Raw genomic sequence first — 57671 nt, 5'->3', positions numbered from 1 at the left:
TTGAGGATGTATGCTGGCATTGATCGAGAAAATCGGAATCAGGCTCGAAAAATGATGAATAATCAATTACTTGATTTAAAAAAAGGTTATTTTACAGAGCTTGAGCTGGAGCAGACAAAGGAAATGATTCGTCGGTCTTTGTTGCTTTCTCAAGATAATCAATCTTCATTGATTGAACGTGCTTATCAAAATGCCTTACTTGGAAAATCTTCAGCAGACTTTAAAGGTTGGATTGCAAAACTCAAGCAAGTTGACAAAGATGCTATTTGTAGAGCAGCTAATAATGTGAAACTACAGGCGATTTACTTTATGGAAGGAATAGAATGACAAAGGTTGTTTTTGAAGAAAAATACTATCCAGCTGTAAAAGAAATGGTTTATCAAACTCGTTTGGCCAACGGATTGACAGTTGCTCTTTTGCCTAAAAAGGAATTTAAAGAGGTTTACGGGAGTGTAACTGTCCAGTTTGGTTCGATAGATACGCTTGTCACAGACGTTGACGGAAATGTAAAAGAATATCCTGTAGGAATTGCTCATTTTCTTGAACATAAATTATTTGAGAGAGAAGATTCTAGCGATTTGATGTCAGCTTTTACGAGTCTAGGTGCGGATAGCAATGCCTTTACAAGCTTTACAAAAACAAGCTATCTTTTTTCAGCAACGGATCATTTTTTAGAAAATTTAGAGTTACTTGATGAATTGGTAACATCAGTACATTTTACTGAAGATTCCATTTTAAGAGAGCAGGATATTATTCAGCAAGAACGAGAAATGTATCAAGATGATCCAGATTCGTGTTTATTCTTTTCAACTTTAGCAAATTTGTATCCTGGCACACCTTTAGCAACTGATATAGTTGGAAGTGAGGAGTCCATTTCCCAAATCAATCTAACTAATTTGCAAGAAAATTTCACAAGATATTACAAACCTGTAAACATGTCTCTGTTTTTAGTTGGTAATTTTGATGTGGAAAGAGTACAGGACTATTTTGAAAGCAAAGAACTGAAAGATTTAGATGTTCAGGATGTAGCAAGAGAAAAGTTTGTTTTACAAGATGTAAAGCAAACAGACAGTATGAGAATGGAAGTATCTTCTCCCAAACTAGCGATTGGAATTAGAGGTAATCGAGAAGTTGCTGAGGCGGATTGCTATCGACATCATATTTTATTAAAATTATTGTTTGCAATGATGTTTGGTTGGACTTCGGATCGTTTTCAAAAGTTATATGAATCAGGTAAAATAGATGCTTCCCTATCTCTTGAAATTGAAGTAACAAGTCGCTTTCATTTTGTCATGTTGACAATGGATACAAAAGAGCCAGTTGCTTTATCTCATCAGTTTAGGAAGGCTATTCGTAAATTTACAAAGGATATAGATATTACAGAGGATCATTTAGATATTATCAAAAGAGAGATGTTTGGAGAATTTTTTAGTAGCATGAACTCTCTTGAATTTATTGCAACGCAGTATGATGCTTTTGGACAAGGTGAGACAATTTTCGATTTGCCGAAAATTTTACAGGAAATTACTTTAGAGGATGTCCTTGATGCTGGACACCATTTAATAGATGATGGTGACATAGTTGATTTTACAATATTTCCATCGTAGCAACTAATCATAATAGACACTAGAAAGAAGGAATGACAAGTATGAGGAAAAAAACAATTGGTGAGGTTTTACGTTTAGCTAGAACCAACCAAGGGTTGACTTTAGAAGAATTACATAAAAAAACAGAAATTCAGTTGGATATGTTGGAGGCAATGGAAGATGATGATTTTGATCAACTTCCTAGTCCATTTTATACTCGTTCTTTTTTGAGAAAGTATGCGTGGGCAGTTGAACTTGATGAGCGAATTGTCTTGGATGCTTATGATTCTGGGAGCATGATTACTTATGAGGAAGTAGATGTTGATGAAGAGGAGTTGACAGGCAGGAGACGTTCAAGTAAGAAAAATAGGACATCATTTTTACCTTTATTTTATTTTATACTCTTTGCACTATCGATTGTAATATTTGTGACTTGTTATGTTTGGAATTATCTCCAGACTCAACCTGAGCGTTCATCTGGGTCTAGTTATAGTGTGGTCCAGGCAACAAGCTCGACTAGTTTTGTAACTTCATCTTCAAGCAGTAGCTCATCTAGTAGTTCTTCTAATATTGAACCAGCTATAACGGTATCAGGTGAAGGAAATCGAGTAGAAGTTGCTTATAAAACGAGCAAGGAAACTGCAAAGTTGCAATTATCAGTGTCAGATGCTAGAAGTTGGGTTAGTGTTTCAGAAAGTGATCTTGAGGGTGGTGTGACTTTATCACCGGATAATAAAAGTGCGGAAACAAGCGTTTCAACTAAAAATCCTGTGACCATTACTTTAGGTGTTGTCAAAGGTGTTGCCTTAACAGTAGACAATCAGACTGTTGATTTATCGAAATTAACAGCTCAGACTGGAAAAATCGCTGTAACCTTTACTAAAAATTAAGGAAAAACGAATGAAAAAAGAACAAATTCCAAATATCTTAACAATAGGTCGAATTCTCTTTATACCTATTTTTATCTTTATTTTAACAGTAGGAAATTCGATAGAGAGTCATATGCTAGCAGCTATTATCTTTGCTATTGCCAGTATTACAGACTATTTAGATGGATATTTAGCTCGTAGATGGAATGTGGTTAGTAATTTTGGTAAATTTGCAGATCCTATGGCGGATAAGCTACTAGTTATGTCGGCTTTTATTATGCTGATTGAGTTAGGAATGGCTCCGGCTTGGATTGTTGCAGTGATCATCTGTCGTGAGTTGGCTGTGACAGGTTTAAGACTTTTATTGGTTGAAACTGGTGGAACAGTTTTAGCAGCAGCCATGCCTGGAAAAATTAAAACATTCAGTCAGATGTTTGCGATTATTTTCTTGCTATTACATTGGACTTTGCTTGGTCAAGTTCTACTTTATGTAGCCTTGTTTTTCACTATCTACTCTGGCTATGATTATTTTAAGGGTAGTGCCTATGTATTTAAAGGGACATTTGGTTCGAAATGAAATCAATAATTGATGTAAAAAATCTTTCTTTTCGCTATAAGGAAAGTCAGGAATATTACGATGTGAAGGATATTACGTTTCACGTGAAACGTGGAGAATGGCTTTCGATTGTAGGGCATAATGGTAGTGGTAAATCAACGACGGTTCGCTTAATTGATGGCTTACTGGAAGCAGAATCCGGAGAGATTGTAATGGATGGCCAACGGCTGACTGAGGAAAATGTTTGGGATATACGTCGTCAAATCGGTATGGTTTTTCAAAATCCAGACAATCAATTTGTTGGAGCGACTGTTGAAGATGATGTTGCCTTTGGTTTGGAAAATCAGGGACTTTCTCGTCAAGAAATGAAAAAGAGAGTGGAAGAAGCTCTGGATTTGGTTGGCATGTTGGACTTTAAAAAGAGAGAACCAGCGCGTCTATCAGGTGGCCAAAAGCAACGTGTGGCTATTGCAGGTGTTGTAGCCCTGAGACCAGCTATTTTAATCTTAGATGAAGCAACGAGTATGTTGGATCCTGAGGGACGTAGAGAACTGATTGAGACAGTAAAAGGAATTCGGAAAGACTATGATATGACGGTCATTTCCATTACACATGATTTGGAAGAAGTTGCCATGAGTGATCGTGTGTTGGTCATGAAAAAAGGGGAAATTGAATCAACCAGCAGTCCAAGAGAACTTTTCTCTCGTAATGATTTAGATCAAATTGGATTAGACGATCCTTTTGCCAATCAATTAAAACATTCTTTGAATCAGAATGGCTATGATTTGCCTGAAAATTATTTGACAGAAAGTGAGCTAGAGGATAAACTATGGGAATTGCTCTAGAAAATGTGAGTTTTACGTATCAAGAAGGGACTCCCTTAGCTTCAACAGCTTTGTCAGATGTTTCTTTGACGATTGAAGATGGTTCTTATACGGCCTTAATTGGCCACACAGGTAGTGGTAAATCAACTATTTTACAACTATTAGATGGTTTATTGGTGCCAAGCCAAGGGAGTGTGCGGGTTTTTGATACCTTAATCACCTCGACTTCTAAAAATAAAGATATTCGTCAAATTAGAAAACAGGTTGGCTTGGTATTTCAGTTTGCTGAAAATCAGATCTTTGAAGAAACGGTTTTGAAGGATGTTGCTTTTGGACCGCAAAATTTTGGAGTTTCTGAAGAAGATGCGGAGCAGATTGCGCGTGAGAAACTGGCTCTGGTTGGAATTGATGAATCACTTTTAAATCGTAGCCCGTTTGAGCTGTCAGGGGGACAAATGAGACGTGTGGCCATTGCAGGCATACTTGCCATGGAGCCAGCTATATTAGTCTTAGATGAACCCACAGCAGGCCTAGATCCTCTAGGGAGAAAAGAGTTGATGAACTTGTTCAAAAAACTCCACCAGTCAGGGATGACCATTGTCTTGGTAACGCATTTGATGGATGATGTTGCTGAATATGCGAATCAAGTCTATGTGATGGAAAAAGGATGTTTAGTTAAGGGTGGTAAACCAAGTGATGTCTTTCAAGATGTTGTCTTTATGGAAGAAGTGCAGTTGGGAGTACCTAAAATTACATCCTTTTGTAAACGATTGGCTGATAGAGGCGTGTCATTTAAACGATTACCGATTAAGATAGAGGAGTTCAAGGAGTCGCTAAATGGATAGTATGATTTTGGGGCGTTATATCCCAGGAGATTCGATTGTTCACCGATTGGATCCACGTAGCAAATTACTGGCTATGATGCTACTGATTTTAATCGTTTTTTGGGCTAATAATCCCTTGACGAATCTAATTCTTTTCATAGCGACAGGGATATTTATTGCCTTGTCAGGAGTATCTCTTTCGTTTGTTATTCAGGGCTTGAAGTCTATGTTTTTCTTGATTGCCTTCACAACTATTTTTCAACTATTTTTCATTTCTAATGGGAATGTTTTATTTGAGTTTTCGTTTGTGAGAATCACGGATTATGCTTTGCAACAAGCTGGGATTATTTTTTGTCGTTTTGTATTGATTATTTTCTTTTCAACTTTGTTAACCTTAACAACCATGCCCTTAAGTTTGGCATCAGCTGTCGAAGCTCTATTAGCACCTTTAAAGCGTGTGAAAGTTCCAGTTCATGAAATTGGCTTAATGCTATCTATGAGTTTGCGTTTTGTTCCGACCTTAATGGATGATACGACGCGGATTATGAATGCACAGAAAGCGCGTGGAGTGGATTTTGGTGAAGGAAGCATTGTTCAAAAGGTGAAGGCTATGATTCCCATTTTGATTCCTCTTTTTGCAACAAGTTTAAAACGTGCGGATTCCTTGGCTATCGCTATGGAAGCGCGTGGTTATCAGGGGGGAAAAGGCAGAAGTCAATACCGACAATTGAAATGGACTCGAAAGGATACGCTGACCATTCTTGTTATTATCATACTTGGTTGTTGCTTATTTTTCTTAAAATCTTAGTAGCTTTCAGGAATTGATAAAAAGTTACTGTAACAGTTTTTGATATAAAGGTAGGGATATGAACCGTTTTAAAAAATCAAAATATGTCATTATTGTTTTTGTCACTGTTCTGCTTGTCTCAGCTCTCTTAGCGACGACTTATTCAAGTACAATTGTGACAAGATTAGGAGATGGAATCTCATTGGTTGATAGGGTTGTGCAAAAACCTTTTCAGTGGTTTGATTCTGTCAAATCAGATTTGGCTCATTTGACACGAACTTATAATGAAAATGAAAGTTTGAAGAAACAGATTTACCAATTAGAAGTTAAATCAAATGAGGCGGAAAGTTTAAAGATGGAAAATGAACAACTGCGCCAATTGCTTGATATGAAGTCCAAGTTGCAAGCTACAAAGACTTTAGCAGCGGATGTTATTATGCGTTCTCCAGTATCTTGGAAACAGGAATTGACCTTAGATGCAGGCAAATCAAAAGGGGCTTCTGAGAATATGTTAGCAATTGCAAATGGTGGCTTGATTGGGAGTGTCTCAAAAGTAGAGGAGAACTCTACCATGGTCAACCTTCTGACAAATACAGAAAATGCTGATAAGATTTCTGTTAAAATTCAACATGGTTCTACTACAATTTATGGGATTATCGTTGGCTATGACAAGGAAAATGAAGTTCTAAAAATTAGTCAATTAAATAGTAGTAGCGATATTAGTGCAGGAGATAAGGTGACCACTGGTGGATTAGGAAACTTTAACGTTGCTGATATTCCTGTTGGTGAAGTGGTTGCCACAACGCATAGTACGGACTACTTGACACGAGAAGTAACTGTTAAATTAAGTGCAGATACTCATAATGTGAGTGTGATAGAATTAGTGGGGAATTCATAATGAGACAGTTGAAGCGAGTTGGAGTATTTTTATTGCTTCCTTTCTTTGTTCTAATTGATGCCCATATTAGCCAGCTTTTGGGCTCATTTTTTCCCCATGTACAGTTAGCCAGTCATTTTCTATTTTTGTTTCTCTTATTTGAGACGATTGAAGTATCAGAGTATTTCTATTTAGCTTATTGTTTTGTAGTGGGTTTGGTTTATGACATTTACTTTTTCCACTTGATAGGGATTGCGACTTTGTTGTTCGTCTTATTGGGGGCATTTCTCCATAAATTTAATAGCGTTATCTTATTGAATCGTTGGACGAGAATGTTGGCAATTATTGTCATGACTTTTCTATTTGAGATGGGAGCTTATATACTTGCATTAGTGGTAGGTTTAACTGTGGATAGTATGTCTTTATTTATAGTCTATAGTTTAGTACCATCAATGATTTTGAATCTTATATGGATGATTATTTTTCAGTTTATTTTTGAAAAATTTTATCTATAAGAAAGAAATAAAAATGTAACAAAGGCGTAATATTCATTAGGCCTTTTTTTGGTATACTAGTAATGTCTTTAAAAGAAGGAGTATCTACGAAATATGAAGAAAAAAATCTTAGCGTCACTTTTACTAAGTACAGTAATGGTTTCTCAAGTAGCTGTTTTAACAACTGCGCATGCAGAAACTACTGATGACAAAATTGCTGCTCAAGATAATAAAATTAGTAACTTAACAGCACAACAACAAGAAGCCCAAAAACAAGTTGATCAAGTTCAGGAGCAAGTATCTGCTATTCAAACAGAGCAATCAAACTTGCAATCTGAAAATGATAGACTACAAGCAGAATCTAAAAAGCTTGAGGGTGAAATTACAGAACTTTCTAAGAATATTGTATCTCGCAATGATTCATTACAAAAACAAGCTCGTAGTGCTCAAACAAATGGAGCTGCAACAAATTACATTAATACAATTGTAAACTCAAAATCAATTACAGAAGCTATTTCACGTGTTGCTGCAATGAGTGAAATCGTATCTGCAAACAACAAAATGTTGGAACAACAAAAAGCAGATAAAAAAGCTATTTCTGAAAAACAAGTAGCAAACAATGATGCAATTAATACAGTTATTGCAAATCAGCAAAAACTAGCTGATGATGCTCAATCATTAACTACAAAACAAGCTGAGTTAAAAGCTGCAGAATTGAATCTTGCTGCTGAAAAGGCTACTGCAGAGGATGAAAAAGCAAGTTTACTCGAGAAAAAAGCTGCAGCAGAAGCAGAAGCTAAAGCAGCTGCAGAAGCAGAAGCAGCTTATAAAGCTAAACAAGCAAGTCAACAACAAACAGTAGTTGCTTCTGGAAATACAACTTTTACAGCACAGGTTCAAGCAGTATCTACTACTTCTTCATCAAGTTCATCTGAGTCAAGTTCGTCTGAATCATCTTCAAGCAGTGCTTCAACAGAATCAACAAGCTACACTCCTGCACCAGTAAAACATCGCCCAACATACAGTACAAATGCTTCAAGTTATCCAACAGGAGAGTGTACATGGGGAGCTAAGACATTGGCACCTTGGGCTGGAGACTACTGGGGTAATGGAGCACAGTGGGCTACAAGTGCAGCAGCTGCAGGATTCCGTACAGGATCTACACCTCAAGTTGGTGCGATTGCATGTTGGAATGATGGTGGATATGGACACGTAGCCGTAGTTACAGCTGTTTCATCATCAACAAGTATCCAAGTATCTGAATCAAACTATGGTGGAAATCGTACAATCGGAAATAAACGTGGTTGGTTCAATCCTACTACAACTTCAGAAGGTTTTGTAACATATATCTATCCAAACTAATGAATAAAACGAAGAGGCTCGATTGGAGCCTCTTTTATGATTTATATAGTTACCTTACTTTAAAAATCTGCTAAAATTACTTGAAAATATTGAAAAAGTATGGTAAAATCAAACTTGTCGTGTGAACGATAATACTCATTCTTGATGAATTGTGAAACAGTTGCCTTTGGGTCGTTTTGCGAGTTGAAGTCAAGAAGAGGAAAAAAACAAAAAGGAGAAATACTCATGGCAGTAATTTCAATGAAACAACTTCTTGAGGCTGGTGTACACTTTGGTCACCAAACTCGTCGCTGGAACCCTAAGATGGCTAAGTACATCTTCACTGAGCGTAACGGAATTCACGTTATCGACTTACAACAAACTGTAAAATATGCTGACCAAGCTTACGATTTTATGCGTGATGCAGCAGCTAACGATGCAGTTGTATTGTTCGTTGGTACTAAGAAACAAGCAGCTGATGCAGTTGCTGAAGAAGCAGTACGTTCAGGTCAATACTTCATCAACCACCGTTGGTTGGGTGGAACTCTTACAAACTGGGGAACAATCCAAAAACGTATCGCTCGTTTGAAAGAAATCAAACGTATGGAAGAAGATGGAACTTTTGAAGTTCTTCCTAAGAAAGAAGTTGCACTTCTTAACAAACAACGTGCACGTCTTGAAAAATTCTTGGGTGGTATCGAAGATATGCCTCGTATCCCAGATGTGATGTACGTAGTTGACCCACATAAAGAGCAAATCGCTGTTAAAGAAGCTAAAAAATTGGGAATCCCAGTTGTAGCGATGGTTGACACAAATACTGATCCAGATGATATCGATGTAATCATCCCAGCTAACGATGATGCTATCCGCGCTGTTAAATTGATCACAGCTAAATTGGCTGACGCTATCATCGAAGGACGTCAAGGTGAAGATGCAGCAGCAGTTGAAGCAGAATTTGCAGCTTCTGAAGCTCAAGCAGATTCAATTGAAGAAATCGTTGAAGTTGTAGAAGGCGACAACGCTTAATTCATATAAATAGTAATTACCTAGGAGGGCAGGGCTTAGCCCGGCTCTCCTATTTTTAAAAAATATAGGAGAATCAAAATGGCAGAAATTACAGCTAAACTTGTAAAAGAGTTGCGTGAAAAATCTGGTGCCGGAGTTATGGACGCTAAAAAAGCGCTTGTAGAAACAGACGGTGACATCGAAAAAGCGATTGAATTGCTTCGTGAAAAGGGTATGGCTAAGGCAGCTAAGAAAGCTGACCGTGTTGCTGCAGAAGGTTTGACTGGTGTTTATGTTAACGGTAATGTTGCTGCAGTTATTGAAGTAAACGCTGAAACTGACTTCGTTGCGAAAAATGCTCAATTCGTTGAATTGGTAAATACTACAGCTAAAGTTATTGCTGAAGGAAAACCTGCTAATAATGAAGAAGCACTTGCTTTGACAATGCCTTCAGGTGAAACTCTTGAAGCTGCATATGTATCTGCAACAGCAACTATCGGAGAAAAAATCTCATTCCGTCGCTTTGCATTGATTGAAAAAACAGATGCACAACACTTTGGAGCATACCAACATAACGGTGGACGTATCGGTGTTATTTCAGTTGTTGAAGGTGGAGACGAAGCACTTGCTAAACAATTGTCAATGCACATCGCAGCGATGAAACCAACAGTTCTTTCTTACAAAGAATTGGATGAGCAATTCGTTAAAGATGAGTTGGCACAATTGAACCACGTAATCGACCAAGACAATGAAAGTCGTGCAATGGTTAACAAACCAGCTCTTCCACACTTGAAGTATGGATCAAAAGCTCAATTGACTGATGATGTTATTGCCCAAGCTGAAGCTGACATCAAAGCTGAATTGGCTGCAGAAGGCAAACCAGAAAAAATCTGGGACAAAATCATCCCAGGTAAAATGGATCGCTTCATGCTTGACAACACTAAAGTTGACCAAGCTTATACACTTCTTGCACAAGTATACATCATGGATGACAGCAAGACAGTTGAAGCATACCTTGAATCAGTTAACGCTTCAGTAGTTGAGTTTGCTCGCTTTGAAGTTGGTGAAGGTATCGAAAAAGCTGCAAACGACTTCGAAGCTGAAGTTGCAGCTACAATGGCAGCAGCCTTGAATAACTAATAATAAAAAGGAAGCCAAATTGCTTCCTTTTTTCTATGCAGTAGATCCGTATAGGGATATTTTCCTATTTTCAAGGTATAAATAAAAAGCCCTATAATAAGGGCTAAGTGCATTTAGGAGACTACACTTCAAATTCATAGAGTGCTGTAGAGAGATAACGTTCACCGTTATCTGGTGCTAGAGCAAGAACTTTTTTACCTGTACCTAATTTTTTGGCAACCTCGATGGCTCCGTAGATAGCTGCAGCTGAAGAAATCCCTACAAGGAATCCTTCTTTTCCACCAATTTCACGGCCGAGTGCTAGTGCATCGTCTGATGTTACACGAACGATACCATCATAAGCCTTTGTATCCAGTGTATCAGGAATAAATCCAGCTGAGATACCTTGAATTTTGTGTGGTCCAGGTTTTTCACCAGATAGAATAGCAGATTCGTCTGCCTCTACTGCAAAAACTTGAATGCTTGAATTTGCTGATTTGAGTGCATGAGAAACACCAGAAATCGTTCCACCAGTACCAACTCCAGCAACAAAGGCATCTAATCCATCTTTACCGAAAGCAGCTAATATCTCAGCTCCTGTTGTTCTTTCGTGTACTTCTGGATTAGCTGGATTGTCAAATTGAAGAGGAAGGAAACCATCACGTTCAGCAGCGATTTCTTGAGCTTTAGCAATAGCACCTTTCATTCCTTCGCTACCAGGAGTTAGGACGAGTTCAGCACCATAAGCTTGGATAATCTTACGTCGTTCTACACTCATAGTTTCAGGCATAACGATGACAACTTTATATCCTTTAGCAGCACCTACCCATGAAAGTCCAATACCAGTGTTTCCACTCGTTGCTTCAACAATTGTAGAACCTGGTTTCAGAATACCGTCTTGTTCAGCTTTTTCAATCATGCTAAGAGCAATACGATCTTTTACAGAAGAACCAGGGTTGAATGCTTCAAGTTTTACATAGACGTCTGCAGCCCCTTCTGGCACGATGTTGTTGAGTTTAACAATCGGAGTTTGACCGATTAATTCAGTAATGTTGTTATAAATAGACATATGAATACCTCTTTGTATAAGATATTTCTAGTATAACGCTATCTATACCATTTGTAAAATATAGAAATCCTATCGAAGTGATAGGATTTTTTTATATCATAGGTCTAAGCAGTTAATTTTCAAGCGATTGTGATAAGCTAATTCTAGTAAATAGGTGTAAAGTGGAACGATATCTGTTTTCTTTTTGAATTGCTTCATTTTCTAGTGGGTCTGGGCAAGCATCTTTTTATTTTGCTAATTAAAGTAGTGGTGAGAATGTCAGTGAAACACTGCATTATCTATTATTTACACTAAGTTTACAGGAACTTCAACTTCTCGTAAACCTTGATCAGTTAAAGTGACTTTTCCATTAAAAAATTCTACAAGTGCAGCTTTAATAGTTTCTTTTTCTTCTTTATTAACATAAATTATCGTATCGACTTGATCTGTAAAGTTTGTATCCAGTTCCATGAGATTATGTTCCTTAAGGAAGTTACTGTACTCTTGATACTGAGCGTAAGACATTTGAATAGCAATGCCAGCTTGTTCTTTTATTTCAATGATGCCAATTTCTTTGACAGCTAAGGCGACACTGCCGGCGTAAGCACGAATCAGTCCTCCAGCGCCTAGTTTAATACCACCAAAGTAGCGTGTCACTACCACACAGATATTGGTGAGATTGTGATTTTCTAGTACCCCAAGCATGGGAACGCCAGCAGTACCACTAGGTTCACCATCATCACTTGTCCGTTTGATTTCACTACGTTCCCCAATAATGAAGGCAGAGCAGTTATGCGTAGCTTTGTAGTGCTCTTTCTTGATGGCAGTAATGAAGTCACGAGCCTCTTCTTCGCTATAAACACGCTTGGCATGACAGATAAAGCGGGATTTTTTGATTTCTTCTTGGACTTGTCCGTCCTCTATAATTGTTCTAAATTCCATTATTTAATTGTACTAAAAAATCATCTAAAGCGCTAGGTTTTTACGAATAAAGAAGTATGAAAGTAAATCCAAATTATCTCGGTCGTTTGTTTACTGAGAATGAATTAACTAAAGAGGAATGTCAGTTAGCAGAGAAACTTCCAGCAATGAGAAAGGAGAAGGGGAAACTTTTCTGTCAACGTTGTGATAGTGCTATTTTAGATGAATGGTATTTGCCCATCGGTGCTTACTATTGTAGGGAGTGTTTACTGATGAAGCGAGTCAGGAGTGATCAAGCATTATACTATTTCCCACAGGAGGATTTTCCGAGGCAAGATGTTCTTAAATGGCGTGGTCAATTAACTCCTTTTCAAGAGAAGGTATCAGAGGAACTGATTCAAGCAGTAGACAAGCAAGAGCCAACTTTAGTTCATGCGGTGACAGGGGCTGGAAAGACAGAAATGATTTATCAAGTTGTGGCTAAAGTGATTAATGGAGGTGGTGCAGTTTGTTTGGCTAGTCCTCGCATAGATGTTTGTTTGGAGCTGTACAAGCGCCTGCAAGATGATTTTGCTTGCAAGATATCTTTACTACACGGAGAATCAGAGCCGTATTTTCGAACACCACTAGTTGTTGCGACGACCCATCAGTTATTGAAGTTTTATCAAGCCTTTGATTTGCTGATAGTGGATGAAGTAGATGCCTTTCCTTATGTTGACAATCCCACGCTTTACCATGCTGTCAAGAATAGTGTAAAGGAGAATGGCTTGAGAATCTTTTTAACAGCAACTTCTACCGATGAGTTAGATAGGAAGGTTCGCATCGGAGAATTAAAACGATTGAGTTTGCCAAGACGATTTCATGGAAATCCTTTGATTATTCCTAAACCTGTCTGGTTATCCGATTTTAATCACTGTTTAGAGAAAAGTCGGTTGTCACCAAAGCTAAAGTCTTATATTGAGAAGCAGAGAAAGACAGCTTATCCATTACTCATTTTTGCTTCAGAAATTAAGAAAGGGGAGCAGTTAAAAGAAATCTTACAGGAGCAATTTCCGCATGAGAAAATTGGCTTTGTATCTTCTATCACAGAAGATCGATTAGAGCAGGTACAAGCTTTTAGAGATGGAAAATTGACAATACTTATCAGTACGACGATATTGGAGCGCGGAGTTACTTTCCCTTGTGTGGATGTTTTCGTAGTAGAGGCCAATCATCGCCTTTTTACCAAGTCTAGCTTGATTCAGATTGGTGGACGAGTTGGACGAAGCATGGATAGACCAACAGGAGATTTGCTTTTTTTCCATGATGGGTTAAATGCTTCAATCAAGAAGGCAATTAAGGAAATTCAGCAGATGAATAAGGAGGCGGGGCTATGAAGTGCTTGTTGTGTGGGCAGACTATGAAGACTATTTTAACTTTTAGTAGTCTCTTACTTCTGAAGAATGATGACTCTTGTCTTTGTTCAGACTGTGACTCTACTTTTAAGAGGATTGGAGAAGAGTACTGTCCAAACTGTATGAAAACAGGTTTGTTAACGAAGTGTCAAGACTGTCAATTTTGGTGTAAAGAAGGAGTTGAGGTGAGTCATAGAGCGATTTTTGTTTACAATCAAGCTATGAAGGATTTTTTCAGTCGGTATAAGTTTGATGGAGACTTCCTTTTAAGAAAAGTTTTTGCTTCAGTTTTAAGTGAGGAGTTAAAAAAGTACAAAGAGTATCAATTTGTCGTAATTCCCCTAAGTCCTGAAAGATTGCTCGAGAGGGGATTTAACCAGGTTGAAGGTTTAGTTGAAGTAGCAGGGTTCTCTTTTCAAGACTTACTGGATAAGAGAGAAGAGAGAGCTAGTTATTCTAAAAGTCGTTCAGAACGCTTGGCAACAGAACTTTCTTTCTTTATTAAAAGTGGAGTTACTATTCCTAAAAAAATCTTACTTATAGACGACATTTATACTACTGGAACAACTATAAATCGTGTGAAGAAACTATTGGAAGAGGCTGGTGCTGAGGATGTAAAAACATTTTCCCTTGTAAGATGAGGAAAAAATTTGCAAAAATAAAATGAAAGCGTTATAATGAAATCAGAAAAACAAAAATGTTTAGAAAGAAGGTACTCATATGATTAAATATAGTATCCGTGGTGAAAACCTAGAAGTAACAGAAGCAATTCGTGATTATGTAGTTTCTAAACTCGAAAAGATCGAAAAGTATTTTCAAGCTGAACAAGAGTTGGATGCTCGAGTTAACTTGAAGGTGTATCGTGAAAAAACAGCTAAAGTGGAGGTGACGATTCCGCTTGGCTCAATTACTCTTCGTGCAGAAGATGTGTCTCAAGATATGTATGGTTCAATTGACCTTGTAACCGATAAAATTGAACGTCAGATTCGTAAAAATAAAACAAAAATCGAGCGTAAAAATAAAAACAAGGTAGCAACTAGTCAATTATTTACAGATGCTTTGGTGGAAGATCCAAATGTTGTCCAGTCAAGAGTTGTTCGTTCAAAACAAATTGATTTAAAACCAATGGATTTGGAAGAAGCTATTCTACAGATGGATTTGTTGGGACATGATTTCTTTATCTATGTGGATGTTGAAGATCAGACAACCAATGTGATTTATCGTCGTGAAGATGGCGAGATTGGCTTGTTAGAAGTTAAAGAATCTTAATTTCAATATGTGTAAAGGAAGGTTTACTAAATTGTAAACCTCCTTTTTCTTATAATTGATAGAATTACTGATTACACTTTTAAAAAGTCGCTTTTTGGTGGTTATTATGGTATAATGGGTGCCAAGAGGTTTGGAATGAAAAAATTTTATGTAAGTCCTATTTTCCCCTTAATATTAGGAATAGTGGCGTTCGGAGTGCTATCTGTGCAACTTGTTTTTGTAACGAATACACTGGTAACGCTATTTCTTTTGCTACTTATTTTGGGTTCATATATTTTACTATTCATCCATCAGAGAGACTACTACTCAAAGAGTGAAGTAGAACAAATCCAGTATGTAAACCACCAAGCTGAAGATAGTTTGACAACCTTGTTAGAACAGATGCCTGTCGGGGTTATTAAACTAGACTTATCGTCAGGTGAAGTTGAATGGTTCAATCCCTACGCTGAATTGATTTTGACTAATGAAGTGGGCGAGATTGATGTTACATTAATTCAAACAATTATAAAGGCGTCTGTGGGGAATCCAGGTTCTTATGCTACCTTAGGTGAGATCCGTTATTCGGTTCATATGGACAAGGTATCTGGAGTTCTTTATTTCTTTGATGTGTCTGGAGAATACGAAGCGACTGTTGAGTTAGTTACGAGTAGACCTGTTATTGGGATTGTCTCCGTTGACAACTATGATGACTTAGAAGATGAAACATCGGAGTCTGATATCAGTCATATTAATAGTTTTGTAGCCAATTTTGTTTCAGAATTTGCTGGGAAGCATGCCATGTTCTCCCGTCGAGTGAGTATGGACCGTTTTTATTTATTTACGGACTACACGGTGCTTGAAGGATTGATGAACGATAAATTTTCTGTTATTGATGCATTCAGAGAAGAGTCCAAACAGAGACAGTTGCCCTTGACCTTAAGTATGGGATTTTCTTATGGTGATGGAAATCATGATGAGATAGGGAAAGTTGCATTGCTCAACTTGAACTTGGCTGAAGTGCGTGGTGGGGACCAGGTGGTTGTCAAGGAAAACGACGAAACGAAAAATCCAGTTTATTTTGGTGGTGGATCTGCTGCCTCAATCAAACGTACACGGACTCGTACGCGTGCTATGATGACGGCTATTTCAGATAAGATTCGAAGTGTGGATCAGGTTTTTGTAATTGGTCACAAAAATCTAGATATGGATGCTCTTGGCTCTGCTGTAGGTATGCAGTTGTTTGCCAGCAATGTGACTGAAAATAGCTATGCTATTTATGACGAAGAACAAATGTCGCCGGATATTGAACGAGCTGTTTCATTCTTAGAAAAAGAAGGAGTTACAAAGTTGTTGTCTGTTAAGGACGCAATGGGGATGGTGACCAATCGTTCTTTGTTGATTCTTGTAGACCATTCAAAGACAGCTTTAACTTTATCAAAAGATTTTTATGATTTATTTATCCAAACCATCGTCATCGACCACCACAGACGGGATCAGGATTTTCCAGATAATGCGGTTATTACTTATATCGAAAGTGGTGCAAGCAGTGCCAGTGAGTTGGTAACGGAATTGATTCAGTTCCAGAATTCTAAGAAAAATCGTTTGAGTCGTATGCAAGCAAGTGTTTTAATGGCTGGTATGATGTTGGATACTAAAAATTTCACCTCACGAGTGACTAGTCGGACATTTGATGTTGCTAGCTATCTCAGAACGCGCGGAAGTGATAGTATTGCTATTCAGGAAATGGCTGCGACAGATTTTGAAGAATATCGTGAGGTCAATGAACTTATTTTACAGGGACGTAAATTAGGTTCAGATGTACTGCTAGCAGAGGCTAAGGACTCGAAATGCTATGATACAGTTGTTATTAGTAAGGCAGCAGATGCCATGTTAGCTATGTTAGGTATTGAAGCGAGTTTTGTTCTTGCGAAGAATACACAAGGATTTATCTCCATCTCAGCTCGGAGTCGTAGTAAACTGAATGTACAACGGATCATGGAAGAGCTGGGAGGTGGAGGCCACTTTAATTTGGCAGCAGCTCAAATTAAGGATTTAACTTTGGCAGAAGCAGGTGAAAAACTGACAGAAATTGTATTAAATGAAATAAAGGAAAAGGAGAAAGAAGAATGAAAGTAATCTTTTTAGCAGATGTTAAAGGAAAAGGTAAAAAAGGCGAAATTAAGGAAGTACCAACAGGGTATGCACAAAACTTTCTTATCAAAAAGAATCTAGCCAAAGAAGCAACTGCTCAAGCTGTAGGTGAACTTCGTGGTAAACAAAAATCAGAAGAGAAAGCTCACGCTGAGATGATTGCAGAAGCAAAAGCAATTAGAGCCCAACTAGAAGCAGAAGAAACGGTTGTAGAATTTGTTGAAAAAGTTGGTCCAGATGGTCGTACCTTTGGTTCCATTACCAATAAGAAAATTGCAGAAGAATTGCAAAAGCAGTTTGGAATTAAGATTGATAAACGTCATATTCAAGTACAAGCTCCGATTCGAGCAGTTGGTTTGATTGATGTACCAGTGAAAATCTATCAAGATATCACAAGTGTAATCAATCTTCGTGTGAAAGAAGGGTAAATTTACACTTTCTTGACAAGATTGTAAAAGGAAGGGAAGTCTGATGGCAGAAGTAGAAGAGTTACGAGTACAACCTCAAGATATCTTAGCTGAGCAATCCGTTTTAGGGGCTATCTTTATTGACGAGAGTAAGCTTGTTTTTGTGCGAGAATATATTGAGTCTCGGGACTTTTTTAAGTATGCCCATCGTTTGATTTTCCAAGCTATGGTCGATTTATCCGATCGTGGCGATGCTATAGATGCAACAACGGTTCGTACCATTCTTGATAATCAAGGTGATTTGCAGAATATTGGTGGCCTGTCTTACTTAGTTGAGATTGTCAATTCTGTGCCAACTTCTGCTAATGCGGAGTATTATGCTAAAATCGTTGCAGAAAAGGCTATGTTACGGCGGTTAATCTCCAAGTTGACAGAGTCTGTCAATCAAGCTTACGAGGCTTCGCAACCAGCTGATGAAATCATTGCTCAGGCAGAAAAAGGTCTGATTGATGTCAGCGAAAATGCTAATCGAAGTGGATTTAAGAACATTCGAGATGTGTTGAATATCAACTTTGGAAATCTGGAAGCTCGCTCGCAACAAACGACCGATATTACAGGTATTGCGACAGGCTACCGTGACTTGGATCATATGACGACTGGACTTCATGAGGAGGAGTTGATTATCCTAGCAGCCCGTCCGGCGGTTGGTAAGACAGCCTTTGCTTTGAATATTGCTCAGAATATTGGGACTAAGTTGGACAAAACGGTTGCTATTTTTTCACTCGAAATGGGTGCGGAAAGTCTAGTGGATCGTATGCTAGCTGCAGAAGGCTTGGTGAAATCACATTCTATCCGTACAGGGCAATTGACAGATGAGGAGTGGCAAAAATATACCATTGCTCAAGGGAATCTAGCGAATGCAAGTATCTATATCGATGATACGCCAGGGATTCGGATTACAGAGATTCGTTCTCGTTCTCGTAAACTGGCTCAAGAAACGGGTAATCTTGGTTTGATTTTGATAGACTATTTGCAGCTTATCACGGGAACTGGTCGGGAGAATCGTCAACAAGAGGTTTCAGAAATTTCACGTCAGTTGAAAATTTTAGCTAAGGAACTGAAGGTTCCAGTAATCGCTCTAAGTCAGCTTTCTCGTGGTGTAGAACAACGTCAGGATAAGAGACCGGTTTTGTCTGATATTCGTGAATCTGGGTCTATTGAGCAGGACGCTGATATCGTAGCCTTTCTTTATCGCGACGACTACTATGAGCGTGGTGGTGAAGAAGAGGAAGGCATACCGAATAATAAGGTAGAAGTTATTATCGAGAAAAACCGTAGTGGAGCTCGTGGAACGGTGGAATTAATTTTCCAAAAAGAATACAATAAATTTTCAAGTATCTCAAAGAGGGAGGCATAAGATGTCAGATGCATTTACAGATGTAGCCAAGATGAAAAAAATCAAAGAAGAAATCAAGGCACATGAGGGACAAGTCGTAGAAATGACTTTGGAGAATGGTCGTAAGCGCCAAAAAAATAGATTAGGTAAGCTAATTGAAGTTTATCCATCCCTATTTATCGTGGAATTTGGGAATGTGGAAGGAGATAAACAAGCTAATGTTTACGTTGAATCCTTTACTTACTCAGATATCCTTACTGAAAAGAATTTGATTCATTATCTGGACTAAAGTGAGAAATTTTCTCACTTTTTCTTTTTTCTCCGAATAGTTTAAGTGAAGGCAATCTTCGATTTATACTCTTCGAAAATCAAATTCAAACCACGTCAGCTTCGCCTTGCCATACTCAAGTATAGCCTGCGTCTAGCTTCCTAGTTTGATCTTTAATTTTCATTGAGTACTATATTATTTTCAAGGAGGAAGAATGAAAGTTTTACCATTCAAAGTAACAGAGACAGGATTTTCTTTGAGAAAATCAGTTAAAAAGGTTGTTCCTTTTTTAGTAGTAGGATTGATGCTAGCAGCGAGTGATAGTGTCTATGCCTATTCTGGAGGAAATGGATCGATTGCGCGTGGGGATGATTATCCTGCTTACTATAAAAATGGGAGTCAGGAGATTGATCAGTGGCGCATGTATTCTCGTCAGTGTACTTCTTTTGCAGCCTTTCGTTTGAGTAATGTCAATGGTTTTGAGATTCCAAGGGCTTATGGAAATGCGAATGAATGGGGGCATCGTGCTCGTCGTGAAGGCTATCGTGTAGATAATACACCGACGATTGGCTCCATTGCTTGGTCTACTGCAGGAACTTATGGGCATGTTGCCTGGGTGTCAAATGTAATGGGAGATCAGATTGAGATCGAGGAATATAACTATGGTTATACAGAAGCCTATAATAAACGAATTATAAAAGCAAATACGATGACAGGATTTATTCATTTTAAAGATTTGGCTGGTGGCAGTGTTGGGAATAGTCAAACCTCAGCTTCAACAGGAGGAACACATTATTTCAAGTCTAAGGCTGCTATCAAAAATCAGCCACTAGCTAGCGCAACTGCGATTGATTACTATTATCCTGGGGAGAAGGTTCATTATGATCAAATTCTCGAAAAAGATGGATACAAGTGGTTGAGTTATACAGCTTATAACGGAAGTCGTCGCTATATACAGCTAGAGGGAGTGACTTCTTCACAAAATTATCAGAACCAATCAGGAAACATCTCTAGCTATGGATCCAATAGTAGTTCAACTGTTGGTTGGAAGAAAATAAATGGTAGTTGGTATCATTTCAAATCAAATGGCTCTAAATCAACAGGCTGGTTGAAGGATGGTTCTAGTTGGTATTATTTGAAATCATCTGGTGAAATGCAGACAGGCTGGTTAAAGGAAAATGGCTCGTGGTATTATCTGGATAGTTCAGGGGCAATGAAAACAGGCTGGTATCAAGTTTCTGGTAAGTGGTATTATTCTTACTCTTCAGGTGTCTTAGCTGTTAATACGACGGTGGATGGCTACAGAGTAAACAGTGATGGAGAACGAGTATAGAAAATTGGAGTAGGAAATTTTTCCTGCTCTTTTCTGTAAGCAGTTTCCTTGACATTTTTTGTATTTTGCGCTATCATATATCTATATAATATATGGGAGTCTGTGTACAGTCTGAGAGGAAGTGTTAAACTTCGACCGCACCTGATCTGGGTAATGCCAGCGTAGGGAACGATACTTAGTCTATTCTTGACCTTTTCCATATATGGCAAAGGTTTTTCTTTTTGTCAAAGGAAAATGAGAAGAGGAGGTTTTTATGAAAGCAAGCATTGCCTTGCAAGTTTTACCCCTAGCGCAGGGGATTGATCGGATAGCTGTTATCGATCAGGTCATTGCTTATCTGCAAGTTCAAGAAGTGACGATGGTGGTGACACCATTTGAAACGGTCTTGGAAGGGGAGTTTGATGAGCTCATGCGTATTCTCAAAGAAGCGCTGGAAGTGGCAGGGCAGGAGGCAGATAATGTCTTTGCCAATGTCAAAATAAATGTAGGAGAGATTTTAAGTATTGATGAGAAACTTGAAAAGTATACTGAGACGACACATTAGTCTATTGGGCTTTCTGGGAGTCTTGTCAATCTGGCAGTTAGCAGGTTTTCTTAAACTTCTCCCCAAGTTTATCCTGCCGACACCTTTTGAAATTCTCCAGTCCTTTGTTCGTGACAGAGAATTTCTCTGGCACCATAGCTGGGCGACCTTGAGAGTGGCTTTATTGGGACTGATTTTGGGAGTCTTGATTGCCTGTCTCATGGCTGTGCTCATGGATAGTTTGACTTGGCTCAATGACCTGATTTACCCTATGATGGTGGTCGTTCAGACTATCCCGACCATTGCCATAGCTCCTATCCTGGTATTGTGGCTCGGTTATGGGATTTTGCCCAAGATTGTCTTGATTATCTTGACGACAACCTTCCCCATCATCGTCAGCATTTTGGACGGTTTTAGGCATTGTGACAAGGATATGCTGACCTTGTTTAGTCTGATGCGGGCCAAGCCTTGGCAAATCCTGTGGCATTTTAAAATTCCAGTCAGCCTGCCTTACTTTTATGCAGGTCTGAGGGTCAGTGTCTCCTACGCCTTTATCACAACAGTGGTATCTGAGTGGTTGGGAGGCTTTGAGGGGCTTGGTGTTTATATGATTCAGTCCAAGAAATTGTTTCAGTATGATACCATGTTCGCTATTATTATTCTGGTATCGATTATCAGCCTTTTGGGTATGAAGTTGGTCGATATTAGTGAAAAATATGTTATTAAATGGAAACGTTCGTAGAATAAGAATGTTTCAAAAAAGAAAAGAGGAAATCAAAATGAAGAAAACATGGAAAGTGTTTTTAACGCTTGTAACAGCTCTTGTAGCTGTTGTGCTTGTGGCCTGTGGTCAAGGAACTGCTTCTAAAGACAACAAAGAGGCAGAACTTAAGAAGATCGACTTTATCCTAGACTGGACACCAAATACCAACCACACAGGGCTTTATGTTGCCAAGGAAAAAGGTTATTTCAAAGAAGCTGGAGTGGATGTTGATTTGAAATTGCCACCAGAAGAAAGTTCTTCTGACTTGGTTATCAACGGAAAGGCACCATTTGCAGTCTATTTCCAAGACTATATGGCTAAGAAATTGGAAAAAGGGGCAGGAATTACTGCCGTTGCAGCTATTGTTGAACACAATACATCAGGAATCATCTCTCGTAAATCTGACAATGTAAGCAGTCCGAAGGACTTGGTTGGTAAGAAATACGGAACTTGGAATGACCCAACTGAACTTGCTATGTTGAAAACCTTAGTAGAATCTCAAGGTGGAGACTTTGAAAAAGTTGAAAAAGTACCAAACAACGACTCAAACTCAATCACACCGATTGCCAATGGCGTCTTTGATGCTGCTTGGATCTACTATGGATGGGACGGAATTCTTGCTAAATCTCAAGGTGTAGATGCTAATTTCATGTACTTGAAAGACTACGTTAAAGAATTTGACTACTATTCACCAGTTATCATCGCAAACAACGACTACCTTAAAGACAACAAAGAAGAAGCTCGCAAAGTTATCCAAGCTATCAAAAAAGGTTACCAATATGCCATGGAGCATCCAGAGGAAGCAGCAGATATCCTCATCAAGAATGCACCTGAACTTCAGGAAAAACGTGACTTTGTCATCGAATCTCAAAAATACTTGTCAAAAGAATACGCAAGCGACAAGGAAAAATGGGGACAATTTGATGCGGCTCGCTGGAATGCCTTCTACAAATGGGATAAAGAAAATGGTATCCTTAAAGAAGACTTGACAGACAAAGGCTTCACTAACGAATTTGTGAAATAATGACAGAAATTAGACTAGAACACGTCAGTTATGCCTATGGTCAGGAGAGGATTTTAGAGGACATCAATCTGAAAGTCACTTCAGGTGAAGTGGTTTCCATCCTAGGCCCAAGTGGTGTTGGAAAGACCACCCTCTTTAACCTAATCGCTGGGATTTTAGAAGTTCAGTCAGGGAGAATTGTCCTTGATGGTGAAGAAAATCCCAAGGGGCGCGTGAGTTATATGTTGCAAAAGGATCTACTCTTGGAGCACAAGACGGTGATTGGCAATATCATCCTGCCCCTCTTGATTCAAAAAGTGGATAAGGCGGAAGCTATTGCCCGCGCGGATGACATTCTTGCGACCTTTCAGTTGACAGCTGTACGAGACAAGTATCCCCATGAACTTAGTGGGGGGATGCGTCAGCGTGTGGCCTTGCTTCGTACCTATCTTTTCGGGCACAAGCTCTTTCTCTTAGATGAGGCCTTTAGCGCCTTGGATGAGATGACCAAGATGGAACTACACGCTTGGTACCTTGAGATTCACAAGCAGTTGCAGCTAACAACATTGATTATTACTCATAGTATTGAGGAGGCCCTCAATCTCAGTGACCGCATTTATATCTTGAAAAATCGCCCTGGGCAGATTGTTTCAGAAATTAAACTAGATTGGTCTGAAGATGAGGACAAGGAAGTTCAAAAGATTGCCTACAAACGTCAAATCTTGGCAGAATTAGGCTTAGATAAGTAGAAAAATAGGGAGTTGGTGAAGATTATCCTTTACCAGCGCCCTTTTTCTTTTAAAAATGAGAAAATTTCGGTATAATAGTCAAAGATAGTCAAGGTTTAAAGAGAGAGGTGGGTTTGTAATGAGATTTAAAAATACATCGGATCATATTGAGGCCTACATCAAGGCGATTTTAGATCAATCTGGTATCGTGGAGTTGCAACGTAGTCAGTTGGCAGATACCTTTCAGGTTGTCCCTAGTCAGATTAACTACGTGATCAAGACACGCTTTACGGAAAGTAGAGGCTACTTGGTTGAAAGTAAGCGTGGTGGAGGAGGTTACATTCGTATAGGACGGATTGAGTTTTCTAGTCATCATGAAATGCTACGGGAGCTGCTTTACTCGATTGGTGAGCGGCTCAGTCAAGAAATTTATGAGGATATTCTACAGCTTTTGGTTGAGCAGAAATTGATGACCAAGCAGGAGATGAATTTGCTGGTAGCAGTAGCTGTGGATCGCGTTTTAGGGGAAGAAGCTCCAGTCCTTCGTGCAAACATGCTAAGACAGGTCATACAAGAGGTAGATAGAAAAGGGAAGTAAGATGAACTATTCAAAAGCATTGAATGAATGTATCGAAAGTGCCTACATGGTTGCTGGCCATTTTGGAGCTCGTTACCTAGAGTCTTGGCACTTGTTGATTGCCATGTCCAATCACAGTTATAGTGTGGCAGGGGCAACTTTAAATGATTATCCATATGAGATGGACCGTTTAGAAGAGGTCGCTTTGGAACTGACTGAAACGAACTATAGCCAGGATGAAACCTTTACGGAATTGCCGTTTTCTCATCGTTTGCAGGTTCTTTTTGACGAAGCAGAGTATGTAGCGTCAGTGGTCCATGCTAAGATGCTAGGGACGGAGCACGTCCTTTATGCGATTTTGCATGATGGAAATGCCTTGGCGACTCGTATTTTGGAGAGGGCTGGTTTTTCTTATGAAGACAAGAAAGATCAGGTCAAGATTGCTGCTCTTCGTCGAAATTTAGAAGAACGGGCAGGCTGGACCCGTGAAGACCTCAAGGCTTTACGCCAACGCCATCGTACAGTAGCTGATAAGCAAAATTCTATGGCTAATATGATGGGCATGCCCCAGACTCCGAGTGGTGGTCTCGAGGACTATACGCATGATTTGACAGAGCAAGCGCGTTCTGGCAAGTTAGAACCAGTCATTGGTCGAGATAAGGAAATCTCGCGTATGATTCAAATCTTGAGCCGTAAGACCAAGAATAATCCTGTCTTGGTTGGAGATGCTGGTGTTGGGAAAACTGCTCTGGCGCTTGGTCTTGCCCAGCGTATTGCTAGTGGGGATGTGCCTGCGGAAATGGCTAAGATGCGCGTGTTGGAGCTGGATTTGATGAATGTCGTTGCAGGGACACGTTTTCGTGGTGACTTTGAAGAACGCATGAACAATATCATCAAGGATATTGAGGAAGATGGGCAAGTCATCCTCTTTATCGATGAACTTCATACCATCATGGGTTCTGGGAGCGGGATTGACTCAACTCTGGATGCGGCCAATATCTTGAAACCAGCCTTGGCGCGTGGTACCTTGAGAACGGTTGGCGCGACCACTCAGGAGGAATACCAAAAACATATCGAAAAAGATGCGGCCCTTTCTCGTCGTTTCGCCAAAGTAACGATTGAAGAGCCAAGCGTGGCCGACAGTATGGCGATTTTGCAAGGTTTGAAGGTGACTTATGAGAAACACCACCGTGTGCAAATCACAGATGAAGCGGTTGAAACAGCCGTTAAGATGGCCCATCGTTACTTGACTAGTCGCCATTTGCCAGACTCTGCTATCGATCTCTTGGATGAGGCAGCAGCAACAGTGCAAAATAAGGCTAAGCATGTAAAAGCAGACGATTCAGGTTTGAGTCCAGCTGACAAGGCCTTGATGGATGGTAAGTGGAAACAAGCTACTCAACTAATTGCTAAAGAAGAGGAAGTGCCTGTCTATAAAGACTTGGTGACGGAGTCTGATATTTTGACCACCTTGAGTCGCTTGTCAGGCATTCCAGTCCAAAAACTGACTCAGACTGATGCGAAGAAATACCTGAATCTGGAAGCTGAATTGCACAAACGTGTCATCGGTCAAGATCAAGCTGTTTCAAGCATTAGCCGTGCGATTCGCCGCAACCAGTCAGGGATTCGCAGTCACAAGCGTCCGATTGGTTCCTTTATGTTCCTAGGACCTACAGGTGTCGGTAAGACCGAATTGGCCAAGGCTCTGGCGGAAGTTCTCTTTGATGACGAATCAGCTCTTATCCGCTTTGATATGAGTGAGTATATGGAGAAATTTGCAGCCAGCCGTCTCAATGGAGCTCCTCCGGGCTATGTGGGCTACGAAGAAGGTGGGGAGTTGACCGAGAAAGTTCGCAACAAACCATACTCTGTTCTCCTCTTTGACGAGGTAGAGAAGGCCCATCCAGATATCTTTAATGTTCTCTTGCAGGTCTTGGATGATGGTGTCTTGACCGATAGCAAGGGCCGCAAGGTTGACTTTTCAAATACCATTATTATCATGACGTCAAATCTTGGTGCGACAGCTCTTCGTGATGACAAGACAGTTGGTTTTGGGGCTAAGGACATTCGTTTTGACCAGGAAAATATGGAAAAACGCATGTTTGAAGAGCTGAAAAAAGCTTATAGACCTGAGTTTATTAACCGTATTGATGAGAAGGTGGTCTTCCATAGCCTTTCTAGCGACCATATGCAGGAAGTAGTGAAGATTATGGTCAGACCTTTAGTGGCAAGTTTGGCTGAAAAAGGTATTGACTTGAAATTACAAGCTTCCGCACTGAAATTGTTGGCCAATCAAGGATATGACCCAGAGATGGGAGCTCGTCCACTTCGCAGAACCCTGCAAACAGAAGTGGAAGACAAGTTAGCAGAACTTCTTCTCAAGGGAGATTTAGTGGCAGGCAACACACTTAAGATTGGTATCAAAGCAGGCCAGTTAAAATTTGATATTGTATAAAAATGGAGAATCAGGAGCAATCTTGATTCTCTTTTTTGCTACTTTTTTATAAAAAATAATAAAAACCTATTGACAAAACAAAAATATAGTTTATAATAAAAATATCAAAAATTATAAAAAGGTAATAGGTTTATGAAAAAGAAAACAGCAGTGGTATTTGGAACCTTTGCTCCACTTCATCAAGGACATATCGATCTGATTCAGCGAGCGAAGCGGCAGTGTGACCAGGTCTGGGTTGTCGTTTCAGGCTATGAGGGAGACAGAGGGGAGCAGGTAGGCTTAACGCTTCAAAAAAGATTTCGCTATATCAGAGAGGCTTTTCGTGATGACGAATTGACCTCTGTCTGCAAGTTAGATGAGACTAATCTTCCACGTTACCCTATGGGTTGGCAGGAGTGGTTGGATCAAATGTTAGCGGAGATTTCCTATGATGAAACCCAGCAAGAACTAATTTTCTTTGTGGGAGAAGCAGACTACCAGCAAGAATTGTCTAATCGTGGCTTTGAGACTGTCTTGCAAGAAAGAAAGTTTGGTATCTCAGCGACTATGATTCGAGAAAATCCAAGCAAATATTGGAAATATATCGCTCAACCTTTCCGACGTCAGTTTACAAAGAAAGTGTTGATTATGGGAAGTGCTAGCAATGGGAAGACAACTTTGGCCAAGGATTTGGCAAGGTATTACGATGCACCAGTTAGCTTGGAATACGCACGTGAGTACCAGATCAAAAACAATGTCCGCGATGATGAATTGACTCCAAAAGATTACTATTATCTCCTGTTGGGGCAGTATGACCAGACCTCTAAGTTAATTGACAGCAATGCCAATAGGGGACTGGTGATTGCTGACACAAACTCCTTAGTAACCAAGGGCTACTATGATTATTACATGGAGACTGAGGATCAAGAGGACTTATCAGGAGAAACATTTGACAATCTCTTTGCCTCGATCTTGGCTAAGGAAAAATGGGACTTGATTCTCTTTGTGCAACCTGTCGGCTCCTATGTCAATGATGGGTTTAGAGATATGACCATGGCAGAAGACCATATTCGTCATAGTTTTTCCCAGCATTTGGACCAGATGAGGGAGCGCTACTTAGCAAACATTCCACTAGTTTATCTAGCTGAGGATTATTTAGGAAATTATGAATCAGCAAAAGTGGCTATTGATGCTATTTACCAAGCAGATTAGGAGAAAAATATGAAAAAACTAACTGAAAAAATCACACAATTTATCGAAAACTTTAAAAATGTCCATGCGGAAGCACGCAAGATCGGTTTTGCAGGAATCATGCGCCTGCTCTGTAAAGATCTCTTTGTTGGCCGGAGTCTTTTCCAGTGGTTGTATCTCATCGTCTTGTCAAGTGTTCCCTTAATCTTGGAATTCACGCAAAATACAGAAAGTCATGACTGGCTGAGCTTGTTTGCATCTTGGACGGGGATTGTCTGTGTTATTTTGGTAGCAGAAGGGCGTGCAAGCAATTATCTCTTTGGGGCCATTAACTCTGCTATCTATTTGGTTTTGGCTATGAATGCGACTTTTTATGGTGAAGTCTTGACGACCGTTTACTTCTTTGTCATGCAGCCGATTGGTCTCTATGCTTGGCTGTCCAACCGTATCAATGACCAAGGAAAAGCAGAAGAATCTCACTTTGAAGCCAAGAAATTATCTGTGCTTGACTGGCTTAAGTACTTAGCTTTGACTGCTATCATTTGGATTGGTATGGGCTTGGCTTATCAAAGTATCCATAGTGCTCGCCCTTTCCGTGATAGTGTTACCGATGCGACCAATGGTGTTGGTCAGCTCTTGATGACACGTCTCTACCGTGAGCAATGGATTTTCTGGATTGCAACTAATCTCTTTAGTATTTACCTCTGGTGGGGTGAAAATATCCACATCCAAGGGATGTACTGGGTTTACACACTCAATAGTCTAGTAGGTTGGTACCAATGGACCAAGGCAGTTCGTAAGGAGGCGTAAAATGACGGAAACGATGATTCCAGCAGGGATGACGGAAAAAGAATATTTTGAAATCCATGCCAGTCAGGAGGAGTTTTTGGATTGGTACTACAAGCAGGAACTCCCTCAATACGAAAAACCAAGTGTGACGGTGGATATGGTAGCCTACTGCTTTGTTGAAGGAAAGATCAAGATCTTATTAATTCGCCGCAAGGCTCACCCTTATCAAAACTGTTTGGCCTTAGTTGGAGGATTTATGGACAAGGGCGAAGATGCTGCGCATGCCTGTCAGCGTGAGGTGAGAGAAGAAGTCAATCTCGATCTTCCTTTGGAAAAAATTGAGCAATTGATGACCGTATCGACTCCCGGCCGTGACCCACGGGGCTGGACAGTGACCATTGCCCACTTGGTTTATCTGCCTAGTCGTGCATTAGAACTTGTTCAAGCAGGAGACGATGCCAAGGATGTCGTTTTCGTAGATGTCGATTTTCAGACAGGCAAGTGCTACCTAGAGGGAGTAGAGTTGGAGGAGCAAGCTTTCGCTTTTGACCATTATGCCATTATCCAAGAATCCATCAAACGAATCCAAGGCCGTCTCGACTGGAATCCGACCTTCCTTTATCTGCAAGAGGAGGAGTTCACTGTCTATGAAGGGACTGAACTGGTCAATCTTATCAACCCCGGTCGTCCCATCGTCAGCAATAACTTTCTCGTAAAATACGGAGAATATGTAGAAGAAGTCGGACTCAAACGAGTACCTAAAAAGAAACCAAGAAAAACCTATCGATTGAAATAAAAAGCGAGGCCGGGAAAAAGTTCCCGACCTCTTTATTTGCCTTTATTAGTTTGATTTGCTGTTGCGATTGTTCTAGGGATGACCATCTTTCTTAGAATTGCTTAACATGTGAGTAAAGAAGTCTTTGTATAGATACTTGAGATAGTTCTCATGTACAAATAACAAAGCGATATAGACAATCAAAAAGATTGTAGTCAGATAGAAGACATCAAATGCAGTTCGCGCATAGTAAGTTGCTGATTGATAAGAGACAATAGCTGTCACAATCAACCAAGGCAGATACTTGTAATACTTGCTTAACATAAGCCTACACCTCCTATATTCTATTTCAATGTTATTATATTCCTTTGTTTAAAACAATGCAAGCGATTACACAAAAATAAATTCAAATTTTTAATAGAAAAATCTCCTGTTTTTCTGTTTTATTACGAATAGAAGAGTAGGAGGAGTAAATGTATCTAAAGTATTTAAGATTTTTAAAATAGTTTAGATAAATTGTTGACATATTCAAATCAGAGTGTTACAATTATATTACAAAAAGATTTCTTTATATTTCTAAAACATTACAAAGGAGTAGAAAAATGAAAAAGAAAACCTATATCAAATTGATGGCAGCAACTGTATTGGCTTCTACCTTGCTATTAGGAGCTTGTGGAAATAAAAAGGAAACAACTCAAGCAAGCAGTTCTGCTAAGACAAGTCAATCATCAGGTTCTAAAGCAACTTCTTCTAGCAAAGAAAGCAAGACTCAGAAGTCCTCAAGTTCAGCTTCATCTGAAAAGGCCAAGGCGTCTACTGACCAGTCTACAGCAACACCAATACCATCACCAGCAACACCTGCACCAGAACAAAGACAAGGTCAAGAAGTGGCTAATCAACAGGCGGCTAGTCAGCAAACTCCTGCTCAGACTCCTTCAACTCAACAAGCTCCTCAAACCCAGTCTAACCAATCAAGCTATGATCCTACAACTGACCGCAAACTTCAAGACAAACAAGCAGAGCAAAATAAACGCTACAAGGGTGTTTTAGCCATGGTAGACGGTGATTTCTCAGCAGCAGCTGGCAATTGGAGGGGAGCAAATGGCGAAACTATCACAGTTTCATCAGGTGGTCAATTTACAGTAGAATCTGCTAATGGAAAGAAAGAAAATTACTCTATCAAAGGCTATTCTTATACTCTTGATGATGGTAAGTATAATGCCAAAATTGGTGGGGGAAAAATCATCCAAATTACAACAGGAGCGGATGGTAAGGTTTCCAGTGTTGCTTTGAATCAATAATAAAATTTGGTGCTTTAACTTTTACTAGAAATCGTGCTGTAAAAGAGTGAGCCAACTGTTTTTCACTTAGTTTCTCCAAGAGAAAGTGGTATAATAAAAAAATCAAAGGAAAACGAGTGATAATACATGGCGGATAAATTAATCTTACCTCAAAACACACGACTGATGGGAGTATTTCTTGGATTTGTAGGTGGTTCTTTGGATGTGTTTTGCCATATTCAATACCATAGTTTGGTAGCGACACAGACAGGGAATATTCTCCTACTTATATCTGATTGGCATGACTCAAATGTTATTAATACGATGCTACGATTCTGCTCAATTATCTTCTTTTCTCTAGGATTTCTGTCTGCCCTACACATGAAAGAATACCGCAAAACGGCCTACTGGCGGGTTAAGATGTTGCTTCCTTTATTTATTGGGACACTTATTTTGCCTTTCTTTTCACGATTTCCTTTATTAGAAGTTCCTTTCATCGCTTTTGGAACAGGAATGATGATGCTAACATTTACAGGTAGCTTGATTGAAGATCATCCCTATGTCATTTTTATGACGTCTGGAAATTACCGAAAGATGTTGACCGCTTTGTATCGCATTGCTAGAAGAGAAGGAAATATCCAAGAATACCGTCGTCAAGCCTTAAATTATGGGATTGTTGTGGGAAGTTTCATAGTGGGGGCAATCAGCTTGGCTGTATTGATGCATTTTCTTCATGAATGGTCTGTTTGGATTATCAGTATCAATTTGTTTTTGATTATGTCCTACTATATAGCTAGAGTGAAGCAATTAGATTTACAAGATGAAAACATATAAAAAACGGCAAGATTCTTTTTGAGCTTTGCCGTTTTTGTGAGTTGTAGATGTGAGACTATGCTTTCTACAATTGCAAGAGGGCTTCAATCTCTGCTAGGGTGCTAGCTTGTGAAATAGCTCCACGGAGTTTGGCAGCACCAGATGTTCCACGGAGGTAGTGAGGAGCGAGGCCACGGAACTCACGAACTGCGACGTTTTCCCCTTTGAGGTTAATCAAGCGTTTCAAGTGTTCGTAGGCGATTTCCATCTTGTCCTCAAAAGTCAAATCAGGTAGGATTTCTCCTGTTTCAAAGTAGTGGTTGATTTGGTGGAAGAGGTAGGGATTTCCCATGGCTGCGCGGCCAATCATGACTGCGTCAGCACCAACTTCTTCGATACGTTGTTTGGCTTCTTGAACCGTACGGATATCACCGTTGGCGATAAATGGAATCTTGGTCAGAGCTTGAGCTACGTCGTGCAGGGTCTCAAGATCTGCATGACCTGTATACATTTGCTCACGGGTACGGCCATGCATGGCGAGGGCAGCAACACCTGCAGCTTCAGCAGCGAGGGCATTTTCTACTGCCAGAGATGGGTCCGCCCAGCCGGTACGCATTTTGACAGTAAGTGGGATATCAAGGACAGACTGGACCTTGTTGATGATAGAGTAAATCTTGTCTGGATCCTTGAGCCACATAGCGCCAGCTTCGTTCTTCACGATTTTGTTAACTGGGCAACCCATGTTGATATCCACGATATCGGTTTTAGTGTTTTCTTGGATAAATTCTGCTGCGCGTGCGAGGCTTTCTTCGTCGCTACCAAAAAGTTGGATAGAAACAGGGTTTTCGCCTTCGTCGATATGAAGCATGTGCAGGGTTTTTTCGTTGTTGTATTGGATTCCCTTGTCAGAGACCATTTCCATAACAACGAGTCCTGCACCGAGCTCTTTTGCGATGGTACGAAAGGCTGAGTTAGTCACGCCAGCCATAGGCGCTAAAACGGTACGATTGGGAATCTCAACATTGCCAATCATAAAAGGTGTATTAAGATTTGTCACGAATGAGTTCCTCCAGGTCGTTTTCATCAAAGTTATAAGTTGTTTGGCAGAATTGACAAGTGATTTCTGCCCCATGGTCTTCCTCTTTCATTTCCTGTAGGTCTGAACTTGGAAGGCTGGCAAGAGCGTTCATAAAGCGCTCATGGCTACAGTCACATTGGAAACGGATTTCTTCTTCAGAAAGACGCTTATAAGCCTCGTCACCGTAGATTGCCTTGAGGAGGGCTTCGATATGGTCTTCACTTTCCAGAAGGGTTGAGATAGCTGGCATTTCTTGGATGCGTTTTTCAAAACGGGCAATCTCTTCTTCCTTGGCTCCCGGCAAGACTTGGACTAGGAAACCACCTGCAACCTTAACCTTGTCTTCTTCGTCCAAAAGGACATTGAGACCGACTGCTGAAGGGGTTTGTTGGCTTTCGGTCAGGTAAAAGGCAAGGTCTTCACCGATTTCTCCAGAGATGAGAGGAGTCATAGAGTTGTAAGGATTTCCAGTACCGTAGTCTGTGATAACGAGGAATTGGCCATTGCCGACAAAAGGTCCGACTAGGACTTCACCAGTTGCAGTCTTTTTGATGTCAACACCAGGATTTTGAACATAGCCTTTGACATTCCCCTTGGTATCAGCGACCGTGATAATGGCACCTAGAGAGCTAGATCCCAGCACCTTAACTGTTAGTTTGGTATTCCCTTTTTCATTGGCTGCGAGAATCTGGCTAGCGATAAGAGTTCGACCAAGCGCTACAGTTGAGCTAGCTTGGGTTTTGTGTTTTTCTTGAGCAGTGCGGACGGTTTCTGTGCTATCAAGGACAAAAGCACGAAAGGCTCCGCTTTCTGACATAGTTTTAATAATTTTATCCATAGCTACTATTTTAGCATAAAAATGCCCAAAGGGGGAGCAGTGTGTTTGCTGATTTTCAGGATAATGGACCAGGAAATCAGCATGAAAATAAAAAGAGAAACAGATTATTTCAGCATTTGTAAGATTTATGCTATGCTTAAGGTAGAAAATGAAAGGGGTAACAAATGTATTTAGGAGATTTGATGGAAAAGGCTGAATCTGGCCAATTTTCAATCCTTTCCTTTCTATTACAAGAGTCGCAGACGACCGTCAAGGCTGTAATGGAGGAAACAGGATTTTCAAAAGCAACCCTAACCAAATATGTCACCCTTCTCAATGACAAGGCTTTGGATAGTGGCTTAGAGCTGACTATCTCCTTAGAAGATGAAAATCTGCGCCTGTCAATCGGTGCAGTTACCAAAGGGAGAGATATCCGGAGCCTGTTTTTGGAGAATGCTGTTAAATATCAGATTTTGGTATATCTTCTCTACCATCAACAGTTTTTAGCTCATCAGCTGGCTCAAGAATTGATGATTAGTGAGGCTACGCTTGGTCGCCACTTAGCTAGTCTAAATCAGATTTTGTCAGAATTTGACTTATCCATCCAAAATGGACGTTGGCGAGGTCCAGAGCATCAGATTCGCTATTTCTATTTCTGTCTTTTTCGCAAGGTTTGGTCTAGTCAGGAATGGGAAGGTCACATGCAGAAACCAGAGAGAAAGCAGGAGATTGCCACTTTAGAAGAAATCTGCGGTGCAAGTTTGTCCTCGGGTCAGAAATTGGACTTGGTTCTCTGGGCTCATATCAGTCAACAACGTCTCCGTGTCAATGCCTGTCAGTTTCAAGTCATAGAAGAGAAAATGCGAGGGTATTTTGACAATATTTTCTACCTTCGTTTGCATCGAAAGGCTCCGTCATTTTTCGCTGGACAACATATCCCTCTAGGAACTGAGGATGGGGAGATGATGATTTTCTTCTCTTTCCTCCTATCTCATCGTATTCTTCCTCTTCATACTATGGAGTATATTCTTGGATTTGGAGGGCAGTTGGTAGATTTGCTGACACAATTGATTCAAGAAATGAAGAAGGAGGAGTTGCTGGGTGATTATACAGAGGACCATGTTACCTATGAACTCAGTCAGCTTTGTGCTCAAGTCTATCTCTATAAGGGCTATATTTTACAGGATCGCTACAAGTACCAGTTAGAGAATCGTCATCCTTATTTACTGATGGAACATGATTTTAAGGGGACGGCAGAGGAGATTTTTCATGTTCTACCTGCCTTTCAACAGGGGACAGATTTAGATAAGAAGATTCTCTGGGAATGGCTCCAGTTAATCGAATATATGGCTGAAAACGGTGGCCAGCATATGCGGATTGGTCTGGATTTGACCTCTGGTTTTCTTGTTTTTTCAAGGATGGTAGCCATTTTGAAACGGTATTTGGAATACAATCGCTTTATTACCATTGAAGCCTATGACCGAACTCGGCATTATGATTTGCTGGTTACCAATAACCCGATTCATAAGAAGGAGCAAACACCAGTTTATTATTTAAAAAATGACTTGGATATGGAAGATTTGGCAGGGATTCGTCAGTTATTATTCACTTAAAAGGCTTGGTTGTTCCAGGTCTTTTTTGTGAAATTCACACAATCTCCTCACATTTTTTAAAAAATTAAAAAAAGTTGATAAACAAGAAAGCGCTTTATTTTGTATACTAGTTAGTGTAAAGAGGAGACATCCTCAAGATCATTATCAGGAGGACAGCACATGTCACAAGAAAAATTCATTATGGCCATTGACCAGGGGACTACAAGCTCTCGTGCCATTATTTTTAACAAAAAAGGGGAAAAGGTTAGCTCGAGTCAAAAAGAGTTCACTCAGATTTTCCCTCAGGCAGGTTGGGTTGAGCACAATGCAAATGAAATTTGGAACTCTGTTCAGTCAGTTATTGCGGGTGCTTTCATCGAAAGTGGTGTCAAGCCAAATCAAATCGAAGCCATCGGGATTACCAACCAGCGTGAAACAACTGTTGTCTGGGATAAGAAAACAGGGCTCCCTATCTACAACGCTATCGTTTGGCAATCACGCCAGACAGCTCCTTTAGCTGAGCAACTGAAAAGTCAAGGTTATGTGGAAAAATTCCATGAAAAGACTGGTTTGATCATCGATGCTTACTTCTCAGCGACTAAGGTTCGTTGGATTTTGGACCATGTAGAGGGTGCTCAAGAGCGAGCAGAAAAAGGGGAATTGCTCTTTGGTACTATTGACACTTGGTTGGTTTGGAAATTGACAGACGGTGCGTCTCACGTGACGGATTACTCAAATGCAGCCCGTACTATGCTTTATAACATTAAAGAACTCAAATGGGATGATGAGATTTTGGAAATTCTCAACATTCCTAAGGCTATGCTTCCAGAAGTTCGTTCTAACTCTGAAATCTACGGTAAGACAGCCCCATTCCATTTCTATGGTGGAGAAGTGCCAATCTCAGGTATGGCTGGGGACCAACAAGCAGCCCTCTTTGGACAGTTGGCCTTTGAACCAGGTATGGTTAAGAATACTTATGGAACAGGTTCCTTCATCATCATGAATACTGGTGAAGAAATGCAGTTGTCTGAAAACAACCTCTTGACAACCATTGGTTACGGAATTAACGGCAAGGTTTACTATGCCTTGGAAGGTTCTATCTTCATCGCAGGAAGTGCCATTCAGTGGCTTCGTGACGGTCTTCGCATGGTTGAAAATTCACCAGAATCTGAAAAATACGCTCTTGATTCTCACAACAATGATGAAGTTTATGTCGTTCCAGCCTTTACAGGTCTAGGTGCTCCATACTGGAACCAAAACGCTCGCGGTTCTGTCTTTGGTTTGACTCGTGGAACAAGCAAAGAAGACTTTATCAAGGCGACTTTGCAATCTATCGCTTATCAAGTGCGTGATATCATTGACACCATGCAAGTGGATGCGCAGACAGCTATCCAAGTCCTGAAAGTAGACGGTGGTGCAGCTATGAACAACTTCCTCATGCAGTTCCAAGCTGACATTTTGGGAATCGACATCGCACGCGCCAAAAACTTGGAAACAACAGCTCTAGGAGCAGCCTTCCTAGCAGGTTTGTCAGTAGGCTACTGGAAGGACTTGGATGAGTTGAAACTCTTGAACGAGACAGGAGAACTCTTTGAACCATCGATGAACGAATCGCGCAAGGAACAACTCTACAAGGGCTGGAAGAAGGCTGTAAAAGCAACGCAAGTCTTTGCGGAAGTAGACGACTAATACTGGAAGAATAAAGCGACTTAGTTAGAAAGTGTGTAAATATGGAATTTTCAAAGAAAACACGTGAATTGTCAATTAAAAAAATGCAAGAACGTACCCTGGACCTCTTGATTATCGGTGGAGGAATCACAGGGGCTGGTGTAGCCTTGCAGGCGGCAGCTAGCGGTCTTGAGACTGGTTTGATTGAAATGCAGGACTTCGCAGAAGGAACATCCAGCCGTTCAACAAAATTGGTTCACGGAGGTCTTCGTTACCTCAAACAATTTGACGTAGAAGTGGTCTCAGATACGGTTTCTGAACGTGCAGTGGTTCAACAAATCGCACCACACATTCCAAAACCGGACCCAATGCTTTTGCCAGTTTACGATGAAGATGGAGCGACCTTTAGCCTCTTCCGTCTTAAAGTAGCTATGGATTTGTACGACCTTTTGGCAGGAGTTAACAACACACCAGCTGCAAACAAGGTATTGAGCAAGGAAGAAGTCTTGGAACGCCAGCCAAACTTGAAGAAAGAAGGCTTGGTAGGAGGTGGGGTTTACCTTGACTTCCGTAACAACGATGCGCGTCTTGTGATTGAAAACATCAAACGTGCCAACCAAGATGGTGCTCTCATTGCTAACCATGTTAAGGCAGAAGGCTTCCTATTTGACGAAAGTGGCAAGATTACAGGTGTTGTAGCTCGTGATCTCTTGACAGACCAAGTCTTTGAAATCAAAGCTCGTCTGGTTATCAATACGACAGGTCCTTGGAGTGATAAGGTACGCAATTTGTCTAATAATGGAACACAATTCTCACAAATGCGTCCAACTAAGGGAGTTCACTTGGTAGTGGATTCAAGCAAGATCAAGGTTTCACAGCCAGTTTACTTTGATACAGGTTTGGGTGATGGCCGTATGGTCTTTGTTCTCCCACGTGAAAACAAGACTTACTTTGGTACAACTGATACAGACTACACAGGTGATTTAGAACATCCAAAAGTGACTAAAGAAGATGTAGATTACCTACTTGGCATTGTTAACAACCGCTTCCCAGAAGCCAACATCACCATTGATGATATCGAAAGCAGCTGGGCAGGTCTTCGTCCATTGATCGCAGGCAATAGCGCTTCTGACTACAATGGCGGAAATAACGGAACTATCAGTGATGAAAGCTTTAATAACTTGATCGCGACTGTTGAATCTTATCTTTCTAAAGAAAAAACGCGTGAAGATGTTGAGTCTGCTGTCAGCAAGCTTGAAAGCAGCACCTCTGAGAAACATTTGGATCCATCTGCAGTTTCACGTGGTTCTAGCTTGGACCGAGATGATAATGGTCTCTTGACCCTTGCTGGTGGTAAAATCACAGACTACCGTAAGATGGCTGAAGGAGCTATGGAGCGCGTGGTTGACATCCTCAAAGCAGAATTTGACCGTAGCTTTAAACTCATCAACTCTAAGACTTACCCTGTTTCAGGTGGGGAATTGAACCCAGCAAATGTGGACTCAGAAATCGAAGCCTTTGCGCAACTTGGAGTGTCACGTGGCTTGGATAGCAAGGAAGCTCACTATCTAGCAAATCTTTACGGTTCAAATGCACCGAAGGTCTTTGCTCTTGCTCACAGCTTGGAACAAGCACCAGGACTTAGCTTGGCAGACACCTTGTCCCTTCACTATGCAATGCGCAACGAGTTGGCTCTTAGTCCAGTTGATTTCCTTCTTCGTCGTACCAACCATATGCTCTTTATGCGTGATAGCTTGGATAGCATCGTTGAGCCAGTTTTGGATGAAATGGAACGATTCTATGACTGGACAGAAGTGGAAAAAGCAGCTTACCGTGCGGACGTCGAAGCAGCCCTCGCTAACAACGATTTAGCAGAATTAAAAAATTAAGAAAAAATAAAAGAGGTGGAGGGCAGGACTCCTTGTCGCCCGCCCCTTCTTTTTAATGGAGACAGAAAAATGATGAATGAATTATTTGGAGAATTTTTGGGGACTTTAATCCTGATTCTTCTAGGAAATGGTGTTGTGGCTGGTGTGGTTCTTCCTAAAACCAAGAGCAACAGCTCAGGTTGGATTGTGATTACTATGGGGTGGGGGATTGCAGTTGCGGTTGCAGTATTTGTATCTGGCAAGCTCAGTCCAGCTCATTTAAACCCAGCTGTGACCATCGGTGTGGCCTTGAAAGGTGGTTTGCCTTGGGCTTCCGTTTTCCCTTATATATTAGCCCAGTTCGCAGGGGCTATGCTGGGTCAGATTTTGGTTTGGTTGCAATTCAAACCGCATTATGAGGCAGAAGAAAATGCAGGCAATATCCTGGCAACCTTCAGCACTGGTCCAGCTATCAAGGATACTGTATCAAACTTGATTAGCGAAATCCTTGGAACTTTTGTATTGGTCTTGACAATCTTTGCTTTGGGTCTTTACGATTTTCAGGCAGGTATCGGAACCTTTGCAGTGGGCACTTTGATTGTCGGTATCGGTCTATCACTAGGTGGGACAACAGGATATGCCTTGAACCCAGCTCGTGACCTTGGACCTCGTATCATGCACAGCATCTTGCCAATTCCAAACAAGGGAGACGGAGACTGGTCTTACGCTTGGATTCCTGTTGTAGGACCTGTTATCGGAGCAGCCTTGGCCGTTTTTGTATTCTCGCTTTTCTAATCTAGAAAACAATTATGTTGATAGAGCTTGAGATGAGTATCTCAGGCTTTTTTCATTGAGTATAACTTATTAGTACTATCCAACAACGATAATAATCATTCCTTTAAAAGTAGGAATAATAAAGGCAATAGTTTTTGCTTTTTTATGTGAAAAATCTCACTTTTGTTTTCTGCTATTTTATGCTAAAATATTAAAAATCAAATTTAATTCCAAAGTTGGCAACTAAAGGGGGAGTGCTATATGTCTAATTCATTTATCAAGTTGTTAGTCTCTCAATTGTTTGCAAATTTAGCAGATATTTTCTTTAGAGTAACAATCATTGCTAACATATACATTATTTCAAAATCAGTAATTGCCACGTCACTAGTTCCCATTTTAATAGGGATATCCTCTTTTGTTGCGAGTCTTTTAGTTCCTTTAGTTACTAAAAGGATAGCGTTAAATAGGGTTTTATCTTTATCCCAATTTGGAAAGACTATATTATTAACGATACTGGTAGGAATGTTTACCGTAATGCAATCCGTAGCGCCTTTGGTGATCTATCTATTTGTTGTTGCAATTTCCATATTAGATGGTTTTGCAGCACCCGTTTCCTATGCTATTGTGCCGCGCTATGCGACCGATTTGGGCAAGGCTAACTCAGCCTTGTCAATGAGTAGTGAAGCTGTTCAATTGGTGGGTTGGGGATTAGGTGGACTCTTATTTGCAACAATTGGTTTTTTACCTACCACGTTTATCATTTTAATCTTGTATATCATTTCTAGCTTTCTGATGTTATTGCTTCCTAAGGCTGAAGTGGAGGTGTTAGAGTCAGAAACTAATCTTGAAATTTTACTCAAAGGTTGGAAGTTAGTTGCTAGAGATTCTAGATTAAGACTTTTTGTATCAGCAAATTTATTGGAAATTTTTTCAAATACGATTTGGGTTTCGTCTATCATACTTGTCTTTGTAACTGAGTTATTAAATGAAACGGAAAGTTACTGGGGATATTCTAATACAGCATATTCTATCGGGATTATAATTAGTGGCTTAATTGCTTTTAGGCTATCTGAAAAGTTCCTCGCTGCTAAATGGGAAAGTATTCTTTTTCCTCTTGTAGCCATGGCAATAGTGACACTGACTATTCTATATTTTCCAAATGCACAGATGTTTTTAGTATTTTCAGCTTTAGTTGGTATGTTATCGCAGCTAAAAGAAGTTCCTGAAAGTGTATTTCTTCAGGAAACAGTAGAGGAAAATAACTTGGTTAATGTCTATTCCGTTCTGGAAGTGATTTCGACACTATCATTTTCAGTATTTGTTTTGCTAATGAGCTATATTACTGAGAGTTTTGGTATTAGCATCAGTTTTTGGCTATCAGCCATTTGTCTGATGATAGAAGCTATTTTAATTTATATCAGACGAGATTATTTTAGGTGAGAGACTAGTTAAAAAGTCTTGAAAAATTAGAAAAGCGCATAGTATCAGGTGTTGAAAAACTTGATATTGTGCGTTTTATTACGGGAAGATTTACTTCATTGTCTCCTGAAATAGAGTTTTGAAGCAGGGTCACTCTATTTGAAAATATACATAGAAAAACCGCATAATTTTAAAATTGGCTTAAATATAATGAAAATCTACGGCAAACAATTGAGAAATTACCCTAGAAAGTGGTATAATGGTAGAAAAATACTATAGTAAGAGTCTATCTTATTTAGCAAAAATTACAGAAATGAATGGTTTTTCTTGATGAAACAGAGAAAAGAATTGTACCTCTTTCTTGGTCGGACAGCCTTGTATTTTCTTATCTTTCTAGGGCTGCTTTACTTCTTTAGCTATCTTGGTCAGGGTCAAGGAAGCTTTATCTATAATGAATTTTAACTTGAAGGAGAATCCCTATTGTGTCAAATAAATCAATAGCAGATATGATTGAAACCATTGAGCATTTTGCTCAGACACAGCCTAGCTATCCTGTCTATAATGTTTTGGGTCAGGAACACACTTATGGCGATTTAAAGGCTGATTCGGATAGTTTGGCTGCAGTTATTGACCAGTTGAATTTGCCAGAGAAGTCTCCTGTGGTCGTTTTTGGTGGCCAAGAATATGAAATGTTGGCAACTTTTGTAGCCTTGACTAAGTCAGGTCATGCCTACATTCCAATTGATAGCCATTCGGCTTTGGAGCGAGTTTCAGCTATTTTAGAAGTGGCAGAGCCAAGCTTGATTATTGCCATTTCAGACTTTCCATTGGAGCAGGTTTCTACACCGATGATGACTCTAGCTCAGGTTCAAGAAGCCTTTGCTCAAGGGTCTAGATATGAGATCACGCATCCAGTCAAGGGCGATGATAACTACTACATTATCTTTACTTCTGGTACGACTGGTAAGCCAAAGGGAGTGCAGATTTCCCATGATAACCTCCTCAGCTTTACCAATTGGATGATTACGGACAAGGAATTTGCGACGCCAAGTCGTCCACAAATGCTGGCTCAGCCACCTTATTCTTTTGACCTGTCTGTCATGTACTGGGCTCCGACCTTGGCACTGGGTGGTACGCTTTTCGCTCTTCCTTCAGCCATCACTCAGGACTTTAAGCAACTCTTTGCGACCATCTTTTCATTGCCAATCGCTATCTGGACATCAACCCCTTCTTTTGCAGATATGGCCATGTTATCAGAAGACTTTAATAGTGAGAAAATGCCTGGAATCACGCATTTCTACTTTGATGGCGAAGAATTGACGGTTAAAACGGCTCAAAAACTGCGCGAGCGTTTCCCAAATGCCCGTATTATCAATGCCTACGGCCCAACAGAAGCGACAGTAGCCCTGTCAGCTGTTGCTGTGACAGACGAGATGTTGGCGACTCTCAAACGCCTACCAATCGGCTATACCAAGGCTGATTCTCCAACCTTTATCATTGACGAGGAAGGCAATAAATTGCCAAATGGTGAACAGGGAGAAATCATTGTGTCAGGACCAGCCGTTTCAAAAGGTTATATGAACAATCCTGAAAAAACAGCAGAAGCCTTCTTTGAATTTGAAGGACTGCCAGCCTATCACACAGGCGATGTGGGAACTATGACAGATGAAGGCTTGCTTCTCTACGGCGGACGCATGGACTTCCAGATTAAGTTCAACGGTTACCGCATTGAGTTAGAAGATGTCTCTCAAAACCTCAACAAGTCTCGCTTTATTGAGTCTGCTGTTGCTGTTCCACGTTATAACAAGGACCACAAGGTACAAAATCTACTGGCTTATGTCATCTTAAAAGACGGTGTTCGTGAGCAGTTTGAGCGAGATATCGATATTACCAAGGCTATCAAGGAAGATTTAATAGATATCATGATGTCCTACATGATGCCGTCTAAATTCCTTTATCGAGACAGTTTGCCACTGACTCCAAATGGAAAAATTGACATCAAAGGATTGATTAACGAGGTGAATAAGAGATGATGGAGTTCTTTCAACAGCTTCCTCATTTAGAGCCATATGGGAATCCTCAGTATTTTGTCTATGTGATTGCTGCAACCTTGCCCATCTTTATCGGTCTCTTTTTCAAGAAACGCTTTGCCTGGTACGAGGTATTGGTTAGTCTCTTCTTTATCGTTACCATGCTGGTAGGTGGGAAGACCAATCAATTAGCTGCCTTGGGTATTTATCTGTGCTGGGAAATATTGCTCGTACTCTTCTACAAGCATTATCGAAAAAGTAAGGATGGCAAGTGGGTCTTCTACCTAGTTAGTTTTCTGTCCCTCCTTCCGATTATCTTTGTCAAGGTGCAGCCGGCTATCAATGGAACGCAGTCTTTGCTTGGGTTTTTGGGAATTTCTTACCTGACCTTTCGTTCGGTTGGGATTATCATCGAGCTGAGAGATGGAGTGATTAAGGATTTTACCCTCTGGGAATTCCTCCGTTTTCTTCTCTTCATGCCGACTTTTTCAAGTGGCCCAATCGATCGCTTTAAGCGATTTAATGAAAATTATCAGACCATTCCTGAGCGGGATGAGTTGATGGATATGTTGGATGAATCTGTTCGCTATATTATGTGGGGATTTTTATACAAGTTTATCCTAGCTCATGTTTTAGGAGAAACCTTACTCCCTCCTCTGAAGAATCTAGCCTTGCAGTCAGGTGGCTTCTTTAACCACTATGCCTTGGCAGTCATGTATACCTTTGGTCTGGAGCTCTTTTTTGACTTTGCAGGGTACTCTATGTTTGCCTTAGCCATTTCAAATTTGATGGGAATTCGTAGCCCTATCAACTTTAACAAACCTTTTTTATCAAGAGATTTAAAGGAATTTTGGAATCGCTGGCATATGAGTCTGTCCTTCTGGTTCCGTGACTTTGTCTTTATGCGAATGGTGATGGTATTGACCAGAAAGAAGGTCTTTAAAAATCGCAATGTAACCTCAAGTGTGGCCTACATTGTAAATATGCTGATTATGGGATTTTGGCATGGTGTGACCTGGTACTACATCGCCTATGGACTCTTTCATGGGATTGGAATGGTCATCAATGACGCTTGGATTCGTAAGAAAAAAACACTCAATAAGGAACGGAAAAAAGCAGGGAAGCCTGCTCTACCTGAGAATCGCTGGATTCAGTTGCTTGGCATGGTTATCACCTTCCATGTCGTCATGCTGTCATTCTTGATCTTTTCTGGATTTTTGAATGATTTATGGTTTAAAAAATAAAAGGAGATAAAATATGGATATCAAATCAGAAGTTATCGAAATTATTGATGAGTTGTTTATGGAAGATGTTTCTGACATGATGGATGAAGATCTTTTTGATGCAGGTGTCTTGGATAGTATGGGAACGGTTGAGTTGATTGTGGAGATTGAAAACCGTTTTGACATTCGTGTCCCTGTAACAGAGTTTGGTCGTGATGACTGGAATACAGCTAATAAAATCATAGCTGGCATTGTGGAGCTACAAAATGCTTAAACGCTTATGGATGATCTTCGGGCCGGTCTTGATAGCTGGTTTGTTGGTTTGTCTGCTTATCTTTTTCTATCCTGCTGAGATGAATCATGATCTGGGAGCTGAGAAGCGTTCGGCGGTGGCTACTACTATCGATAGTTTTAAGGAGCGAAGTCAAAAGGTCAGAGCCCTATCTGATCCAAATATGCGTTTTGTTCCCTTCTTTGGCTCCAGTGAATGGCTTCGTTTTGACGGTGCTCATCCTGCGGTATTGGCTGAGAAATACAACCGCTCTTATCGCCCCTATCTTTTAGGACAGAGGGGAGCTGCCTCGCTCAATCAGTATTTTGGGATGCAACAGATGCTGCCACAACTGGAGAATAAACAAGTTGTATATGTTATCTCGCCCCAGTGGTTTAGTAAAAATGGCTATGAGCCAGCAGCTTTTCAGCAGTATTTTAATGGAGACCAGTTGACCAGTTTTCTGGAACATCAATCTGGAGATCAGGCTAGTCAATATGCAGCGACTCGCTTACTGCAGCAGTTCCCAAACGTGGCTATGAAGGACCTGGTTCAGAAGTTGGCAAGTAAAGAAGAATTGTCGTCTGCAGACAATGAAATGATTGAATTATTGGCTCGGTTTAATGAACGCCAAGCTTCCTTTTTTGGTCAGTTTTTAGTTAGAGGCTATGTCAATTATGATAAGCATGTAGCTAAGTATTTAAAGACCTTGCCAGATCAGTTTTCTTATCAAGCTATAGAAGATGTTGTCAAAGCAGATGCAGAAAAGAATACTTCTAATAATGATCTGGGAATAGAGAATTATTTCTATAATACGCAGATTAAGAAGGATTTGAAGAAATTAAAGGATTCTCAGAAAAACTTTACCTACCTCAAATCACCAGAGTACAATGACTTGCAGTTGGTGTTAACCCAGTTTTCTAAATCCAAGGTAAACCCGATTTTTATCATTCCACCTGTTAATAAAAAATGGATGGACTATGCTGGTTTACGAGAAGATATGTACCAACAAACGGTGCAGAAGATTCGCTACCAGTTAGAAAGTCAAGGGTTTACCAATATAGCAGATTTTTCTAAGGACGGTGGGGAAGCTTTCTTTATGAAAGATACCATTCACCTTGGCTGGTTAGGTTGGTTGGCATTTGATAAGGCCGTTGATCCTTTCCTATCCAATCCCATCCCAGCTCCGACTTACCATCTGAATGAGCGTTTTTTCAGTAAAGACTGGGCGACTTACGATGGAGATGTCAAAGAATTTCAATAGATAATAGTATAGAAGAGTTCAAGAATGAAACTAGTTTTCACGTTTTTTCTTGACTCTTTTTTTGGTTGTGATATAATTAACCAGTAAATAATTCTTCAAAGAATAGTATTTTCTCTTAAAAAAGAGAAGTCCAAAAGGAAAGGAGTCAGATATGAGACAGCTAGCGAAGGATATCGATGCTTTTTTGAATGAGGTGATTTTGCAGGCAGAAAATCAGCATGAAATCCTAATAGGTCATTGTACTAGCGAGGTGGCTCTGACCAATACTCAGGAGCACATTCTCATGCTCTTGTCAGAGGAATCTTTAACAAATTCAGAGTTGGCTCGTCGACTCAATGTCAGTCAGGCAGCAGTTACCAAGGCCATTAAGTCTTTGGTTAAGGAAGGGATGTTGGAAACATCTAAAGATCCTAAGGATGCGCGTGTGATTTTTTATCAGTTGACTGATTTGGCTCGTCCAATCGCTGAGGAGCACCATCATCACCATGAGCATACACTTTTAACCTATGAACAAGTGGCGACTCAGTTTACTCCAAATGAACAAAAAGTGATCCAGCGGTTTTTGACTGCTTTAGTAGGAGAAATCAAATAATGAGATATATTACGGTAGAGGATTTATCTTTCTATTATGATAAGGAGCCCGTTCTTGAACATATCAATTATAGTGTTGATAGTGGGGAATTTGTTACCTTGACAGGGGAGAATGGGGCAGCTAAGACGACACTGATCAAGGCCAGTCTTGGAATCCTTCAGCCACGCATTGGAAAGGTGACCATTTCAACGACAAATACGCAGGGTAAGAAATTGAGAATGGCCTATCTTCCCCAGCAGATTGCTAGTTTTAATGCAGGTTTTCCAAGTACGGTGTATGAATTTGTCAAGTCGGGTCGCTATCCGCGAAAAGGCTGGTTCCGTCGCTTGAATGCTCATGATGAGGAGCATATCAAGGCTAGTCTGGACTCAGTTGGCATGTGGGAACACCGAGACAAACGCTTGGGTTCTCTATCTGGAGGACAAAAGCAGCGAGCGGTGATTTCGCGCATGTTTGCTTCGGATCCAGATGTGTTTATCCTAGATGAGCCGACAACGGGGATGGATGCAGGAAGTAAAAATGAATTTTACGAACTCATGCACCACAGCGCCCATCATCATGGTAAGGCTGTTTTGATGATTACCCATGACCCTGAAGAAGTTAAGGACTATGCGGACCGCAATATTCATCTAGTCCGTAACCAAGACTCTCCATGGCGTTGTTTCAACGTTCATGAGAATGATCAGGAGGTGGGCCATGCTTAGTTTGTTATCTTATGACTTTATGCAGCGTGCCTTTCTGGCTGTTATTGCCATGAGTCTTTTCTCTCCAGTATTGGGAACCTTCCTCATCTTGCGTCGTCAGAGTTTGATGAGTGATACCCTCAGCCACGTCTCGCTTTCAGGTGTAGCCTTTGGTCTGGTTCTGGGGATTTCTCCGACAGTTTCTACGATTGCCATTGTCTTGATTGCGGCGGTCTTTCTGGAGTACCTCCGTACGGTTTACAAGAGCTTTATGGAAATCGGGACAGCAATCCTCATGTCAACGGGTCTGGCTGTTTCTCTGATTGTCATGAGCAAGGGGAAAAGTTCTAGTTCTATGAGCTTGGACCAGTACCTTTTTGGTTCGATTGTGACTATTAGTGAGGAGCAGGTCATTTCCCTCTTCGTCATTGCGGCGGTTGTTTTGATTTTGACCTTCCTCTTCCTTCGTCCAATGTATATCTTGACCTTTGATGAGGATACGGCCTTTGTGGATGGCTTGCCAGTTCGTACCATGTCCATTCTTTTTAACATGGTGACGGGGGTGGCCATTGCCCTTATGATTCCTGCAGCAGGAGCTCTTCTGGTATCGACCATTATGGTCTTGCCAGCTAGTATTGCCCTGCGTCTGGGGAAAAACTTTAAATCGGTTATGCTGCTTGCCAGTGCGATTGGATTTTTGGGAATGGTAGCAGGACTTTACATTTCCTACTACGCAGAAACACCTGCAAGTGCAAGTATTACCATTATTTTTGTAACTGTCTTTTTACTGATCAGTTTAGTAAGACGTTTTATCAAATAGGAGATGAACATGAAAAAAATTAGCTTATTGCTCGCCAGTCTATGTGCCTTGTTTTTAGTGGCTTGTTCCAATCAAAAGCAGGCAGATGGTAAACTAAATATTGTGACAACCTTTTACCCTGTCTATGAATTTACCAAGCAAGTCGCAGGAGATACTGCTAATGTAGAACTCCTCATCGGTGCTGGTACAGAACCCCATGAATATGAACCGTCTGCCAAGGCGGTTGCCAAAATCCAAGACGCAGATACCTTCGTTTATGAAAATGAAAACATGGAAACATGGGTCCCTAAATTGCTAGATACCTTGGATAAGAAAAAGGTGAAAACCATCAAGGCGACAGGCGATATGTTGCTCTTACCAGGTGGTGAGGAAGAAGAGGGAGACCATGACCATGGAGAAGAAGGCCATCACCATGAGTTCGATCCCCATGTTTGGTTATCACCAGTTCGTGCCATTAAACTAGTAGAGCATATCCGTGATAGCTTATCAGCAGATTATCCTGATAAAAAAGAGACCTTTGAGAAGAATGCTGCTGCCTATATCGAAAAATTGCAAGCCTTGGATAAGGCTTATGCAGAAGGCTTGTCTCAAGCCAAACAAAAGAGCTTCGTAACGCAACACGCAGCCTTTAACTATCTTGCTTTGGACTATGGACTCAAGCAGGTCGCAATCTCAGGTCTCTCTCCAGATGCAGAGCCATCAGCTGCTCGTCTGGCAGAATTGACAGAGTATGTCAAGAAAAATAAAATTGCCTATATCTACTTTGAAGAAAATGCTTCACAAGCTCTTGCTAACACACTTTCAAAAGAGGCAGGTGTCAAAACTGATGTTCTCAATCCTTTAGAAAGTCTGACAGAAGAAGATACCAAGGCTGGAGAAAATTACATCTCTATCATGGAGAAAAACCTCAAGGCTCTGAAACAAACAACGGACCAAGAAGGCCCAGCAATCGAGCCTGAAAAAGCAGAGGATACGAAGACAGTTCAAAATGGTTACTTTGAGGATGCAGATGTCAAGGACCGCACCTTGAGTGACTATGCAGGTAACTGGCAATCAGTTTATCCTTTCCTTGAAGATGGCACGTTTGACCAAGTCTTTGACTACAAGGCTAAGTTGACTGGTAAGATGACCCAGGCTGAGTACAAGGCCTACTATACAAAAGGCTATCAGACAGATGTCACTAAGATCAACATTACTGATAATACTATGGAATTTGTTCAAGGTGGACAAAGCAAGAAATATACTTACAAGTATGTTGGTAAGAAAATCTTGACTTACAAGAAAGGCAATCGTGGCGTGCGCTTCCTCTTTGAAGCCACAGATGCAGACGCTGGACAGTTCAAGTACGTTCAGTTTAGTGACCATAATATCGCTCCAGTTAAGGCAGAACATTTCCATATCTTCTTTGGAGGCACAAGCCAAGAAGCCCTCTTTGAAGAAATGGATAACTGGCCAACCTACTACCCAGATAACCTATCTGGCCAAGAAATCGCTCAAGAAATGTTGGTGCATTGATGAGAAACCGACTAGTTCATAGGAGCTAGTCGGTTTTTGGATACTAGATAGCTAGCTTCATTATAGACTTTTCAGAACTTTAAACAATAAATAAAACTCTTGAAATATCTGGGCTTATATGTTAGAATGATTTTAATAGATAAGGTTCATTAGAACACCAAAGCCCCTAACTATGGCCGTAGTTAAGGGCTTTTTTTACGTATCTTAGCGATTTAACGGGTGTTTATAGGCTAGTCAGTCGGTCTACTCCTTACTATCTAGCCATCTGCAGACGAAATACAAGATAATTCCTGCTATGACATCCGCTATAATAGTAAGAGCGAGCTTTGGGGCAAGGTTCATTAGTTTCACCTCCTCTCACTAACCGTAAGGAAGGTAATCGGTAACCGATGACAAAAATAGTATATCACATTAAATTTAGATCATCAACCTCACCTAATGCTTGAAATACAGGGGATAGGCAAAAAGTCTTTAAAATCAAAAAACGTATAGTATCAGATGTATAAAAGACTTGATGTTATATCAATCATAAAAGTGGATAGGAAAGTTTTCTGATTATCAGAATTCCTTCCTAGCCACTTTTTGGAGATTGTAAGTTAGCCTTAGTTTATATAGAATCAGCTTATTTGTTTTATTTATCAAACCTTGCAAGGCTTTTTGGCGTTCTTCTACTTGACCTTTAGCATCTAGTTTATTACCAGCGTATACAGCTGATTCCCATGATCCGTACATTGGATTTGGGAAGATGATGAATTTTTCACCGAATTCTTTTTGCAATTCTTCAAGTTGTTTATCACGGTCAGATTCAGAAGTCTTAGAAAAATCTGCAAAGTCTACGAGGTTATCACCAAATAATAAGACAAGGTTTGTTTTTTCTTGAACTTTTTGGCGACGACCTTCTTTGGATTTTACACCGCTTTCTAAGAACATGAGATGATCACGTCCTTGAACAGGAATTCCTTCACTTTCAAGATTTTTAATGGTAGCATCTACTTGATTAGCTGAGCGGTCAGAAATATAGTAGATTTGGACACCGTTTTGATCAGCAAACTGAAGAAAATCTTTGGCACCTGGGACAGCTTTTGCTGAAGCTTTTTGAACCCAAACATCCCAATTTTCGGGTGTGAATGCTGTACCGTCTTTGACATTTTGTACTTGATAAGGGCTATTATCTAGGACAGTTTCATCCAAGTCTAAAACGATAGAGTAAGGTTTGTCTGATTCTGTTTTGAGCAATTCCTTTAGGTGATTTGTTGCAACGTTATAACCCTGTATGTATAAAGCTTTGGTTTCAGCTGATTTTTGATACCAAAGGGTTGACATAGTGTTTTCTCTCGACCGTAGTTGGTCATATGTCATTGTAATCTGATTATCAGATGAGCTATTATTGCTTGTCTGTGTTTCTGTAGACTTTGTTGTACAACTAGCCAATAAGACGACAGAAGCAAGTGTAGAAAGGATTGTAACAGTAGTTTTTGCTGTTTTCATGAAATATCTCCTATTTATTCATTTCAATAAATAGTATATCACGAGGGAAAAGTTAAGGCAAGCTATTCCCTGAATATGGATGAAGATAATGTAATAAAAAAAAACGATTATTAACTTGAAATGTAGTTTCACCTCTAATTATTGACATTTCAGGAAAAATCGCAGTAAAAACTGCACAGCCTTCTTTAAATGTGCTATAATACAGGAAAAATAATGATGGAGGTCACGATAATGGCAACATTTTTGATGATTTTTGTGGTGGTTTGTGTGCTCCTATTAGTGATAGTCACACTGAGTACAGTTTATGTGGTTCGTCAGCAGTCGGTGGCGATTATTGAACGCTTTGGGAAATACCAAAAGGTTGCCAATAGCGGTATTCATATTCGCTTACCTTTTGGGATTGACTCGATTGCAGCGCGGATTCAGTTGCGCTTGTTGCAAAGCGATATTGTGGTTGAGACTAAGACCAAGGACAATGTGTTCGTTATGATGAATGTGGCGACCCAGTATCGTGTCAATGAGCAGAGCGTGACAGATGCCTACTATAAACTCATGCGTCCTGAATCTCAAATTAAATCTTATATCGAAGATGCCCTTCGCTCTTCTGTTCCCAAATTAACCTTGGATGAATTGTTTGAGAAAAAAGATGAGATTGCCCTTGAAGTTCAACACCAAGTAGCAGAAGAAATGACTACTTACGGTTATATTATTGTGAAAACCTTGATTACTAAGGTCGAACCAGATGCAGAAGTCAAGCAATCCATGAATGAAATCAATGCGGCGCAACGCAAACGGGTCGCAGCGCAAGAATTGGCGGAAGCTGACAAGATTAAAATCGTCACTGCAGCTGAAGCTGAAGCAGAAAAAGACCGCCTCCATGGTGTGGGGATTGCCCAACAACGTAAGGCGATTGTGGATGGATTGGCAGAGTCTATCACAGAACTTAAGGAAGCCAATGTTGGTATGACAGAAGAACAAATCATGTCTATCCTCTTGACCAACCAGTATTTGGATACCTTGAATACCTTTGCCTCTAAAGGAAATCAAACCATCTTTTTACCAAATACGCCAAATGGTGTGGATGATATCCGCACACAAATCTTGTCAGCCCTTCGCGCTGAGAAGAAATAATAGACTAAAGAGCCTGGAGTCAGGCTCTTTTTGTATTACCCTTGTAGCTTTGAGGACTAAATCCTCCTCCACAAATTATAGAATCTTTTCTGAGTATTTAGGGAATGATGGAGGAAGTCTTGAAGGCGCTTTTGTTTTGTGCTATAGTCAAGTCAATAGACTTGTTTAACGAGGAATGCTTGCATGAGAAGAGAAGAAGTTTTACGAAATTACTGGTTTTTTAGCCAGGAGGTGGGGAAAGAAGAGGCCTTGGCATCGGATTTTCAGAGGGAAAATTGGCAGGCGATTCAAGTGCCACACGACTGGAGTATTTACAATGATTTTGACCAGTATTCGCCAGCGCAAAATGAGGGTGGTCAGTTAAATGGGGGTCAGGCCTGGTACCGGACGCAGTTTTACTTGGAAGAAGATGTCAGTCTTGTATCGGTGCGTTTGCTCTTTGATGGAGTTTACATGAATACCCAAATCTATATCAACGGACAAGTGCTGGGTTATTATCCCAATGGCTACACACCCTTTTCTTATGATATTACGCCTTATCTAAGAAATGATGGGACGGCCAACCAGCTTGCGGTTTTTGTGGAAAATCAGCAACCTAGCAGTCGTTGGTACTCTGGTAGCGGTATTTACCGAGAAGTGAAATTGTTGATTACGGATTCGGTACATCTGGATTTGTATGGGAGTAAGATAAAAAGTCCCAAGCTCAAGGAGCAAAGAGATGGATGGGTGGAAACTCAGCTTACAAGTAAGGTTTCAAATGATGGTCCTCAGTCTGTGTCAGTATATTTGGAACAGAGTATCTGGTATGAAGGGCAGCAACTGTCAGACTGGCAGGCGACAGACTCTGTAGTGATTGAGTCTGGGGAAAAACATCATTTCAAACAAGCCATATCAATTTTTCAACCCTTGCTTTGGGATATTGACCATCCTCATCTCTATCAGTTGAAGACTCGCATCTACAAAAATGGCATTTTGGTTGATGAAGGAGAGGAGAGCTTTGGTTACCGCTATATGGATTGGCAAGCGGATAAGGGTTTCTTTCTAAATGGTCGCTGGTTGAAGATTCATGGGGTTTGTCTGCACCATGACTACGGAGCGCTGGGAGCTGTGGAAAACAGGTCAGCTGCTGAGAGACGATTGCGCCAGATGAAGGAAATGGGTGTCAATGCAATCCGAATCACCCATAATCCAGCCAGTGGTATTCTGCTGGATGTGGCTGCTAAAATGGGGCTACTTATTCAAGAAGAAGCCTTTGATACCTGGTATGGAGGCAAGAAAGAATATGATTATGGTCGCTTTTTTGAGGAAGAAGCGACTCATCCAGAAGCGAAAGCAGGCGATTTCTGGTCAGATTATGATTTGCGTACTATGATTGAGCGTGGTAAGAACAATCCAGCGATTTTTATGTGGTCCTTGGGAAATGAAGTCAGCGAAGCAAATGGCGATGCTCATTCATTGAAGACGATCAAACGCTTGCTAGAAAGGGTCAAGGAGGTTGATGATAGTCGTTTTGTGACCATTGGAATGGATCAGTTCCGCTTTGGAGATGGTTCTGGAGGTCATGAAAAGATTGCTGATTTGCTGGATGTGGTGGGCTTAAATTACTCGGAAGATAATATTGACGCGATTCGTAAAAGACATCCCAAGTGGCGACTTTACGGATCTGAAACCTCATCGGCTACACGGACGCGTGATAGCTATTTTCGCCCAGATAAGGAATGGGTTGGGGATAATCGTCGCGTGCGGAATTTTGAACAGTCAGACTATGGCAATGATCGAGTTCCTTGGGGGAAGACAGCGACGGCTTCTTGGATAGCAGATAGAAATCGGCTAGACTATGCAGGTCAATTTATCTGGACAGGAGTGGACTATATCGGTGAGCCGACTCCTTGGCACAATCAAAATGACACGCCTGTAAAGAGTTCCTATTTTGGGATTGTGGACACAGCAGGGATTCCTAAAAATGACTATTATCTCTATCAAAGTCAGTGGGTGGACCTAGATCAGCATCCCATGGTTCATATCCTGCCCCACTGGAATTGGGAAATCCACAAGAGTTATCAACAAGTTGTGGATAAGTATGGGGATATCCCTGTTAGAGTGTATTCAAATGCCCGTTCTGTAGAGCTATTTCTCAATGGAAAATCCCAAGGTAGGAAGACCTTTCAGGAAAAATGGACTTCAGGCGGTAGAAAATACCAAGAGGGACAAAGTTCTGACCAACTCTATCTCGAATGGTGTTTGGCTTATCAACCGGGAGAATTGCGTGCTGTGGCCTATGACTGTCAAGGTCAGCTTGTGGCAGAAGATAGGGTGGTGACTGCAGGTAAGCCAGCCAAAATCGGGTTACATGCCGAGAAAACAAAACTGGAGCCAGATGGGCAAGACCTCCTCTATCTCTATTTTGATGTATTGGATAAATCAGGAAACTGGGTGCCGAGCGCTTCCAATCAGCTTCATTTTAAAATTGAAGGCCCTGCTCACATTGTGGGTGTGGATAATGGAAGGCAGGCCAGTCGTGAACGTTACAAGGCTCAGAAAAATGGTCGGTTTCAGAGGAAAGCCTTTCATGGCAGAGGTGTCCTCTTAGTTCAGAGCTTGGAGCAGGCAGGTCTAGTGTCAGAGTACAAGCTAGTGCTAGAGGGCTAGAACCAGCAAGTTTTGATCTCTTAGTGGGAGAGGCTTTTGGTTGCCAGCCAGTGAAAAATCAGCGCTTATTTGAGATTCGAGTGGACAAGCAGGCTGGATTACAAGAAGGAGATTCCCCAGCTATTGGACTTTATCCACAAACTGTGGATAACTCTGTGAACAAGGTGGGGAATAGTGAAGTGATTTGGGAGACGAGTGGTGGTGCCCACGCCATTATCAATCAGGGAGTGCTTCACTGCTTGTCTGCAGGGGACTTGGCTATCCGAGCCATGTATCAAGGTAAGACCTATCAAACTCACTTGCAGGTCGCAGAAAATACCTCACTAGGGAAGGCAGTTTCTGTACGACCACTTCGCTTGTATACAGCTAAGGGAACTTATCCACAGCTGCCATCTTCAGTTTTGGTGGACTATGAGTCCGGTAGTGCAAAACGAGTCAAGGTTGTTTGGGAGGCAATATCCGAAGAAGATATAGCAAGCTTTCATACATTTACGGTATCTGGTCAGCTAGAGGGGTTGGATTTAAAGGCTTCTGCTCAGGTTTGTGTCCAAGGGATTTGCGCTATTGAGCCTGAAAAGGTTTGGACGCTTGTCAAGGAAGCCCCACACTTACCAGACCGAGTCAAGTTAGTCTTATCAGATGGCAGACGAGATAAGACCAAGGTGATTTGGACTGAACTTGATTCTCAAATCTATGCTCAGGTAGGAGAAAGTGTGCTCACAGGACAAGTAGCGGGCTGTGAGTTGCCAGCCACAGTCACCATTCATGTGACAGATATCAGTGTAGATGGGGAAGTTATTTCCAATCAGTGGACAGGGTCTAATCTGCCTCTGGTCTTTGCTTCTCACTCAGAGCCAAATCACCCAGCCTCTTACCTCAATGACAAGGTCATTGTTCGGAAAAAATCGACAGCCAATACTTGGATTACCAAGTCAGAACAAGCCAGCGTGGGCATTCTTTTTGGAGATGCAGGGATTTTAAAACCGCGATTTGTGGATAACGTGACCTTGTATTATGTTGAGAATCAAGAATATGTGGCTGTTGATCCGACCTTTATTGATTATTACATAGGGAATGAGCCTAGCTTACCTCGGACTCCAAATCATTTGGATAAGGATTCCCTGCTCAAGCAAGAGGAGAATTGGCGCCCTGTATCAGCTATCCGAAAAGTTTCAAGCGACAAGTCTGAAGAGCTTCGTTTTGAATTTGACAAGGTGGAAACCTATGCCCTTCGTCTTCGATTTGAAAACTTGGTAAATCTACTAGCGTTAACAGAATTGCAAGTACATGCCAAAAAAGTAAAGAAAAATGTAGATAGGAAGTAGTATGGTAAGAGAAATAAAACCGCATGGCCCCTTGCCTAGTCAGGCCCAGCTAGCGTATTTAGAGGATGAACTAGCAGCCTTTATTCATTTTGGTCCCAATACCTTTTATGATCAGGAATGGGGGACAGGTCAGGAGGATTCTGAACGCTTTAACCCGACAAGGTTAGATGCGCGTGAGTGGGTTCGCGTGCTCAAGGAAATGGGCTTTAAAAAGTTGATTTTGGTGGTCAAGCACCACGACGGCTTTGTCCTCTATCCGACGGCTTATACGGATTATTCGGTCAAGGCCAGTCCTTGGAGGAATGGAGAGGGGGACTTGCTTCTTGAAGTATCCCAAGCTGCTACAGAGTTTGATATGGATATGGGGGTCTACCTATCGCCGTGGGATGCCCATAGTCCACTCTATCATGTGGATCAAGAAGCAGACTATAATGCCTATTATCTGGCTCAGCTGAAGGAGATTTTATCAAATCCTGCCTATGGAAATGGAGGGAAATTTGCTGAGGTCTGGATGGATGGTGCCAGAGGAGAGGGTGCTCAAAAGGTCAATTATGAATTTGAAAAATGGTTTGAAACCATTCGTGACCTGCAGGGAGATTGCTTGATTTTTTCAACAGAAGGCACTAGTATCCGCTGGATTGGCAATGAACGAGGGTATGCAGGTGATCCCCTATGGCAAAAGGTGAATCCTGACAAGCTAGGAACAGAAGCAGCGCTGGATTATCTTCAGCATGGAGATTCTTCAGGCACTATTTTTTCAATCGGTGAGGCAGATGTCTCTATTCGGCCGGGCTGGTTTTACCATGAAGAGCAGGATCCTAAGTCTCTTGAGGAGTTGGTCGAAATCTATTTTCACTCAGTGGGGAGAGGAACCCCGCTCCTACTTAATATTCCGCCGAATCAAGATGGTCTCTTTGATGAGAAGGATATCAAACGCCTCTATGAATTTGCGACCTATCGCAATGAACTCTATAAAGAAGATTTGGCTCTGGGAGCCAAGGTATATGGTCCAGCTCTTTCCGCAGACTTTGCTTGTCACCATCTGACAGATGGCCTTGAAAGCAGCTCTTGGGCAAGCGATGCAGACTTGCCCATCCAGTTAGAACTCGACTTAGGATTTCCTAAAACTTTTGATGTCATTGAGTTAAGAGAAGATTTGAAGCTAGGGCAACGAATCGCTGCTTTTCATGTGCAAGTAGAGGTGGATGGCGTCTGGCAAGAATTTGGTACAGGCTTTACAGTTGGTCATAAGCGTCTCCTGCGAGGTCCGCTAGTAGAGGCACAGAAGGTGCGCGTGATGATTACAGAGTCACAGGATTTACCTGTATTGACCAAGATTTCACTCTATAAAACTCCTAGCTTATCACAAAAAGAAGTTGTTCAGGGACTAGCATTTGCAGAAAAAAGCCTATCTGTGGCAAAAGGAGAGACTCTTCATTTTAGGATTGAACGTAGCGAAAGTAATACTCCTTTGGAGGCTAAGATTTCGATTCAACCGGGGACAGGTGTCCATGGTATCGCCTATCAGGATGAGATTCAAGTCCTTCAATTCCAAGCAGGGGAAAGCAAAAAAGATTTGTGTCTACCAACTCTGCACTTTGCTGCTGACAAGACCTTGGATTTCTATCTGAATCTGACTGTTGATGGACAACTGGTTGATCAACTTCAAGTACAAGTTTCATAAAATAAAAGAGCCTTTGCACGATACAAAGGTTCTTTTGTCTACTAGCTAGTGACTTGGTAACCAGCTGAGGGTGAAGGTTAGTTGCTCAGCTTTTAAGAGGTCTTGGTGTTGAATACTAGTTATAGAGGTATTATCTAGTCTACATTCTTTTACAAAGTTAAAATGGCTGTGGTTTTGTTTAGTATGGATATCCAACCATTTATCTTCTTTGGCCAGATAAACTCGGAGGTGGTCAAAGAGAGGGATTCCGAGGTCATAGCTTGGTTTTCCTGGACAGGTCGGATAAAAACCGAGAGCTGACCAGATGTACCAGGCTGAGAGACTGCCATTGTCTTCATCGCCAGGATAGGCTTCCCAACTTGGGTGAAAGGCCTTCTGACGGAGAGTCTTGATGAGAAGGGCAGTGTAGTCAGGGTAGTTGCTGTAATGGAAGAGATAAGGAATGTGGAAACTCGG

Annotated in this window: 54 protein-coding genes, 2 pseudogenes and 1 riboswitch (2 of these 57 only partly in view); of the genes and pseudogenes, 48 read left to right on the top strand and 8 right to left on the bottom strand. The window is 40.8% G+C overall.

Annotation, left to right across the window (positions count from 1 at the left end; translation table 11 throughout):
- The 12 genes from yfmF to tsf form a co-directional block, all read left to right on the top strand.
- Window positions 1-327: the end of an EF-P 5-aminopentanol modification-associated protein YfmF gene (yfmF, locus tag SMI_RS10445; protein ID WP_000424258.1), read on the top strand. Its footprint begins 924 nt before the window's first position; the window shows 327 of its 1251 coding nt (coding positions 925-1251); the start codon falls outside the window, past its left edge; it ends in the stop codon at window positions 325-327.
- Window positions 324-1607 carry an EF-P 5-aminopentanol modification-associated protein YfmH gene (gene yfmH, locus SMI_RS10440; protein ID WP_000170200.1) on the top strand — a complete coding sequence of 428 codons (1284 nt, stop codon included), beginning with the start codon at window positions 324-326 and terminating at the stop codon, window positions 1605-1607. The genes yfmF and yfmH overlap by 4 nt, the downstream gene beginning before the upstream one ends.
- A gap of 41 nt (window positions 1608-1648) precedes the next feature.
- Entirely contained in the window at window positions 1649-2476 is an 828-nt protein-coding gene (rodZ, locus tag SMI_RS10435; protein WP_001227988.1) for a cytoskeleton protein RodZ, read from the top strand.
- Window positions 2477-2486: 10 nt separating this feature from the next.
- Window positions 2487-3032 (top strand): CDP-diacylglycerol--glycerol-3-phosphate 3-phosphatidyltransferase, encoded by a 546-nt coding sequence (gene pgsA / locus SMI_RS10430; protein WP_000712121.1) that lies wholly within the window; start codon window positions 2487-2489, stop codon window positions 3030-3032.
- Window positions 3029-3856, top strand: coding sequence for an energy-coupling factor ABC transporter ATP-binding protein (locus SMI_RS10425; RefSeq protein ID WP_000835729.1), 828 nt, complete (start codon window positions 3029-3031; stop codon window positions 3854-3856). The genes pgsA and SMI_RS10425 overlap by 4 nt, the downstream gene beginning before the upstream one ends.
- A complete protein-coding gene (locus SMI_RS10420; RefSeq protein ID WP_000510420.1) occupies window positions 3841-4680 on the top strand; it encodes an energy-coupling factor transporter ATPase in 840 nt (279 codons plus the stop codon). The genes SMI_RS10425 and SMI_RS10420 overlap by 16 nt, the downstream gene beginning before the upstream one ends.
- A complete protein-coding gene (locus SMI_RS10415) occupies window positions 4673-5467 on the top strand; it encodes an energy-coupling factor transporter transmembrane component T family protein (RefSeq protein ID WP_000377902.1) in 795 nt (264 codons plus the stop codon). Before SMI_RS10420 ends, SMI_RS10415 begins: the two co-directional genes overlap by 8 nt.
- Before the next feature lie 58 nt (window positions 5468-5525).
- On the top strand, window positions 5526-6344 hold the full coding sequence (gene mreC / locus SMI_RS10410) for a rod shape-determining protein MreC (RefSeq protein WP_001078993.1): 819 nt from the start codon (window positions 5526-5528) through the stop codon (window positions 6342-6344).
- Window positions 6344-6838 carry a rod shape-determining protein MreD gene (mreD, locus tag SMI_RS10405; RefSeq protein ID WP_001249458.1) on the top strand — a complete coding sequence of 165 codons (495 nt, stop codon included), beginning with the start codon at window positions 6344-6346 and terminating at the stop codon, window positions 6836-6838. Before mreC ends, mreD begins: the two co-directional genes overlap by 1 nt.
- 93 nt (window positions 6839-6931) lie before the next feature.
- The gene (gene pcsB / locus SMI_RS10400) at window positions 6932-8179 is read left to right on the top strand and encodes a peptidoglycan hydrolase PcsB (RefSeq protein ID WP_000727024.1); all 1248 of its coding nucleotides are present in this window, start codon (window positions 6932-6934) and stop codon (window positions 8177-8179) included.
- Between the two features lie 225 nt (window positions 8180-8404).
- The gene (gene rpsB / locus SMI_RS10395; protein ID WP_000268459.1) at window positions 8405-9184 is read left to right on the top strand and encodes a 30S ribosomal protein S2; all 780 of its coding nucleotides are present in this window, start codon (window positions 8405-8407) and stop codon (window positions 9182-9184) included.
- A 78-nt stretch (window positions 9185-9262) separates the two neighbouring features.
- A complete protein-coding gene (tsf, locus tag SMI_RS10390) occupies window positions 9263-10303 on the top strand; it encodes a translation elongation factor Ts (protein WP_000808070.1) in 1041 nt (346 codons plus the stop codon).
- Between the two features lie 121 nt (window positions 10304-10424).
- On the opposite strand, the gene cysK is transcribed toward tsf, so the two are convergent.
- From cysK to SMI_RS10380, 3 genes and pseudogenes are all read right to left on the bottom strand, one after another.
- Window positions 10425-11351, bottom strand: a complete 927-nt coding sequence (gene cysK, locus SMI_RS10385) for a cysteine synthase A (RefSeq protein ID WP_000029885.1) — start codon at window positions 11349-11351, stop codon at window positions 10425-10427.
- A 96-nt stretch (window positions 11352-11447) separates the two neighbouring features.
- Window positions 11448-11543: pseudogene (locus tag SMI_RS10890) on the bottom strand (PH domain-containing protein); the annotation flags it as partial.
- 93 nt (window positions 11544-11636) lie between these two features.
- Complete coding sequence (locus tag SMI_RS10380; RefSeq protein WP_000395727.1) at window positions 11637-12272, bottom strand: YigZ family protein; 636 nt, start codon at window positions 12270-12272, stop codon at window positions 11637-11639.
- A gap of 56 nt (window positions 12273-12328) precedes the next feature.
- On the opposite strand from SMI_RS10380, the gene SMI_RS10375 reads away from it, so the two are divergent.
- From SMI_RS10375 to SMI_RS10295, 17 genes are all read left to right on the top strand, one after another.
- On the top strand, window positions 12329-13627 hold the full coding sequence (locus SMI_RS10375; RefSeq protein ID WP_000867723.1) for a DEAD/DEAH box helicase: 1299 nt from the start codon (window positions 12329-12331) through the stop codon (window positions 13625-13627).
- Window positions 13624-14286 (top strand): ComF family protein, encoded by a 663-nt coding sequence (locus tag SMI_RS10370; protein ID WP_000649962.1) that lies wholly within the window; start codon window positions 13624-13626, stop codon window positions 14284-14286. The genes SMI_RS10375 and SMI_RS10370 overlap by 4 nt, the downstream gene beginning before the upstream one ends.
- A 79-nt stretch (window positions 14287-14365) precedes the next feature.
- Window positions 14366-14914 carry a ribosome hibernation-promoting factor, HPF/YfiA family gene (gene hpf, locus SMI_RS10365; RefSeq protein ID WP_000599100.1) on the top strand — a complete coding sequence of 183 codons (549 nt, stop codon included), beginning with the start codon at window positions 14366-14368 and terminating at the stop codon, window positions 14912-14914.
- Window positions 14915-15049: 135 nt separating this feature from the next.
- Complete coding sequence (locus SMI_RS10360) at window positions 15050-17023, top strand: DHH family phosphoesterase (RefSeq protein WP_000715137.1); 1974 nt, start codon at window positions 15050-15052, stop codon at window positions 17021-17023.
- Entirely contained in the window at window positions 17020-17472 is a 453-nt protein-coding gene (rplI, locus tag SMI_RS10355) for a 50S ribosomal protein L9 (protein WP_000864219.1), read from the top strand. The genes SMI_RS10360 and rplI overlap by 4 nt, the downstream gene beginning before the upstream one ends.
- Before the next feature lie 43 nt (window positions 17473-17515).
- Window positions 17516-18868: a replicative DNA helicase gene (gene dnaB, locus SMI_RS10350; RefSeq protein ID WP_000852497.1), complete on the top strand. Its 1353-nt coding sequence runs from the start codon at window positions 17516-17518 to the stop codon at window positions 18866-18868.
- Window position 18869: 1 nt separating this feature from the next.
- Window positions 18870-19136, top strand: a complete 267-nt coding sequence (locus SMI_RS10345) for a Veg family protein (RefSeq protein ID WP_001278169.1) — start codon at window positions 18870-18872, stop codon at window positions 19134-19136.
- Between the two features lie 193 nt (window positions 19137-19329).
- Complete coding sequence (gene cbpD, locus SMI_RS10340; RefSeq protein WP_000866454.1) at window positions 19330-20448, top strand: choline binding-anchored murein hydrolase CbpD; 1119 nt, start codon at window positions 19330-19332, stop codon at window positions 20446-20448.
- A gap of 82 nt (window positions 20449-20530) precedes the next feature.
- Window positions 20531-20633: riboswitch (TPP riboswitch) on the top strand.
- A 68-nt stretch (window positions 20634-20701) separates the two neighbouring features.
- A complete protein-coding gene (locus SMI_RS10335) occupies window positions 20702-20992 on the top strand; it encodes a thiamine-binding protein (protein ID WP_000647665.1) in 291 nt (96 codons plus the stop codon).
- Window positions 20955-21713 (top strand): ABC transporter permease, encoded by a 759-nt coding sequence (locus tag SMI_RS10330; protein WP_001245124.1) that lies wholly within the window; start codon window positions 20955-20957, stop codon window positions 21711-21713. Before SMI_RS10335 ends, SMI_RS10330 begins: the two co-directional genes overlap by 38 nt.
- A gap of 37 nt (window positions 21714-21750) precedes the next feature.
- The gene (locus SMI_RS10325) at window positions 21751-22758 is read left to right on the top strand and encodes an ABC transporter substrate-binding protein (protein ID WP_000754539.1); all 1008 of its coding nucleotides are present in this window, start codon (window positions 21751-21753) and stop codon (window positions 22756-22758) included.
- The gene (locus tag SMI_RS10320; RefSeq protein ID WP_000136214.1) at window positions 22758-23486 is read left to right on the top strand and encodes an ABC transporter ATP-binding protein; all 729 of its coding nucleotides are present in this window, start codon (window positions 22758-22760) and stop codon (window positions 23484-23486) included. The genes SMI_RS10325 and SMI_RS10320 overlap by 1 nt, the downstream gene beginning before the upstream one ends.
- 118 nt (window positions 23487-23604) lie before the next feature.
- A complete protein-coding gene (locus tag SMI_RS10315; protein ID WP_001211269.1) occupies window positions 23605-24063 on the top strand; it encodes a CtsR family transcriptional regulator in 459 nt (152 codons plus the stop codon).
- Between the two features lies 1 nt (window position 24064).
- Window positions 24065-26497, top strand: coding sequence for an ATP-dependent Clp protease ATP-binding subunit (locus tag SMI_RS10310; protein ID WP_001109716.1), 2433 nt, complete (start codon window positions 24065-24067; stop codon window positions 26495-26497).
- Window positions 26498-26629: 132 nt separating this feature from the next.
- Window positions 26630-27688, top strand: a complete 1059-nt coding sequence (locus SMI_RS10305) for an AAA family ATPase (RefSeq protein ID WP_000730572.1) — start codon at window positions 26630-26632, stop codon at window positions 27686-27688.
- Between the two features lie 9 nt (window positions 27689-27697).
- On the top strand, window positions 27698-28477 hold the full coding sequence (gene pnuC / locus SMI_RS10300; protein ID WP_000736873.1) for a nicotinamide riboside transporter PnuC: 780 nt from the start codon (window positions 27698-27700) through the stop codon (window positions 28475-28477).
- Between the two features lies 1 nt (window position 28478).
- Complete coding sequence (locus SMI_RS10295) at window positions 28479-29252, top strand: NUDIX domain-containing protein (RefSeq protein WP_000140989.1); 774 nt, start codon at window positions 28479-28481, stop codon at window positions 29250-29252.
- A gap of 72 nt (window positions 29253-29324) precedes the next feature.
- On the opposite strand, the gene SMI_RS10290 is transcribed toward SMI_RS10295, so the two are convergent.
- Window positions 29325-29555, bottom strand: coding sequence for a hypothetical protein (locus tag SMI_RS10290; RefSeq protein WP_000949600.1), 231 nt, complete (start codon window positions 29553-29555; stop codon window positions 29325-29327).
- A gap of 278 nt (window positions 29556-29833) precedes the next feature.
- Here SMI_RS10290 and SMI_RS10285 point away from each other — a divergent pair, with 278 nt between their 5' ends.
- A complete protein-coding gene (locus SMI_RS10285; protein WP_000730890.1) occupies window positions 29834-30532 on the top strand; it encodes a hypothetical protein in 699 nt (232 codons plus the stop codon).
- A 126-nt stretch (window positions 30533-30658) separates the two neighbouring features.
- Window positions 30659-31345 carry a YoaK family protein gene (locus SMI_RS10280; protein ID WP_000764011.1) on the top strand — a complete coding sequence of 229 codons (687 nt, stop codon included), beginning with the start codon at window positions 30659-30661 and terminating at the stop codon, window positions 31343-31345.
- A 64-nt stretch (window positions 31346-31409) separates the two neighbouring features.
- Here the strand turns inward: SMI_RS10280 and dusB are convergent, their stop codons facing one another.
- Window positions 31410-32381 carry a tRNA dihydrouridine synthase DusB gene (gene dusB / locus SMI_RS10275; protein ID WP_000183324.1) on the bottom strand — a complete coding sequence of 324 codons (972 nt, stop codon included), beginning with the start codon at window positions 32379-32381 and terminating at the stop codon, window positions 31410-31412.
- Window positions 32368-33240 carry an Hsp33 family molecular chaperone HslO gene (gene hslO / locus SMI_RS10270; protein WP_000357873.1) on the bottom strand — a complete coding sequence of 291 codons (873 nt, stop codon included), beginning with the start codon at window positions 33238-33240 and terminating at the stop codon, window positions 32368-32370. Before hslO ends, dusB begins: the two co-directional genes overlap by 14 nt.
- A gap of 164 nt (window positions 33241-33404) precedes the next feature.
- Here hslO and SMI_RS10265 point away from each other — a divergent pair, with 164 nt between their 5' ends.
- From SMI_RS10265 to adcA, 14 genes are all read left to right on the top strand, one after another.
- Window positions 33405-34832 carry a helix-turn-helix domain-containing protein gene (locus SMI_RS10265; protein ID WP_012972623.1) on the top strand — a complete coding sequence of 476 codons (1428 nt, stop codon included), beginning with the start codon at window positions 33405-33407 and terminating at the stop codon, window positions 34830-34832.
- 159 nt (window positions 34833-34991) lie between these two features.
- The gene (glpK, locus tag SMI_RS10260; protein WP_000076678.1) at window positions 34992-36500 is read left to right on the top strand and encodes a glycerol kinase GlpK; all 1509 of its coding nucleotides are present in this window, start codon (window positions 34992-34994) and stop codon (window positions 36498-36500) included.
- 41 nt (window positions 36501-36541) lie between these two features.
- Window positions 36542-38368: a type 1 glycerol-3-phosphate oxidase gene (glpO, locus tag SMI_RS10255; protein WP_000395901.1), complete on the top strand. Its 1827-nt coding sequence runs from the start codon at window positions 36542-36544 to the stop codon at window positions 38366-38368.
- A 69-nt stretch (window positions 38369-38437) separates the two neighbouring features.
- Window positions 38438-39142 (top strand): MIP/aquaporin family protein, encoded by a 705-nt coding sequence (locus tag SMI_RS10250; protein ID WP_000980821.1) that lies wholly within the window; start codon window positions 38438-38440, stop codon window positions 39140-39142.
- A gap of 240 nt (window positions 39143-39382) precedes the next feature.
- Window positions 39383-40561, top strand: a complete 1179-nt coding sequence (locus SMI_RS10245; RefSeq protein WP_000071446.1) for a ryptide export MFS transporter — start codon at window positions 39383-39385, stop codon at window positions 40559-40561.
- A gap of 309 nt (window positions 40562-40870) precedes the next feature.
- Window positions 40871-41002: a teichoic acid D-Ala incorporation-associated protein DltX gene (locus SMI_RS10240; RefSeq protein ID WP_000813667.1), complete on the top strand. Its 132-nt coding sequence runs from the start codon at window positions 40871-40873 to the stop codon at window positions 41000-41002.
- Window positions 41003-41022: 20 nt separating this feature from the next.
- Entirely contained in the window at window positions 41023-42573 is a 1551-nt protein-coding gene (dltA, locus tag SMI_RS10235; RefSeq protein WP_012972622.1) for a D-alanine--poly(phosphoribitol) ligase subunit DltA, read from the top strand.
- Entirely contained in the window at window positions 42570-43814 is a 1245-nt protein-coding gene (gene dltB / locus SMI_RS10230; RefSeq protein WP_000969755.1) for a D-alanyl-lipoteichoic acid biosynthesis protein DltB, read from the top strand. The genes dltA and dltB overlap by 4 nt, the downstream gene beginning before the upstream one ends.
- A 13-nt stretch (window positions 43815-43827) precedes the next feature.
- Entirely contained in the window at window positions 43828-44067 is a 240-nt protein-coding gene (dltC, locus tag SMI_RS10225; protein WP_000351967.1) for a D-alanine--poly(phosphoribitol) ligase subunit DltC, read from the top strand.
- The gene (gene dltD, locus SMI_RS10220; protein ID WP_000919851.1) at window positions 44060-45328 is read left to right on the top strand and encodes a D-alanyl-lipoteichoic acid biosynthesis protein DltD; all 1269 of its coding nucleotides are present in this window, start codon (window positions 44060-44062) and stop codon (window positions 45326-45328) included. Before dltC ends, dltD begins: the two co-directional genes overlap by 8 nt.
- 151 nt (window positions 45329-45479) lie before the next feature.
- Window positions 45480-45920 carry a zinc-dependent transcriptional regulator AdcR gene (gene adcR / locus SMI_RS10215; RefSeq protein WP_001249308.1) on the top strand — a complete coding sequence of 147 codons (441 nt, stop codon included), beginning with the start codon at window positions 45480-45482 and terminating at the stop codon, window positions 45918-45920.
- Entirely contained in the window at window positions 45920-46624 is a 705-nt protein-coding gene (locus SMI_RS10210) for a metal ABC transporter ATP-binding protein (RefSeq protein WP_001269498.1), read from the top strand. The genes adcR and SMI_RS10210 overlap by 1 nt, the downstream gene beginning before the upstream one ends.
- Window positions 46617-47423, top strand: a complete 807-nt coding sequence (locus tag SMI_RS10205; protein ID WP_000950038.1) for a metal ABC transporter permease — start codon at window positions 46617-46619, stop codon at window positions 47421-47423. Before SMI_RS10210 ends, SMI_RS10205 begins: the two co-directional genes overlap by 8 nt.
- A gap of 9 nt (window positions 47424-47432) precedes the next feature.
- Window positions 47433-48938: a zinc ABC transporter substrate-binding lipoprotein AdcA gene (gene adcA / locus SMI_RS10200; protein WP_000724053.1), complete on the top strand. Its 1506-nt coding sequence runs from the start codon at window positions 47433-47435 to the stop codon at window positions 48936-48938.
- 558 nt (window positions 48939-49496) lie between these two features.
- Here the strand turns inward: adcA and SMI_RS10195 are convergent.
- Complete coding sequence (locus SMI_RS10195) at window positions 49497-50426, bottom strand: 5'-nucleotidase, lipoprotein e(P4) family (RefSeq protein WP_000844831.1); 930 nt, start codon at window positions 50424-50426, stop codon at window positions 49497-49499.
- A 246-nt stretch (window positions 50427-50672) separates the two neighbouring features.
- Here SMI_RS10195 and SMI_RS10190 point away from each other — a divergent pair, with 246 nt between their 5' ends.
- The 3 genes and pseudogenes from SMI_RS10190 to SMI_RS10175 all read left to right on the top strand — a co-directional run bounded on the left by SMI_RS10190 (window position 50673) and on the right by SMI_RS10175 (window position 57215).
- Window positions 50673-51557, top strand: coding sequence for an SPFH domain-containing protein (locus SMI_RS10190; protein WP_004235732.1), 885 nt, complete (start codon window positions 50673-50675; stop codon window positions 51555-51557).
- Window positions 51558-51740: 183 nt separating this feature from the next.
- A pseudogene (locus SMI_RS11065) lies at window positions 51741-55531 on the top strand (sugar-binding domain-containing protein).
- Between the two features lies 1 nt (window position 55532).
- A complete protein-coding gene (locus SMI_RS10175) occupies window positions 55533-57215 on the top strand; it encodes an alpha-L-fucosidase (protein WP_000251209.1) in 1683 nt (560 codons plus the stop codon).
- 45 nt (window positions 57216-57260) lie between these two features.
- Here SMI_RS10175 and SMI_RS10170 read toward each other — a convergent pair whose 3' ends face one another.
- Window positions 57261-57671, bottom strand: partial view of a GH92 family glycosyl hydrolase gene (locus SMI_RS10170; RefSeq protein ID WP_000803428.1) — the end only. Its footprint extends 1674 nt past the window's final position; 411 of the gene's 2085 nt are visible here — the last part of the coding sequence; its start codon lies beyond the right edge, outside the window; its stop codon occupies window positions 57261-57263.

The sequence above is a fragment of the Streptococcus mitis B6 genome (assembly GCF_000027165.1).
Classification (GTDB): domain Bacteria; phylum Bacillota; class Bacilli; order Lactobacillales; family Streptococcaceae; genus Streptococcus; species Streptococcus mitis_AR.
This window is presented reverse-complemented; position numbering and strand designations above follow the sequence as displayed.

Bases quoted from the DNA above. Each gene is read 5' to 3' on its own strand.
- yfmH (WP_000170200.1), top strand. From the start codon at position 324: ATGACAAAGGTTGTTTTTGAAGAAAAATACTATCCAGCTGTAAAAGAA.
- rodZ (WP_001227988.1), top strand. From the start codon at position 1,649: ATGAGGAAAAAAACAATTGGTGAGGTTTTACGTTTAGCTAGAACCAAC.
- pgsA (WP_000712121.1), top strand. From the start codon at position 2,487: ATGAAAAAAGAACAAATTCCAAATATCTTAACAATAGGTCGAATTCTC.
- SMI_RS10425 (WP_000835729.1), top strand. From the start codon at position 3,029: ATGAAATCAATAATTGATGTAAAAAATCTTTCTTTTCGCTATAAGGAA.
- SMI_RS10420 (WP_000510420.1), top strand. From the start codon at position 3,841: ATGGGAATTGCTCTAGAAAATGTGAGTTTTACGTATCAAGAAGGGACT.
- SMI_RS10415 (WP_000377902.1), top strand. From the start codon at position 4,673: ATGGATAGTATGATTTTGGGGCGTTATATCCCAGGAGATTCGATTGTT.
- mreC (WP_001078993.1), top strand. From the start codon at position 5,526: ATGAACCGTTTTAAAAAATCAAAATATGTCATTATTGTTTTTGTCACT.
- mreD (WP_001249458.1), top strand. From the start codon at position 6,344: ATGAGACAGTTGAAGCGAGTTGGAGTATTTTTATTGCTTCCTTTCTTT.
- pcsB (WP_000727024.1), top strand. From the start codon at position 6,932: ATGAAGAAAAAAATCTTAGCGTCACTTTTACTAAGTACAGTAATGGTT.
- rpsB (WP_000268459.1), top strand. From the start codon at position 8,405: ATGGCAGTAATTTCAATGAAACAACTTCTTGAGGCTGGTGTACACTTT.
- tsf (WP_000808070.1), top strand. From the start codon at position 9,263: ATGGCAGAAATTACAGCTAAACTTGTAAAAGAGTTGCGTGAAAAATCT.
- cysK (WP_000029885.1), bottom strand. From the start codon at position 11,351: ATGTCTATTTATAACAACATTACTGAATTAATCGGTCAAACTCCGATT.
- SMI_RS10380 (WP_000395727.1), bottom strand. From the start codon at position 12,272: ATGGAATTTAGAACAATTATAGAGGACGGACAAGTCCAAGAAGAAATC.
- SMI_RS10375 (WP_000867723.1), top strand. From the start codon at position 12,329: ATGAAAGTAAATCCAAATTATCTCGGTCGTTTGTTTACTGAGAATGAA.
- SMI_RS10370 (WP_000649962.1), top strand. From the start codon at position 13,624: ATGAAGTGCTTGTTGTGTGGGCAGACTATGAAGACTATTTTAACTTTT.
- hpf (WP_000599100.1), top strand. From the start codon at position 14,366: ATGATTAAATATAGTATCCGTGGTGAAAACCTAGAAGTAACAGAAGCA.
- SMI_RS10360 (WP_000715137.1), top strand. From the start codon at position 15,050: ATGAAAAAATTTTATGTAAGTCCTATTTTCCCCTTAATATTAGGAATA.
- rplI (WP_000864219.1), top strand. From the start codon at position 17,020: ATGAAAGTAATCTTTTTAGCAGATGTTAAAGGAAAAGGTAAAAAAGGC.
- dnaB (WP_000852497.1), top strand. From the start codon at position 17,516: ATGGCAGAAGTAGAAGAGTTACGAGTACAACCTCAAGATATCTTAGCT.
- SMI_RS10345 (WP_001278169.1), top strand. From the start codon at position 18,870: ATGTCAGATGCATTTACAGATGTAGCCAAGATGAAAAAAATCAAAGAA.
- cbpD (WP_000866454.1), top strand. From the start codon at position 19,330: ATGAAAGTTTTACCATTCAAAGTAACAGAGACAGGATTTTCTTTGAGA.
- SMI_RS10335 (WP_000647665.1), top strand. From the start codon at position 20,702: ATGAAAGCAAGCATTGCCTTGCAAGTTTTACCCCTAGCGCAGGGGATT.
- SMI_RS10330 (WP_001245124.1), top strand. From the start codon at position 20,955: ATGAGAAACTTGAAAAGTATACTGAGACGACACATTAGTCTATTGGGC.
- SMI_RS10325 (WP_000754539.1), top strand. From the start codon at position 21,751: ATGAAGAAAACATGGAAAGTGTTTTTAACGCTTGTAACAGCTCTTGTA.
- SMI_RS10320 (WP_000136214.1), top strand. From the start codon at position 22,758: ATGACAGAAATTAGACTAGAACACGTCAGTTATGCCTATGGTCAGGAG.
- SMI_RS10315 (WP_001211269.1), top strand. From the start codon at position 23,605: ATGAGATTTAAAAATACATCGGATCATATTGAGGCCTACATCAAGGCG.
- SMI_RS10310 (WP_001109716.1), top strand. From the start codon at position 24,065: ATGAACTATTCAAAAGCATTGAATGAATGTATCGAAAGTGCCTACATG.
- SMI_RS10305 (WP_000730572.1), top strand. From the start codon at position 26,630: ATGAAAAAGAAAACAGCAGTGGTATTTGGAACCTTTGCTCCACTTCAT.
- pnuC (WP_000736873.1), top strand. From the start codon at position 27,698: ATGAAAAAACTAACTGAAAAAATCACACAATTTATCGAAAACTTTAAA.
- SMI_RS10295 (WP_000140989.1), top strand. From the start codon at position 28,479: ATGACGGAAACGATGATTCCAGCAGGGATGACGGAAAAAGAATATTTT.
- SMI_RS10290 (WP_000949600.1), bottom strand. From the start codon at position 29,555: ATGTTAAGCAAGTATTACAAGTATCTGCCTTGGTTGATTGTGACAGCT.
- SMI_RS10285 (WP_000730890.1), top strand. From the start codon at position 29,834: ATGAAAAAGAAAACCTATATCAAATTGATGGCAGCAACTGTATTGGCT.
- SMI_RS10280 (WP_000764011.1), top strand. From the start codon at position 30,659: ATGGCGGATAAATTAATCTTACCTCAAAACACACGACTGATGGGAGTA.
- hslO (WP_000357873.1), bottom strand. From the start codon at position 33,240: ATGGATAAAATTATTAAAACTATGTCAGAAAGCGGAGCCTTTCGTGCT.
- SMI_RS10265 (WP_012972623.1), top strand. From the start codon at position 33,405: ATGTATTTAGGAGATTTGATGGAAAAGGCTGAATCTGGCCAATTTTCA.
- glpK (WP_000076678.1), top strand. From the start codon at position 34,992: ATGTCACAAGAAAAATTCATTATGGCCATTGACCAGGGGACTACAAGC.
- glpO (WP_000395901.1), top strand. From the start codon at position 36,542: ATGGAATTTTCAAAGAAAACACGTGAATTGTCAATTAAAAAAATGCAA.
- SMI_RS10250 (WP_000980821.1), top strand. From the start codon at position 38,438: ATGATGAATGAATTATTTGGAGAATTTTTGGGGACTTTAATCCTGATT.
- SMI_RS10245 (WP_000071446.1), top strand. From the start codon at position 39,383: ATGTCTAATTCATTTATCAAGTTGTTAGTCTCTCAATTGTTTGCAAAT.
- SMI_RS10240 (WP_000813667.1), top strand. From the start codon at position 40,871: ATGAAACAGAGAAAAGAATTGTACCTCTTTCTTGGTCGGACAGCCTTG.
- dltB (WP_000969755.1), top strand. From the start codon at position 42,570: ATGATGGAGTTCTTTCAACAGCTTCCTCATTTAGAGCCATATGGGAAT.
- dltC (WP_000351967.1), top strand. From the start codon at position 43,828: ATGGATATCAAATCAGAAGTTATCGAAATTATTGATGAGTTGTTTATG.
- dltD (WP_000919851.1), top strand. From the start codon at position 44,060: ATGCTTAAACGCTTATGGATGATCTTCGGGCCGGTCTTGATAGCTGGT.
- adcR (WP_001249308.1), top strand. From the start codon at position 45,480: ATGAGACAGCTAGCGAAGGATATCGATGCTTTTTTGAATGAGGTGATT.
- SMI_RS10210 (WP_001269498.1), top strand. From the start codon at position 45,920: ATGAGATATATTACGGTAGAGGATTTATCTTTCTATTATGATAAGGAG.
- SMI_RS10205 (WP_000950038.1), top strand. From the start codon at position 46,617: ATGCTTAGTTTGTTATCTTATGACTTTATGCAGCGTGCCTTTCTGGCT.
- adcA (WP_000724053.1), top strand. From the start codon at position 47,433: ATGAAAAAAATTAGCTTATTGCTCGCCAGTCTATGTGCCTTGTTTTTA.
- SMI_RS10195 (WP_000844831.1), bottom strand. From the start codon at position 50,426: ATGAAAACAGCAAAAACTACTGTTACAATCCTTTCTACACTTGCTTCT.
- SMI_RS10190 (WP_004235732.1), top strand. From the start codon at position 50,673: ATGATTTTTGTGGTGGTTTGTGTGCTCCTATTAGTGATAGTCACACTG.
- SMI_RS10175 (WP_000251209.1), top strand. From the start codon at position 55,533: ATGGTAAGAGAAATAAAACCGCATGGCCCCTTGCCTAGTCAGGCCCAG.